At 70.7% G+C, this 56615-nt stretch carries 51 protein-coding genes, 2 tRNA genes, 1 other RNA gene and 4 pseudogenes (1 of these 58 only partly in view); 30 read left to right on the top strand and 28 right to left on the bottom strand.

What is annotated here, in order from left to right; all coding sequences use genetic code 11:
• Window positions 1–5: 5 nt before the first annotated feature.
• Window positions 6–116: pseudogene (locus ABZ624_RS09255) on the bottom strand (MarR family transcriptional regulator); the annotation flags it as partial.
• 88 nt (window positions 117–204) lie between these two features.
• Between ABZ624_RS09255 and ABZ624_RS09250 the strand changes: the two are divergent.
• The 8 genes from ABZ624_RS09250 (at window position 205) to ABZ624_RS09215 (ending at window position 10026) form a co-directional block, all read left to right on the top strand.
• Window positions 205–1116, top strand: a complete 912-nt coding sequence (locus tag ABZ624_RS09250) for a DUF2797 domain-containing protein (protein WP_360084273.1) — start codon at window positions 205–207, stop codon at window positions 1114–1116.
• A 96-nt stretch (window positions 1117–1212) separates the two neighbouring features.
• Window positions 1213–1569: an antibiotic biosynthesis monooxygenase gene (locus ABZ624_RS09245; RefSeq protein WP_360084271.1), complete on the top strand. Its 357-nt coding sequence runs from the start codon at window positions 1213–1215 to the stop codon at window positions 1567–1569.
• A 99-nt stretch (window positions 1570–1668) separates the two neighbouring features.
• On the top strand, window positions 1669–2409 hold the full coding sequence (locus tag ABZ624_RS09240) for a response regulator transcription factor (protein ID WP_360084268.1): 741 nt from the start codon (window positions 1669–1671) through the stop codon (window positions 2407–2409).
• Entirely contained in the window at window positions 2406–4001 is a 1596-nt protein-coding gene (locus ABZ624_RS09235) for a HAMP domain-containing sensor histidine kinase (RefSeq protein ID WP_360084265.1), read from the top strand. Before ABZ624_RS09240 ends, ABZ624_RS09235 begins: the two co-directional genes overlap by 4 nt.
• A 14-nt stretch (window positions 4002–4015) precedes the next feature.
• Window positions 4016–5497, top strand: coding sequence for a bifunctional glycosyltransferase family 2/GtrA family protein (locus ABZ624_RS09230; protein WP_360084262.1), 1482 nt, complete (start codon window positions 4016–4018; stop codon window positions 5495–5497).
• The gene (locus tag ABZ624_RS09225) at window positions 5494–7686 is read left to right on the top strand and encodes a glycosyltransferase family 39 protein (protein ID WP_360084259.1); all 2193 of its coding nucleotides are present in this window, start codon (window positions 5494–5496) and stop codon (window positions 7684–7686) included. Before ABZ624_RS09230 ends, ABZ624_RS09225 begins: the two co-directional genes overlap by 4 nt.
• Window positions 7687–7735: 49 nt before the next feature.
• A complete protein-coding gene (locus ABZ624_RS09220; protein WP_360084257.1) occupies window positions 7736–9127 on the top strand; it encodes an MFS transporter in 1392 nt (463 codons plus the stop codon).
• A gap of 137 nt (window positions 9128–9264) precedes the next feature.
• A complete protein-coding gene (locus ABZ624_RS09215) occupies window positions 9265–10026 on the top strand; it encodes a TetR/AcrR family transcriptional regulator (RefSeq protein WP_360084255.1) in 762 nt (253 codons plus the stop codon).
• 170 nt (window positions 10027–10196) lie between these two features.
• On the opposite strand, the gene ABZ624_RS09210 is transcribed toward ABZ624_RS09215, so the two are convergent.
• The 3 genes from ABZ624_RS09210 to ABZ624_RS09200 form a co-directional block, all read right to left on the bottom strand.
• A complete protein-coding gene (locus tag ABZ624_RS09210) occupies window positions 10197–11018 on the bottom strand; it encodes a YceI family protein (RefSeq protein ID WP_360084252.1) in 822 nt (273 codons plus the stop codon).
• A 91-nt stretch (window positions 11019–11109) separates the two neighbouring features.
• Window positions 11110–13665 carry an MFS transporter gene (locus ABZ624_RS09205; protein WP_360084249.1) on the bottom strand — a complete coding sequence of 852 codons (2556 nt, stop codon included), beginning with the start codon at window positions 13663–13665 and terminating at the stop codon, window positions 11110–11112.
• 13 nt (window positions 13666–13678) lie between these two features.
• Complete coding sequence (locus tag ABZ624_RS09200; RefSeq protein WP_360084246.1) at window positions 13679–14185, bottom strand: MarR family transcriptional regulator; 507 nt, start codon at window positions 14183–14185, stop codon at window positions 13679–13681.
• A gap of 206 nt (window positions 14186–14391) precedes the next feature.
• Here ABZ624_RS09200 and ABZ624_RS09195 point away from each other — a divergent pair, with 206 nt between their 5' ends.
• Window positions 14392–14592, top strand: a complete 201-nt coding sequence (locus ABZ624_RS09195) for a hypothetical protein (RefSeq protein WP_360084243.1) — start codon at window positions 14392–14394, stop codon at window positions 14590–14592.
• A 3-nt stretch (window positions 14593–14595) separates the two neighbouring features.
• On the opposite strand, the gene ABZ624_RS09190 is transcribed toward ABZ624_RS09195, so the two are convergent.
• From ABZ624_RS09190 to ABZ624_RS09150, 9 genes are all read right to left on the bottom strand, one after another.
• Window positions 14596–15366, bottom strand: coding sequence for a hypothetical protein (locus ABZ624_RS09190; protein ID WP_360084240.1), 771 nt, complete (start codon window positions 15364–15366; stop codon window positions 14596–14598).
• A 38-nt stretch (window positions 15367–15404) separates the two neighbouring features.
• Window positions 15405–16343 carry an RNA polymerase sigma factor SigF gene (locus ABZ624_RS09185; RefSeq protein ID WP_360084237.1) on the bottom strand — a complete coding sequence of 313 codons (939 nt, stop codon included), beginning with the start codon at window positions 16341–16343 and terminating at the stop codon, window positions 15405–15407.
• 335 nt (window positions 16344–16678) lie between these two features.
• Window positions 16679–17569 carry an RNA polymerase sigma factor SigF gene (locus ABZ624_RS09180; RefSeq protein WP_351249774.1) on the bottom strand — a complete coding sequence of 297 codons (891 nt, stop codon included), beginning with the start codon at window positions 17567–17569 and terminating at the stop codon, window positions 16679–16681.
• Between the two features lie 130 nt (window positions 17570–17699).
• Window positions 17700–17993, bottom strand: coding sequence for a Dabb family protein (locus ABZ624_RS09175; protein WP_360084234.1), 294 nt, complete (start codon window positions 17991–17993; stop codon window positions 17700–17702).
• A 10-nt stretch (window positions 17994–18003) separates the two neighbouring features.
• Window positions 18004–18183 (bottom strand): hypothetical protein, encoded by a 180-nt coding sequence (locus ABZ624_RS09170; protein WP_055708362.1) that lies wholly within the window; start codon window positions 18181–18183, stop codon window positions 18004–18006.
• Between the two features lie 165 nt (window positions 18184–18348).
• Window positions 18349–18433: transfer RNA gene (locus ABZ624_RS09165), tRNA-Ser, on the bottom strand.
• A gap of 57 nt (window positions 18434–18490) precedes the next feature.
• The gene (tadA, locus tag ABZ624_RS09160) at window positions 18491–18922 is read right to left on the bottom strand and encodes a tRNA adenosine(34) deaminase TadA (protein WP_360085185.1); all 432 of its coding nucleotides are present in this window, start codon (window positions 18920–18922) and stop codon (window positions 18491–18493) included.
• Window positions 18923–18981: 59 nt separating this feature from the next.
• Window positions 18982–19521 (bottom strand): hypothetical protein, encoded by a 540-nt coding sequence (locus tag ABZ624_RS09155; RefSeq protein WP_360085182.1) that lies wholly within the window; start codon window positions 19519–19521, stop codon window positions 18982–18984.
• A gap of 307 nt (window positions 19522–19828) precedes the next feature.
• Window positions 19829–20035: a hypothetical protein gene (locus ABZ624_RS09150; RefSeq protein ID WP_360085179.1), complete on the bottom strand. Its 207-nt coding sequence runs from the start codon at window positions 20033–20035 to the stop codon at window positions 19829–19831.
• 104 nt (window positions 20036–20139) lie between these two features.
• On the opposite strand from ABZ624_RS09150, the gene upp reads away from it, so the two are divergent.
• Window positions 20140–20775 (top strand): uracil phosphoribosyltransferase, encoded by a 636-nt coding sequence (gene upp / locus ABZ624_RS09145; RefSeq protein ID WP_360084231.1) that lies wholly within the window; start codon window positions 20140–20142, stop codon window positions 20773–20775.
• 94 nt (window positions 20776–20869) lie between these two features.
• On the opposite strand, the gene ABZ624_RS09140 is transcribed toward upp, so the two are convergent.
• The 6 genes from ABZ624_RS09140 to ABZ624_RS09115 all read right to left on the bottom strand — a co-directional run bounded on the left by ABZ624_RS09140 (window position 20870) and on the right by ABZ624_RS09115 (window position 24247).
• On the bottom strand, window positions 20870–21502 hold the full coding sequence (locus ABZ624_RS09140) for a LytR C-terminal domain-containing protein (protein ID WP_360084228.1): 633 nt from the start codon (window positions 21500–21502) through the stop codon (window positions 20870–20872).
• A gap of 102 nt (window positions 21503–21604) precedes the next feature.
• Entirely contained in the window at window positions 21605–21901 is a 297-nt protein-coding gene (locus ABZ624_RS09135; protein WP_004943146.1) for a type II toxin-antitoxin system VapB family antitoxin, read from the bottom strand.
• A 208-nt stretch (window positions 21902–22109) separates the two neighbouring features.
• Window positions 22110–22232, bottom strand: a complete 123-nt coding sequence (locus tag ABZ624_RS09130; protein WP_360084225.1) for a hypothetical protein — start codon at window positions 22230–22232, stop codon at window positions 22110–22112.
• Between the two features lie 53 nt (window positions 22233–22285).
• Entirely contained in the window at window positions 22286–22615 is a 330-nt protein-coding gene (locus ABZ624_RS09125; RefSeq protein WP_360084222.1) for a hypothetical protein, read from the bottom strand.
• Between the two features lie 225 nt (window positions 22616–22840).
• A complete protein-coding gene (locus ABZ624_RS09120; protein ID WP_360084219.1) occupies window positions 22841–23518 on the bottom strand; it encodes an HdeD family acid-resistance protein in 678 nt (225 codons plus the stop codon).
• 126 nt (window positions 23519–23644) lie between these two features.
• The gene (locus ABZ624_RS09115; protein ID WP_360084215.1) at window positions 23645–24247 is read right to left on the bottom strand and encodes an HhH-GPD-type base excision DNA repair protein; all 603 of its coding nucleotides are present in this window, start codon (window positions 24245–24247) and stop codon (window positions 23645–23647) included.
• A gap of 172 nt (window positions 24248–24419) precedes the next feature.
• Between ABZ624_RS09115 and ABZ624_RS09110 the strand changes: the two genes are divergently transcribed.
• Genes ABZ624_RS09110 through ABZ624_RS09090 form a run of 5 tightly spaced genes read left to right on the top strand, consistent with a single transcriptional unit; the run spans window position 24420 to window position 30295 of the window.
• A complete protein-coding gene (locus tag ABZ624_RS09110; RefSeq protein ID WP_360084212.1) occupies window positions 24420–26606 on the top strand; it encodes a penicillin acylase family protein in 2187 nt (728 codons plus the stop codon).
• Window positions 26599–27201, top strand: coding sequence for a GNAT family N-acetyltransferase (locus tag ABZ624_RS09105; protein WP_360084210.1), 603 nt, complete (start codon window positions 26599–26601; stop codon window positions 27199–27201). Before ABZ624_RS09110 ends, ABZ624_RS09105 begins: the two co-directional genes overlap by 8 nt.
• Before the next feature lie 10 nt (window positions 27202–27211).
• Window positions 27212–27691 carry a cupin domain-containing protein gene (locus ABZ624_RS09100; RefSeq protein WP_360084208.1) on the top strand — a complete coding sequence of 160 codons (480 nt, stop codon included), beginning with the start codon at window positions 27212–27214 and terminating at the stop codon, window positions 27689–27691.
• A complete protein-coding gene (locus ABZ624_RS09095) occupies window positions 27688–28449 on the top strand; it encodes a glucose 1-dehydrogenase (protein ID WP_360084206.1) in 762 nt (253 codons plus the stop codon). Before ABZ624_RS09100 ends, ABZ624_RS09095 begins: the two co-directional genes overlap by 4 nt.
• Window positions 28450–28507: 58 nt before the next feature.
• Window positions 28508–30295: a copper resistance protein CopC gene (locus tag ABZ624_RS09090; RefSeq protein ID WP_360084204.1), complete on the top strand. Its 1788-nt coding sequence runs from the start codon at window positions 28508–28510 to the stop codon at window positions 30293–30295.
• 18 nt (window positions 30296–30313) lie between these two features.
• Here ABZ624_RS09090 and ABZ624_RS09085 read toward each other — a convergent pair whose 3' ends face one another.
• From ABZ624_RS09085 to ABZ624_RS09075, 3 genes are all read right to left on the bottom strand, one after another.
• Entirely contained in the window at window positions 30314–30439 is a 126-nt protein-coding gene (locus tag ABZ624_RS09085) for a nuclear transport factor 2 family protein (RefSeq protein WP_360085176.1), read from the bottom strand.
• Window positions 30440–31031: 592 nt separating this feature from the next.
• A complete protein-coding gene (locus ABZ624_RS09080) occupies window positions 31032–31667 on the bottom strand; it encodes a DUF6082 family protein (RefSeq protein ID WP_360084202.1) in 636 nt (211 codons plus the stop codon).
• Between the two features lie 164 nt (window positions 31668–31831).
• Window positions 31832–32929, bottom strand: a complete 1098-nt coding sequence (locus ABZ624_RS09075) for a DUF1152 domain-containing protein (protein ID WP_360084200.1) — start codon at window positions 32927–32929, stop codon at window positions 31832–31834.
• A 78-nt stretch (window positions 32930–33007) separates the two neighbouring features.
• On the opposite strand from ABZ624_RS09075, the gene ABZ624_RS09070 reads away from it, so the two are divergent.
• Entirely contained in the window at window positions 33008–33748 is a 741-nt protein-coding gene (locus ABZ624_RS09070) for a GntR family transcriptional regulator (RefSeq protein WP_360084198.1), read from the top strand.
• Between the two features lie 138 nt (window positions 33749–33886).
• A pseudogene (locus ABZ624_RS09065) lies at window positions 33887–34408 on the top strand (glycosyltransferase); the annotation flags it as partial.
• Window positions 34409–34592: 184 nt separating this feature from the next.
• Here ABZ624_RS09065 and ABZ624_RS09060 read toward each other — a convergent pair.
• From ABZ624_RS09060 to haaT, 5 genes are all read right to left on the bottom strand, one after another.
• Entirely contained in the window at window positions 34593–34799 is a 207-nt protein-coding gene (locus ABZ624_RS09060) for a DUF397 domain-containing protein (protein ID WP_360084196.1), read from the bottom strand.
• A gap of 18 nt (window positions 34800–34817) precedes the next feature.
• Window positions 34818–35297, bottom strand: coding sequence for a cyclophane-containing RiPP N-acetyltransferase HaaN (gene haaN, locus ABZ624_RS09055; protein ID WP_360084194.1), 480 nt, complete (start codon window positions 35295–35297; stop codon window positions 34818–34820).
• 52 nt (window positions 35298–35349) lie between these two features.
• Window positions 35350–36513, bottom strand: a complete 1164-nt coding sequence (locus ABZ624_RS09050; RefSeq protein ID WP_360084192.1) for an FxsB family cyclophane-forming radical SAM/SPASM peptide maturase — start codon at window positions 36511–36513, stop codon at window positions 35350–35352.
• Window positions 36514–36526: 13 nt separating this feature from the next.
• Complete coding sequence (haaA, locus tag ABZ624_RS09045; RefSeq protein WP_360084190.1) at window positions 36527–36718, bottom strand: HaaA family cyclophane-containing RiPP peptide; 192 nt, start codon at window positions 36716–36718, stop codon at window positions 36527–36529.
• A gap of 137 nt (window positions 36719–36855) precedes the next feature.
• Complete coding sequence (gene haaT / locus ABZ624_RS09040; protein WP_360084188.1) at window positions 36856–39636, bottom strand: cyclophane-containing RiPP biosynthesis TPR protein HaaT; 2781 nt, start codon at window positions 39634–39636, stop codon at window positions 36856–36858.
• 596 nt (window positions 39637–40232) lie between these two features.
• Here haaT and ABZ624_RS09035 point away from each other — a divergent pair.
• The 9 genes and pseudogenes from ABZ624_RS09035 (at window position 40233) to ABZ624_RS08995 (ending at window position 50518) form a co-directional block, all read left to right on the top strand.
• On the top strand, window positions 40233–40688 hold the full coding sequence (locus tag ABZ624_RS09035; protein ID WP_360084186.1) for a hypothetical protein: 456 nt from the start codon (window positions 40233–40235) through the stop codon (window positions 40686–40688).
• Between the two features lie 1752 nt (window positions 40689–42440).
• Window positions 42441–43727 carry a type VII secretion-associated serine protease mycosin gene (gene mycP / locus ABZ624_RS09030; RefSeq protein WP_360084184.1) on the top strand — a complete coding sequence of 429 codons (1287 nt, stop codon included), beginning with the start codon at window positions 42441–42443 and terminating at the stop codon, window positions 43725–43727.
• 160 nt (window positions 43728–43887) lie between these two features.
• On the top strand, window positions 43888–44340 hold the full coding sequence (locus ABZ624_RS09025) for a hypothetical protein (RefSeq protein ID WP_360084182.1): 453 nt from the start codon (window positions 43888–43890) through the stop codon (window positions 44338–44340).
• 9 nt (window positions 44341–44349) lie between these two features.
• Window positions 44350–46194, top strand: coding sequence for an alpha/beta hydrolase (locus ABZ624_RS09020; RefSeq protein ID WP_360084180.1), 1845 nt, complete (start codon window positions 44350–44352; stop codon window positions 46192–46194).
• A 116-nt stretch (window positions 46195–46310) separates the two neighbouring features.
• A complete protein-coding gene (locus ABZ624_RS09015; RefSeq protein WP_360084178.1) occupies window positions 46311–47147 on the top strand; it encodes a hypothetical protein in 837 nt (278 codons plus the stop codon).
• A gap of 390 nt (window positions 47148–47537) precedes the next feature.
• Entirely contained in the window at window positions 47538–47891 is a 354-nt protein-coding gene (locus ABZ624_RS09010; protein WP_360084176.1) for a DUF317 domain-containing protein, read from the top strand.
• A gap of 167 nt (window positions 47892–48058) precedes the next feature.
• Window positions 48059–48880: a DUF317 domain-containing protein gene (locus ABZ624_RS09005; protein ID WP_360084174.1), complete on the top strand. Its 822-nt coding sequence runs from the start codon at window positions 48059–48061 to the stop codon at window positions 48878–48880.
• A gap of 81 nt (window positions 48881–48961) precedes the next feature.
• Window positions 48962–49155 (top strand): annotated as a pseudogene (locus ABZ624_RS09000) (excisionase family DNA-binding protein).
• A gap of 84 nt (window positions 49156–49239) precedes the next feature.
• Window positions 49240–50518: pseudogene (locus tag ABZ624_RS08995) on the top strand (site-specific integrase).
• Window positions 50519–50580: 62 nt separating this feature from the next.
• Here the strand turns inward: ABZ624_RS08995 and ABZ624_RS08990 are convergent.
• Window positions 50581–50668, bottom strand: a tRNA-Ser gene (locus ABZ624_RS08990).
• Window positions 50669–50764: 96 nt separating this feature from the next.
• Between ABZ624_RS08990 and ffs the strand changes: the two genes are divergently transcribed.
• From ffs to ABZ624_RS08970, 4 genes are all read left to right on the top strand, one after another.
• An RNA gene (gene ffs, locus ABZ624_RS08985) (signal recognition particle sRNA small type) lies at window positions 50765–50861 on the top strand.
• A gap of 59 nt (window positions 50862–50920) precedes the next feature.
• On the top strand, window positions 50921–53503 hold the full coding sequence (locus ABZ624_RS08980) for a DNA polymerase III subunit gamma and tau (RefSeq protein WP_360084172.1): 2583 nt from the start codon (window positions 50921–50923) through the stop codon (window positions 53501–53503).
• 83 nt (window positions 53504–53586) lie between these two features.
• Complete coding sequence (gene purD / locus ABZ624_RS08975; protein WP_360084170.1) at window positions 53587–54843, top strand: phosphoribosylamine--glycine ligase; 1257 nt, start codon at window positions 53587–53589, stop codon at window positions 54841–54843.
• A 274-nt stretch (window positions 54844–55117) separates the two neighbouring features.
• Window positions 55118–56615 carry the 5' portion of a hypothetical protein gene (locus ABZ624_RS08970; protein WP_360084168.1) on the top strand. 332 nt of this gene lie beyond the right edge of the window, so only the first 1498 of its 1830 coding nucleotides appear in the window; it begins with the start codon at window positions 55118–55120; its stop codon lies beyond the right edge, outside the window.

The following is a 56615-nucleotide window of genomic DNA, read 5'->3' as shown; positions in this document are numbered from 1 at the left end:
CGCGGGCGGTTGAGGGTCCCGGTCACCGCACCCGTGGTCACGTGGGCGCGGGCTGCGAGGTCGCCGGCCGTGAGCAGGTTCTCGCCCGCCTCCAGGACGAAGGCGAAACAGATGTCCGCGGACGGCAGTCGGTGGATCGGCCCCCTCCTGCCTCCGCCGGGCTGCCCCGCGGCACTGTCGGACCCGGCCTCTACGCTCGGAGTGATGGCACACGTATGGACATGCGCGGGACTGCGCTGGACGCCGGACGGCCCCACGCTGATGTGGGACGGCGGGCGGCGCAGTGCCCTGCCTCTGGGGAAGCGGGTCGCGTTCGCCGTCGCGGACGGCTCGGCGCGGCAGTGCGTCGGGGCGCGCGGGCACGCCTGCCCGGTGCGCGCCGTGGTGCCGGGGCGGAGTACGGGGGCCCGGTGCGAGGAGTGCGCGCGGCTGGACCGGGCGCACTCCGTGGCCGCCGACACGATCGCCGACGATCCGCGGCCGTACCGGGTGTATCTGGCGTGGTTCGGTCCCGGGATGGTCAAGGTCGGGATCACCGCGGTCGAGCGGGGCCCGGCCCGGCTGCTGGAGCAGGGTGCCGTCTGTTTCAGCTGGCTCGGCACCGGACCGCTGATGGCCGCCCGGCGCACCGAGGAGCTGCTGCGGGCCGCGCTCCGGGTGCCGGACCGGATTCCGTACGCCGAGAAGCGGGCGGTGCGGTCGGCGCTGCCGGAGACCGGGGCGGAGCGTGCGGCGGAGGTGCGGGAGCTGCATGCGCGGGCCGGGGCGCTCAGCGGATGGCCCGAGTCCCTGCGGCCGGAGCCCTGTGAAGTGACCGACCACATGAGGGTGTTCGGGCTCGCCGATGCGCCGGCCGCCCGGGGGGAAGTGGTCGAACTCGTCCCGGGTGGCGGTGTGAGCGGTGAGCTGGTCGCGGCCGCCGGGCCCGATCTGCATCTGGCGGTCGCCGGAGGCCGGGGCGGGGTCGTCGTCCTCGACACCCGGCTCATGACGGGCTGGGGGCTCGTGCCCCCCACGGCCCGGGGGATCGAGGATCGGGGGATCGAGGATCGGGAGATCGATGAACGCACCTTCCCCGTCCGGGAGTTCACACAACCGCCGGAGGGCCTGTTCTGAGCGTCCCCGGGGTGGAGGCAAAGACTCGGATCCCGTACGGATCCCTTTCGGCAAGGCCCATGGACCCGAAGGCGCCGTCGGGAGAACGTGGTGGACATGAACGACCGAACGGATGCCTCTGTGCGGCCCGCCTGCCTCCCCGAACCCCCTTACTACGCCGTCGTCTTCACCTCCGCCCGTACCGACGACGACCCCGACGGATACCAGCGCACCGCCGAACACCTCTCCCGCCTCGTCCGCGAAGTCCCCGGCTTCCTCGGCGAGGACGCCGCCGGCACCCCCGGCGGACTCGCGATCTCCGTCGCCTACTTCCGGGACCTCGCCGGGATCGAGCAGTGGCGGGACCACCCGGCGCACCTCGCGGCCAAGCGACGCGGCCGGGAGCGCTGGTACGAGCGGTACGCGATCCGCATCGCCAGGGTCGAGCACGCGCACGTCTTCGCGCGGGAGTGAGCGCTTCCCAGGTGCTTCCTGAGAGACGCCTGTGTGTTTCTCAGGGAAATCACAGACATCGGAAAGCGTCTTCTCAGAGGACCCCGACAAGGTGTCACCATGACCACGACCTCGCCCCAGGGGCGCACCGAACTGCTGAGGCCGGACGGGAGCCCCGTCCGAGTGCTTGTGGTGGACGACGAGCTGTCGATCACCGAACTGCTGAGCATGGCTCTCCGTTACGAGGGCTGGCAGATCAGGAGTGCGGGGGACGGGCAGGGAGCCGTCCGGACCGCCCGTGAGTTCCGGCCGGACGCCGTCGTACTGGACATGATGCTGCCCGACATGGACGGGCTCGCCGTGCTGGGGCGGCTGCGGCGTGAACTGCCGGACGTGCCCGTCCTGTTCCTGACCGCCAAGGACGCCGTCGAGGACCGTATCGCCGGGCTCACCGCCGGCGGCGACGACTACGTCACCAAGCCGTTCAGCCTGGAGGAGGTCGTGGCCCGGCTGCGTGGGCTCATCCGGCGGTCCGGGGCCGCCGACCGGCGGTCGGACTCCGTGCTCGTCGTCGGTGACCTGACGCTCGACGAGGACAGCCACGAGGTGTCGCGGGCCGGGGAGAACATCCACCTGACCGCCACCGAGTTCGAGCTGCTGCGCTTCCTCATGCGCAACCCGCGGCGCGTGCTCAGCAAGGCGCAGATCCTGGACCGGGTCTGGTCGTACGACTTCGGCGGACAGGCCAATGTCGTCGAGCTGTACATCTCGTATCTGCGGCGGAAGATCGACGCGGGGCGTGAGCCGATGATCCACACGCGGCGCGGGGCCGGTTACCTGATCAAGCCCGCCGCGTCATGAGCCGGCGGCGACGGCCGGCCCCGCGGAAGCGGCAGAAGCGACGAGGGGGACAGCCGCGGACCCTGCGGGCGCGGCTCGTCGTCGCCTCCGTGGTGCTGATCGCCGTCGTGTGTGCGGTGATCGGGACGGTGACGACCGTGGCGCTGCGAACTCATCTGTACGACCAGTTGGAGGGGCAGGTGAGGGAGGCCGGCAAGCGCCTGTCGGGGCCCATGAAGCCCGGCGGCCTGGTCGACTCCGGGCTGACGGACCGGCTCACGGGCTTCGTGCAGGGGCCGACACAGCCGAAGACCATCGCCGCCGAGGTCGCCGCCGACGGCACGGTCACCCGGGCGGTCATCGCCCGGCAGGCCCCCACCGACCACGGCCCCTTCCAGCGGAACCATCCCGTCCCCCTCAGCGACGAGCAGAAGGCCGCCCTGAACAGGGTGCCCACCACGGGCACGCACACCGTCGGCATCCCGGGCCTGGGTGAGTACCTCGTGCGGTATGTCACCGGAGCCGAGGGCACCTACTACGTCGCCCTGCCGACCGAGACGGTCAACAACACGATCGACACGCTGATCCTCGTCGAGGTGAGCGTCACCGCCGCCGGTCTCGTCGCCGCCGGTCTCGCCGGATACGTACTCGTCGGCGTCGCCACCCGCCCGCTGCGCAAGGTGGCCGCCACCGCCACCCGGGTCTCCGAACTCCCCCTGCACACCGGCGAGGTGAACCTCAGCGAGCGGGTCCCGGAGTCGGAGACCGACCCGCACACCGAGGTCGGCCAGGTAGGTGCCGCGCTCAACCGCATGCTCGACCATGTGCACGGCGCGCTGCACGCCCGGCAGCAGAGTGAGATGCGGGTACGGCAGTTCGTCGCGGACGCCAGTCATGAGCTGAGGACGCCCCTCGCGTCCATTCGCGGGTATGCCGAGCTCACCCGGCGCGGGCGCGAGCAGGTCGGGCCCGACACGCGGCACGCGCTCGGGCGGATCGAGTCCGAGGCCGGGCGGATGACCCTCCTGGTCGAGGACCTGCTGCTGCTGGCCCGGCTGGACGCCGGCCGGCCGCTGCGGTTCGAGCAGACCGATCTCATTCCACTCGTCGTGGACACCGTCAGCGACTCCCGCGCGGCCGGCATGGACCACAACTGGCGGCTCGACCTGCCCGACGAGCCCGCGCTCGTCTCCGCGGACGCCGCCCGTATCCAGCAGGTGCTGGTCAACCTGCTGGGCAACGCCCGCAAGCACACTCCGCCCGGCACGACCGTCACCGCGCGCGTGCAGCGGCGCGGGCCGTGGATGTGCGTGGACGTCGAGGACAACGGGCAGGGCGTGCCGCCGGACCTGCTGCCGCACGTCTTCGAGCGGTTCGCCCGAGGGGACTCGGCGCGGTCCCGGGCGACGGGGTCCACCGGACTCGGGCTCGCCATCGTGCAGGCCGTCGCCGCCGCGCACGGCGGTGCCGTGACCGTGGACAGCGTCCCCGGGCGGACCGTGTTCACGGTGCATCTGCCGGCGCTCGCCCCGCAGCCGCAGCCGGAGACGCGCCGGCAACAGCACTCACAGGTACAGCACAGCGCCACCACACGGGTGGAACAGGGCGCCTGACGAGAGTCGGCCCCATGCGAACCGACTCTTCTCCCGGCACCCTGCCGGTGCGGGAGCACCTCCCGGCCGGCGACGCCGGTACGCCTGTCCTGGACGTAGTGATCCCCGTCTACAACGAGGAGAAGGACCTCCAGCCGTGCGTCCGCAGACTGCACGCGCACCTCACGCGCACCTTCCCGTACGCCTTCCGCATCACGATCGCGGACAACGCGTCCACGGACACCACCCCGCTGGTGGCGGCGCGGCTGGAGGCGGAGATCCCCGAGGTCACCAACTTCCGCCTGGAGCAGAAGGGCCGGGGGCGGGCCCTGCGGACCGTGTGGTCGGCCTCGGACGCACCGATCCTCGCCTACATGGACGTCGACCTGTCCACCGACCTCAACGCCCTGCTGCCGCTGGTGGCACCGCTGATCTCCGGCCACTCGGACCTCGCGATCGGCTCCCGGCTCGCCCGCACCTCCCGGGTCGTACGCGGCCCGAAGCGGGAGTTCATCAGCCGCGCCTACAACCTGATCCTGCGCGGCTCCCTCCAGGCCCGGTTCTCGGATGCGCAGTGCGGCTTCAAGGCCATCCGGCGGGACGTGGCACAGGTGCTGCTGCCGCTGGTGGAGGACACCGGCTGGTTCTTCGACACCGAGATGCTGGTGCTCGCCGAGCGGGCGGGGCTCAGGATCCACGAGGTGCCGGTCGACTGGGTCGACGACCCCGACTCCACCGTGCACATCGTGAAGACCGCGACCGACGACCTCAAGGGCGTCTGGCGGGTCGGCAAGGCACTGGCCGGCGGCTCGCTTCCGCTGGACCGGCTCACCCGGCCCTTCGGTGACGACCCGCGCGACCGCGAACTGACCGGCGTTCCCCAGGGCCTGGCCCGCCAGCTCGTCGGGTTCTGCGTCGTGGGCGGCCTGTCCACCCTCTTCTACCTCCTCCTCTACAGCGTCTTCCGGCAGTTCTGCGGCTCCCAGGCCGCCAACGCCCTCGCACTGCTGGTCTCGGCGATCGCCAACACGGCCGCGAACCGCCGGCTCACCTTCGGGGTGCGCGGCCGGGGCGGCGCCGTACGGCACCAGGCGCAGGGCCTGGTCGTCTTCGGTATCGGGCTCGCCCTGACCAGCGGCTCGCTGGCCGCTCTCGACGCGGCCGGCGACAGCCCGGCGCACTCCACCGAACTGGCGGTGCTCATCGCCGCCAACCTCGCCGCGACCGTGCTGCGGTTCCTGCTCTTCCGCGCCTGGGTCTTCCCGGACCGCGGCGAGTGCGACGCCGCCTTGACGGTGGCCGCCACCCCGGTCCCGTCCTCGCCGGCCCACAGCACGACGACGGCTCCGAGGGCCCCGTACGCACCGCTGCCCCAGCGGCCGGTGCCGTACCAGACGTCGTACCCGACGACCACCCAGGTCCGCGCCGGTCAAGCCGCGGACGACAGCTGGAGGGACGCCACCGTGCAACTGCAGCCGGTGCGCCCTCACGACACCGACCCGGGGGATCCCCGATGACCATCCACCAGCAGAGCGGTACGACCGGCTGGGGGCCGTCTCCCACGGCTCCCCCGCGGACGCCTCGGCCGAGTACGCCCGGCCGGCCCGTCCTGCGCAGACTCTGGCGCGGCCGGCCCGAGGACCCGAGCTGGACGCGCCCGGCCCTTCTCGGCCTGCTGGCCGCCACCCTCCTGCTCTACCTGTACGACCTCAGCGCCTCCGGCTACGCCAACTCCTTCTACTCGGCGGCCGTACAGGCCGGCAGCAGGTCCTGGAAGGCGTTCTTCTTCGGCTCGCTGGACGCGGGCAACGCGATCACCGTCGACAAACCGTCGGCGTTCATGTGGCCGATGGAGCTGTCGGTCCGGATCTTCGGGCTGAACTCATGGGCGATCCTCACGCCCGAGGTCCTCATGGGCGTCGGCACGGTGGCGGTGGTCCACGCGGCCGTACGGCGCCGGTTCAGCCCGGTGGCCGGTCTGGTCGCCGGCGCGGTGCTCGCGCTCACCCCGGTCGCCGCGCTGATGTTCCGGTTCAACAACCCGGACGCGCTGCTGGCCCTGCTGACGGCGCTGGCCTGCTACTTCGTCGTACGGGCGGTGGAGGACGGCCGGACCAGGTGGCTGGTGTGGGCCGGGGCCGCGATCGGCTTCGCCTTCCTCGCCAAGACCCTGCAGGCCTTCCTGATCCTGCCGCCGCTGGCGCTCGTCTACGCCGTCTGCGGTCCGGTGAGGCTGCGCAAGCGCCTGGTCCAGCTGGGCCTGGCCACCGTCGCGCTCGTCGTCGCCGGCGGCTGGTGGGTGGCGGTCGTCGAGCTGTGGCCGGCCTCCTCCCGTCCCTACATCGGCGGTTCGCAGAACAACAGCTTCCTGGAGCTGACCTTCGGCTACAACGGCCTCGGCCGGATCAGCGGCGACGAGACCGGCAGCGTCGTCCCCGGCGGCGGCGGTGGCAACGGCGGCGGGCAGTGGGGCGAGACCGGCTGGGACCGGATGTTCAACTCCGAGATCGGCAGCCAGATCTCCTGGCTGCTCCCGGCCGCGCTGATCCTGCTGGTCGCGGGCCTGTGGGCGACCCGCAAGCTGCGCCGTACGTCCGTCACGCGGGCCTCGTTCCTCGTCTGGGGCGGCTCGCTGCTGATCACCATGGTGGTGTTCAGCTACATGGCGGGCATCTTCCACCAGTACTACACGGTGGCCCTCGCGCCCTACCTCGCGGCCGTCGTCGGCATGGGTGCCGGGCTGCTGTGGGAGAAGCGCGGGGAGACCTGGGCGTCGATCACCCTCGCCGGGTCGGTCGTGGCCGCGGCGGCCTGGGGTTACGTCCTGCTCAACCGCACCTCCGCCTATCTGCCCTGGCTGAAGTGGCTGGTGCTGATCGGCGGTACGGCGGCGGCGCTGGGCCTGGTCTTCGCCGGCCGGATCTCCCGGCAGTCGGCCATCGGGGCGGCGGCCGTGGGTCTGGTGGCCGCGCTCGCCGGACCGACGGCGTACACCCTCAGCACGGTGGACTCCGCGCACACCGGCTCCATCCCGACGGCGGGCCCGGCGGGCGCGAGCATGAGGGGCTTCGGCGGCGGCCGGGGTCCCGGCGGTGGCGGCATGCGGGGCGGCTTCGGCGGCGGGCTGCCGGGCCGGCAGGGCCAGGGGCAGCAGGGCCAGGGGCAGCAGAACGGCGGCGGGTTCCCGGGCGGTGGCGGCTTCGGCGGCGGCATGCCCGGCCAGCAGGGCCAGAACGGTCAGGGTCGGCAGGGCCGGCAGAACGGCAACGGCTTCCCCGGCGCCGGCTTCCCGGGCGGCGGCCGGATGGGCGAAGGCGGCATGGGCGGCGGCGGGGGCGCCGGTGGCCTGCTGAACGGCGCGAACGTGTCGTCGGCTGCCAAGCGGCTGCTGGAGAAGGACGCCTCGAAGTACACCTGGGTCGCCGCGTCCATCGGTTCCCAGAACGCGGCCGGCTACCAGCTGGCCACCGGTGACCCGGTGATGGCGATCGGCGGCTTCAACGGTACCGACCCGTCCCCGACACCGGCGCAGTTCAGAAAATACGTGGCGGAGGGAAGGATCCACTACTTCATCGCCGGCGGGCGCATGGGCGCAGGAGCCAACTCCGGGACGTCCTCGCAGATCAGCTCGTGGGTCCAGAGCAACTTCAAGAAGGTCACGGTCGGTTCGGCCACGTTCTACGACCTCACGCGGAAGAACAGCTGACGGAAAACAGTGTTGTACACCGTATAGCTCTGCCTATACGGTGTACAACATGTCTCCGTCCACGCCCTCAGGCCACCCCAAGCGCTGGCTGATCCTCGGTGTCATCTGCCTCGCACAGCTCACCGTGCTGCTCGACAACACCGTGCTGAACGTGGCCGTCCCCTCGCTCACCCGCGAGCTGCACGCCGCCACCTCCGACATCCAGTGGATGATCAGCGCCTACTCCCTGGTGCAGTCCGGGCTGCTGCTCACCGCGGGCAGCGCCGCCGACCGCTACGGCCGCAAGAAGATGCTGATCGCGGGGCTCGCCCTGTTCGGCATCGGCTCGCTGGTGGCCGGACTCGCCGGCTCCACCGGCCAGCTGATCGCCGCGCGGGCCGGCATGGGTATCGGCGGCGCACTGCTGATGACCACCACGCTGGCCGTCGCGATGCAGATCTTCGCGCCCGAGGAGCAGCCGAAGGCGATCGGCATCTGGAGCGCGGTGAACGCGCTGGGCTTCGCGGCCGGTCCGCTCATCGGCGGCTTCCTGCTCGACCACTTCTGGTGGGGCGCGATCTTCCTGATCAACGTCCCGGTCGCCGCCGTTGGCCTGATAGCGGTGGCGGCCCTCGTACCGGAGTCGAGCAACCCTCGCGGCGACCGTCCCGACCTGCTCGGGGCGCTGCTGTCCACCGTCGGCATGGCCTCGCTCGTGTACGCGATCATCTCCGGCCCCGTCCACGGCTGGACCTCCCCGCACGTGCTGGGTTCGGCGGCCGTGGCGGTCGTGGTGCTGTCCCTGTTCGCCTGGTGGGAGAGCAGGATCGCCGACCCGATGCTCGACCTGCACTTCTTCCGGGACCGGCGGTTCACGGGGGCGGTCGCCGGGGCCGTGCTCCTCATGTTCGGCATCGGCGGTGCGCTGTTCCTGCTGACGCAGCATCTGCAGTTCGTCCTCGGCTACGCACCGCTGGAGGCGGGCCTGCGGACCGCTCCGCTGGCGCTCACCGTGGTGCTGCTCAATTTCAGCGGTCTGTCGGCGAAGTGGTCCGGGCGGCTGGGCACGCCGGTGTCCATCGCGCTCGGGATGGTGCTGATGTCGGCGGGTCTCGTGGCCATCGCGGAGCTGGATTCCGGGAGTTACGGCGGGACGCTGCTCGGTCTGCTGCTCATCGGCGCGGGGTGCGCTGTCGCGAACCCGGCGATGGCTCACGCGATCATGAGCGCGATTCCTCCGGAGAGGGCGGGGGTGGGGGCCGGGATCAACGGAACGTTGGCCGAGTTCGGTAACGGTCTTGGTGTTGCCGTGCTGGGTGCCGTGCTCAGCTCTTCTGTGGCGTCGGGGGAGTCGCTGTCCGCCGGGCTCGGGGCCGGTCAGCTGGTCGGGGCCGTTGCTGTGCTGATCGGAGGGGTTGTGGCCGCGGGGCTTTTGAGGCGGGCTGAACGGAAGGCCGCCTAAGAGCCCGGGGGGTGTGGGTATGGGTGCGGGTGCGGGTGTGTGGTGGCTGATCGCGCCCACCCGGCGGTAGCCGCATATCGGTGCAGCCCCGTGCCCCTTTAGGTTGGACCAGTGGCCGAAACTAGAAAGGTGCGCCGGTGGTGAAGGAAGCAGGTCGGTCTCCGCGAGCCAGTGTCTGGCTGGAGGGGAAGGCCCGCCGGGGTGGCCGGAGCGGGGGCCAGCCCTCCGGGCTCGACCGGGAGCGGATCACCTCGGTGTCCGTGCGGCTGCTCGATGCCGAGGGGCTGGCGAAGTTCTCCATGCGGCGGCTGGCCGCGGAGCTGAACGTCACCGCGATGTCCCTGTACTGGTACGTCGACACCAAGGACGACCTGCTGGAACTCGCCCTGGACGCGGCCTTCGGCGAGCTGCCGCTGCCCGACCCGGAGAACACGGCGGAGGACTGGCGGGACCAGCTGCGGGGGCTGGCCGACGCGTACCGGGCGCTGCTGGTGCGTCACCCCTGGCTGTCGCCGCTGGCCGGGAAGTACCTCAACATCGGCCCCAACGCGCTGGCGTACTCCCTCGTGGTGCAGCGGGTGATACGGCGCACCGGGCTGCCGGCGCACCGCATGATGAGCGCCATCTCGGCCGTCTTCCAGTTCGTCTACGGCTACGGCACGCTGGAGGTGCAGTTCCTGGGACGGATCGCGGACTCCGGGCTGTCCCCCGACGACTACTTCCAGCAGTCCATGACCGAGGCCCAGCGGCATCCCGAGGCCGCGGGCCTCCTCCAGGAGTCCAAGGAGATCCTGGACGCCCGCGGCGGGGACACGGTCGCCGAGATGATGGACCGGGACTTCGACTTCGCCCTGGACCTGCTGATCGCCGGCATCGAGGCGATGGTAGACCGCGGCTGACCACTCCCCGCCGGACACCAGCCGCGCCGGAAACCCCCCGGTCGCCACCGGCCCCCAGCGCTCCGGGGTGACCCGGATGACGGACTTGCCCTGCGGGGTTGGTCGCGATGTTCGGTGCCATGGGGCCGGCCCAGGAGCAGTGTGTGCCCCTGTGGCTGACCCTGGTGTGCCTACGCCTGGGGCAGTGAGTAGCCCTGCACCGCCTGGATGTCCAGCTCCACCTTCAGCGTCGTGCCGATCGCGGTGATGCCCGCCTGCAGGACCTGGTTGTAGTTCATCGCGAAGTCCTCGCGGTGCAGTTCCGCCGTGGCGCGGAAGGCGGCGCGCGTGCCGCCCCAGGGGTCGGCGCCGGTGCCGAGGTAGGCCAGGTCCAGGTCCACCGGTCGTACGACCCCGTGCAGGAACAGCTCGCCGTGGACCGTCCAGCGGTCGGAACCCACGGCCGTCACCCCGGTGGAGCGGTAGGCGATCTCCGGGTGCTGCTCCACGTCGAGGAAGTCCCCGGACTTCAGATGCGTGTCGCGCATGCCGTTGCCCGTGTCGATGGACGCGGCCCTGATCACCGCCTCCACACGGGACTTGGTGACGTCGTCCGGTGCGATCTCGATCGTGCCGCCGAACTCCGTGAACCGTCCGTGCACGCTGGAGATCCCCAGGTGCTGGGCGACCGCGGCGACGGAGGAGTGCACCGGGTCGATGGTCCAGGGGCCGGGCGGCGGCAGTTCGGTGCCGCCCTGCCGGGCCAGCGTGATCGTGCCGACCTGCGCCCGGCCGCTCGCGGTGACGATCGCGGAGGAGGCCGCGGGCGCGTAGCCGACGGCCGTCACGATCACCGTGTACGCCCCCGGCGCCAGCTCGGTGGCATCCCGTACGGCTCCCTCGGCGTCCGCCTCGGCGCGCAGCACCTGCGTACCGGTCATGTCGGTCACCGTGACGACCGCGTGCGACACGGCCCACCCGTCTCGGGTACGGATCTTCGCGGTCAGTCCCATCCCGCCAACTCCCTGAAAAAGTCTTATAAATCGGTCGTGGAGAACCGGCCTGTGGCACACGGACGTCCGTGTGCCACAGGCCGGCGGTGCACTACTCGCCGGGGTGGGCGAGCTGGATGTCGTGGCCGTCGACTCCGGTGCCGGAGAGGGTCAGGGCCGTCGCCACCGGCGGGTAGCCCGTCGCGATGACGGTGTACTCGCCGCTGTCCAGGTCGCTGAAGGCGTACGCGCCGTCCGTACCGGTGGTGGCGGTGCCGACCACGTTGCCCGCCTGGTCGACGAGCGTCACGCGGGCGTCGGCCAGCGGACCGTGCGGGGCCCTGACGACACCCTGGAGGCGGGCGCCGGCGTCCAGGGCGATCTCGATCCGGGTGACCCCGGTGGCGCCGATCTCGACGGGCACGGCGCGCGGACGGAATCCGCTCGCGTTGACCGCCATGGTCACCGTGCCCGGCACCAGCTCGCTGAAGGCGAAGTCGCCCTGCTCGCCGGTGGCGGCCGTGGCCAGCAGATCACCGCGCACGTCGGTGACGATCACCATGGCGTCCTTGACCGGCAGCGCGCTCCCGGCGGCCCGGACCACACCGGTCAGCCCGCTGGTGCCGCTGAGCAGGATGTCGTACGACAGCGGCTCCTCGCCCACCACGATGGTGGAGGCCTGCGGCTGGTAGCCGTCGGCGGAGGCGATCAGGACGTACGAACCCGTGCCCGGGGCGTCGACCGCGTAGGCGCCGTCGGTCCGGGCGACCGCGCGGCCCAGCTGTCGGCCGGACAGCGAGATCAGGGTGACCGCGGCCTGCGGGACCGGGGCGCTCTCGGCGCCGCGGACGAAGCCGTGCACCGGGGTGCCGCCACCGGTGCCGGGCTCGGCGAGCGTGGCGACGGCGGTCATCTGGGGGGCGGTCGCGGTGGCCGCCGCCTGCTGGAAGCGGTCCGCCGCGACGACGGGCTCGGCCCAGCTGGGCACCTTCTCCTGGGCGGGTTCCCGCATGGCGTTCTCCGGGGCGGTCTCGACGGGGGCGGCGGCCGGGGCGGTGACGGGGGCCTCGCCCTCGGCGGTCTGCGCGAGCGCACCCCTGGTCTTCAGCGGGACCTCCTTGATGAACAGGGTGATCAGGAAGGCGGTGGCGGCGAGGCAGCCGGCGATGAAGAAGACATCGGCGATGCCGTGGCCGTAGGCGCTCTCCAGCAGCGTCCGGATGGGCGCCGGGAGCTTGTCCATGTCCGGGATGCTGTCGGTCGAGCCCGAGCTGCCCGCGACGGCGGCCTGGTACTTGGGGCTCAGGGCGGCGACGCCGTCCTGGACGTAGTGGGTGATCCGGCGGGACATCACCGCGCCCAGCGCGGAGACGCCGACCGCACCGCCGAGGGAGCGGAAGAAGGTGACCGTGGAGCTGGCCGAGCCGAGGTCGGAGGGCGCCACCTGGTTCTGCGTGGCGAGGACCAGGTTCTGCATCATCATGCCGATGCCGAGACCCAGCAGCGCCATGAAGACGGCCATCTTCCAGTAGTCGGTGTCGTACCGGATGCCGCCGAGCAGCACCAGACCGGCCGTGACCAGCACGCCTCCGCTGACCAGCCAGGCCTTCCAGCGGCCGGTGCGGGTGATGAACTGCCCCGAGACGGTCGAGGAGACGAACAGACCGCCGATCATCGGGATGGTCATGACGCCCGACATCGTCGGCGACTTGTCGCGGGCCAGCTGGAAGTACTGGCTGAAGAACACCGTGCCGGTGAACATCGCGACACCGACGAACAACGAGGCGAGCGACGCCAGGGTGATGGTGCGGTTCCTGAACAGGCGCAGCGGGATGATCGGCTCGCTGGCCCTGGACTCGATGAGCACGAAGATCGCGCCGAGGACGATCGAACCGGCGACCATCGTGTACGTCTGCCAGGACAGCCAGTCGTACTTGTCACCGGCGAAGGTGACCCAGATCAGCAGCAGGGAGACAGCGGCGGAGATGACGGACGCGCCGGCCCAGTCGACCTTGGCCTCCCGCTTGACCACGGGCAGGTGCAGGGTCTTCTGCAGCACGATCAGCGCGATGATCGCGAAGGGGACACCGACGTAGAAGCACCAGCGCCAGCCCAGCCAGGAGGTGTCGGTGATGACACCGCCGAGCAGCGGGCCGCCGACGGTGGCGACGGCGAAGGTGGCACCGAGGTAGCCGGAGTACCGGCCGCGCTCACGCGGGGAGATCATCGCCGCCATGACGATCTGCGCCAGGGCGGACAGACCGCCGACGCCGATGCCCTGGAACACCCGGAAGGTGATGAGCATGCCGGGGTTCTGCGACAGACCGGCCGCCATCGAGGCGACCACATAGATGACCAGGGCTATCTGGACGAGAGCCTTCTTGCTGTACAGGTCGGCGAGCTTGCCCCACAGGGGAGTGGCCGCGGTCATCGACAGCAGGGCGGCGGTGACCACCCAGGTGTAGGCGGACTGGCCGCCGCCCAGGTCCCCGATGATGTGCGGCAGGGCGTTGGAGACGATCGTGGACGACAGGATCGCCACGAACATGCCGAGGAGCAGCCCGGACAGGGCCTCCATGATCTGCCGGTGCGTCATCGGGGCGTCGCTGTGGGAGCCTCCCCCGTGCTTGGCGTGAGCCCGCACACCGGCTGGTGTGGTCGTTGCCATGGGCTTCCTTTTCTTACGTGCTTGCGGGTGTACGGGTGGTCTCTTCGGCTACGGGAGCGGCCACGGTGGCCGGGAGCCGGAACGCGGTGGACCGGCAGTCGCCGAAGGACTCGCGCAGGCGGGTCATCAGCCGGATCAGCTGGCCCACCTCGTCGTCGGTCCAGTCGGCGAGCCGCTCGGCGAGCAGATGCGTGGTCCGCCGGGACAGCTCGTCGAGCTGCTCCAGGCCGGCGGGCGTCAGACGCAGGATGCGCGAGCGCTTGTCCGCCGGGTCCGGGTGCCGCTCGATCCAGCCGCGCGCGGCGACGTGCGCGACATGCCGGCTGGTGACCGACATGTCCACGGCGAGCAGCTCCGCGAGCTTGCTCATGCGCATGTCTCCGTGGCGGCCGAGCAGAGTCAGCACGGCGGCCGAGCCGGCCGGGCAGTCGGGCGGCAGGATCCGCCCCATGTCCCGTTTGACGGCTCCGACGGCACTGAGCTGACGCGCCAGCTCTTCGAACTGCGCCTGCTCGGCCATCACACCTCCCGTATTCGTTGCTTGGGGCAACCATAACCGTGTTTGGTTGCTGCAGGCAAATAAATCGGCGACGCGGGGACGTAAAAACTTGGCAAAGGCATGCATTGCAACCGTAAATGTGCAGGTGGGTGCGGGTGAGCTGCCCCCGTCTGTCCCGGTGGCCCCCCACTTGGGTCGGTCACGTGGATTCGCTAGTGTCTCGGGCCATGGCTAACACCCAGGGCCCCCAGGGCAATTACGACCCCGCCGGCAGCACCCAGATGTTCCGCGCGTTCGTCGACGAGACTCCCCAGGAGCGCCAGGCGCAGGCAGCCGCCGCTTCCTCCGGCCCCCGCATCGGCGTGATCATCGGCGTCATCGTGGCCCTGGCCGTGGTGGCCGGCGTCGCCTGGCTGGCGCTGAAGTAGGCGTCACTTCCACTCCACCGAGACGTCCCGCGTCTCGATGTGCATGCCGAGCGGTACCCGCCAGGCGTCGACGCACACCGTCCAGGTGTGGTCCTTGCGCGGACCGGGGGCGATCGGCGCCGGGAGGTCCACCGTCGAGGTGACCGTCGCCCAGTCGATGCCGAGCGCGCCGATGATGTGCGTCCCGAACGTCACCGAGCCCGAACGCACCGCCGTACCGCCGGAGTTGTGGAAGACGACGGTCACCTTCTGGCACCAGCGCTGATCCGTGGGTGCGGTCGTGGGCTTGCCCCAGGCGAGGTCGGCGGGCGCGGGAGCCGTGCCGCGGCCGGGAGTTGGGGCGGCTGAGGTGCTCGGAGGCGGTGCCGTACGGCCGTCCGTGCCGCCGCGTCCGTCGCCCGTACTGCCGGAAGGGTCCGGCGCACCCGGTGCCGGTGCGGTCGGCTGCTCCGGGCTGCCGGGGGTGGTTGCCGCGCTGCTCGGCCGCGGTTGACCGGGCGTCGCGGCGGGCGAGTTGGCAGTCGCGGTGCCCCGGCTGCCGTCCAGCGGCACCAGTGACACCGCGCCCGTCGGCGTGGCTGCTGCCGTGCCCGCCCGCTCCGGACCGCCCGCCGAGCCGACCGCGACATAGCCGCCGCCCGGGCCGTGGGCCGCGTAGGCGGCCAGTACCCCGCCCAGGACGACGACGGCCGCCGACGCTGCCGTAAGGGCGCCTCGGCGGCCACGTGTCCATGTCGTCCCCGTCGCCCTGCCCGACCCTGTCGCTCGCAGCATCGGGCCAGTGTGTCTGACGGGCTGTCAGAACTGAAGGGTCAGTCAGAGATCAGGCCCTCCCGCAGCTGAGCCAGCGTCCGGGTCAGCAGACGGGAGACGTGCATCTGGGAGATGCCGACCTCCTCGCCGATCTGCGACTGGGTCATGTTGGCGAAGAAGCGCAGCATGATGATCCGGCGTTCCCGGGGCGGCAGCTTGGCCAGCAGAGGCTTGAGGGACTCGCGGTACTCCACGCCCTCCAGGGCCGTGTCCTCGTAGCCGAGGCGGTCGGCCAGGGAGCCCTCGCCGCCGTCGTCCTCGGGGGCGGGGGAGTCCAGTGAGGAGGCGGTGTAGGCGTTGCCGACCGCGAGGCCGTCGACCACGTCCTCCTCGGAGACGCCGAGCACCCCGGCCAGCTCCGTCACCGTCGGGGAGCGGTCCAGCTTCTGGGACAGCTCGTCGCTGGCCTTGGTCAGGGCCAGGCGCAGCTCCTGCAGGCGGCGCGGGACGCGGACCGACCAGGAGGTGTCCCGGAAGAAGCGCTTGATCTCGCCGACCACCGTCGGCATCGCGAAGGTCGGGAACTCGACGCCCCGTTCGCAGTCGAACCGGTCGATCGCCTTGATCAGGCCGATGGTGCCGACCTGGACGATGTCCTCCATCGGTTCGTTGCGGGAGCGGAAGCGCGCGGCCGCGTAGCGGACCAGCGGCAGGTTGAGCTCGATCAGGGTGTCCCGGACGTAGGCCCGCTCGGGGCTCTCCTCGTCGAGTGCGGCGAGCCGCAGGAACAGGGAGCGGGACAGAGTACGGGTGTTGATGTCCCCCGAGGCCGGCGGGGCCGGAGTGTCGGCGGCCGCCTGGGCGGGCGGGGCCGGCACGGCATCGAGGGCCGTGACGCCCTCGATGCCGTCGAGGACGTCGAAAGCGTCGAGCTCCTTGGGTGCAACCTCGCTCTTCGCGGGCGTCAGCACCTTGGAGCTGCCCTGGTCTGCGGACATGCCACCCCCTTTGGGTCGCGGGACGGTCTTGGCGGCGCCGCCTTTCGGGCAACGCAGCCTTCACCTGAATACCGGAGCGGAAGGCCCGGCAAACGCGTCTCCCGCAGAATGTCACATGTCGGCAACACGCTGTAGTGACATGTCGACACACGGGAGCCGAATCGGCCCTGGAAAGAAGGGGTCTGACGCCTTTTCGGGTCGCAACTGTCGGCATCTGCGCTGGTGAGCGATTCGCTCGCGGCGGTGATGGATCGAGCGGGTTTGCGATGCAGGGGGTGTTCGCGGGTGTGCTTCCGTGCGCCCGCTGTGCTTCGCCGCGCGTCCTTCTCTGCGTCCTATGCGTCGATGCGATTCGCGGAGCGCAGTCGCTGGAAGCTGCGGGCGAGGAGCCGGGAGACATGCATCTGGGAGACGCCGAGTTCCGCGCTGATCTGTGACTGGGTGAGATTGCTGTAGTAGCGCAGGAGAAGGATTCTCTGTTCGCGTTCGGGGAGTTGGACGAGCAGATGCCGGACCAGGTCGCGGTGTTCCACGCCGTCCAGGGCCGGGTCCTCGTAGCCGATCCGGTCCAGCAGGCCGGGCAGTCCGTCGCCCTCCTGCGCGGCCTCCAGCGAGGTGGCGTGGTACGAGCGTCCCGCCTCGATGCAGCCCAGTACCTCGTCCTCGGTGATCCGCAGCCGTTCGGCGATCTCGGCGGTGCTGGGCGAGCGGCCGTAGAGGGTGGTGAGGTCCTCGGTGGCGCTGTTGACCTGCACCCACAGCTCGTGCAGCCGGCGCGGTACGTGGACCGTGCGGACGTTGTCCCGGAAGTAGCGCTTGATCTCGCCGACCACGGTCGGCATCGCGAAGGTCGGGAACTGCACGCCCCGGTCCGGGTCGAAGCGGTCGATGGCGTTGATCAGGCCGATGGTGCCGACCTGGATCACGTCCTCCATCGGTTCGTTGCGGGAGCGGAAGCGGGCGGCCGCGTAGCGCACGAGCGGGAGGTTCGCCTCGATCAGCGTCCCCCGTACGCGGTTGTGCTCCGGCGTGCCCGGCGTGAGCTGCTTCAGCTCGGCGAAGAGCACCTGGGTGAGAGCTCGGGTGTCGGCGCCGCGCCGCTTCTCGGGGGCCGCGGGAGCGGGTTCGCAGGCGGGGGCGGCCGCCTCCTCCTGGGGCGGCGCAGTACTGGCCGACACGGTCAACGCCACCTCTTCATCGATCAACCATCCGTCAAAAGTGGTCATAGCATCACAAGAGATGTGCACTGTGTGCAAGCACCGCATAACGCCGTGTTGTGGTCAAACAATGACAAGTTGGGGCTTAAATACAGGAAAGCCCCCCACCGTTCCGGCGGGGGGCTCTTGGCGCGGGGACTCAGAATTCGTAGTCGGCGATCACCCACGTGGCGAACTCGCGCCACAGCGCGACGCCCGCCTGATGGGCCGGGTGCTCCAGGTAGCGCTTGAGGGCGTCGGTGTCCTCGACCGCCGAGTTGATCGCGAAGTCGTAGGCGATCGGCCGGTCACTGATGTTCCAGTCGCACTCCCAGAAGCGCAGCTCCTCGATCCGGTCGCCGAGCTCGCGGAAGGCCTGCACCCCCTGTACGACCCGCTGATCGTCGCGCTCGACACCCTCGTTGAGCTTGAAGAGGACCAGGTGGCGGATCATGGGGTGTACCTCAGCTCTTTCCTCCGTTGGCGACCCACGTCATGAAGTCGCCGACGGCCTTGGCCGCGTCCGATATGCCCTCGAAGACTATCTGGACGTAGTGGGCCGCCTTGGGCGGGTCCGTGATGATCACGTACAGCGCGAAGACCACGAGCACGTATACGGCGATCTTCTTGGCGTTCACCGCCACCGCGGCCTCCCCTGTCCGTGCTCCCCTGCTGCCGGCCGCGAGTGTAACCTTCACGCCCCTTTTGGGGACCAACGGCCTGCCGCGCGGGGTCATTTGCCCCGCCCTGTGCTCAAGGGTCCCTTACGACGAGAAAGGCCCCGTCTTTCGACGGGGCCTTTCTCCGAGCGGTAGCGGAGGGATTTGAACCCTCGGTGACTTGCGCCACACTCGCTTTCGAGGCGAGCTCCTTCGGCCGCTCGGACACGCTACCGAGGGAGACCTTACAGCAAGGTGGGGCATGGTTTGAAATCGGAATTCGGCGGCGCGGTCACCGGTCCCGGAAGAACTCGGTGAGAAGCCGCGCGCACTCCGCCGCGAGAACACCCTCCACGACTTCCGGACGGTGATTGAGCCGCCGGTCGCGGATCACGTCCCAGAGCGAACCCGCCGCGCCCGCCTTGTCGTCCCGGGCGCCGTAGACGACCCGGTCGATGCGGGACTGGACGATCGCGCCCGCGCACATCGTGCACGGCTCCAGGGTGACCACGAGGGTGCAGTCGGCCAGCCGCCACTCCCCGAGCCGGGCGGCGGCCCGCCGGATCGCGAGGACCTCGGCGTGGGCGGTGGGATCGCCGGTGGCCTCGCGCTCGTTGTGCCCGGTGGCCAGCACCGTCGTACCGTCCGGGGACAGCACGACGGCGCCGACGGGGACGTCCCCGCCCCGGACGGCCCGTTCGGCCTCGTCCAGGGCGAGCCGCATCGCGGCCCGCCAGCGGTCGCGTACCGGATCCACGGGTCCCTGCGTCTCCTGTGCCGCGGTCAGCGGACGGTCTCCAGCACCTCCGAGGCGCCCAGGGCCTCGGCGATCGAGTTGAGCGCGTCGTCGGCGTCCAGGGCGCGCAGTTCCTTCTCGCTGATGCCCAGGTCGTCCAGGATCCGGCTGTCGCCCACCGGGCTGTGCGGGACCGCGTCGGCGCCGCCCGTCTCGTCGTCCTCGTCGGACTCGGACTCGGACTCGCCGTCCTCGGTGCCGTCGAGGTCCAGGGCGTCCAGGTCGGGGCCGTCGTCGGCGCCCGGCTCCCGGCCGAGCAGCTCGTCGGTGAGCAGCAGCTCACCGTACGCACTGCGCTGGGCGGCGGCGGCGTCCGAGACGTAGATGCGAGGGTCCTCCTCGCCGTCCACGCGGACGACGCCGAACCAGGCGTCCTCCTGTTCGATCAGGACGAGCACCGTGTCCTCGTCGGGAGTGGCTTCCCGGGCCAGGTCGGCCAGATCCGACAGGGTCTCCACATCGTCGAGCTCTGTGTCGCTCGCTTCCCACCCGTCTTCGGTGCGCGCGAGCAGTGCGGCGAAGTACACCGTGACTCTCCCACTGGTCATAGGCGTGCCGGTTGGGGGTCCCCCCGGCGGAGGTACGTGGGCGGGGAGAGCTGGGCTCCGAGCCCCACCCACTCGGAATCGTGGCAGAAACAAGGCTGTCAGGGGACGTCTTCGGCTCCCTGTGTGTTGAGCGTTCGTTGCCGCCACCTGCGGATCGTACGCGGCTTTTCCAGGCACTCACGCACGCCCGCCTCGCAAACGCCGGAGCGCGCGCGCAACTTCCTCACCCCCAACTTTCCCTACCGGGGCGTGCTCACAGGGCCCACATGGCTCACAGAGATCCTCCCTACCAGCGGAACGTCCGCATGCGCATCGCGTGGCGCAGCCGTGCGGCCTTGGCGCGTCGCGGCTGGACCCGGGCGCGCAGCGCGCGGGCCTCGGCGAGGTCACGCAGGAACTGGGCGCGGCGGCGGCGCCGCTCGGCGTCCGTCTCCGGCGCCGGGGGCTCGGCTATCTCGGGGTCGCCGCCCGCGTCGTCGGGCAGCTCAGGCAGGTCAGGCACGTCACACCACCCCAGTCCGTCCCTCCCACTTTCCCTCGGACGGCGGGTCCCACGCCAGCGTCGGCGGGGTGCCGGGCGCGGGTACCGTTAGGGGCATGCGTCTCCACGTCGTCGACCACCCCCTGGTCGCCCACAAGCTCACCACGCTGCGCGACCAGCGCACCGACTCCGCGACCTTCCGCCGGCTCGCCGACGAGCTGGTCACCCTGCTCGCCTACGAGGCCACGCGGGACGTGCGCACCGAGGCCGTCGACATCCGGACGCCGGTCGCGCAGACCACCGGCGTCAAGCTCGCCCGTCCGCGCCCGCTGGTCGTGCCGATCCTGCGCGCCGGCCTCGGCATGCTCGACGGCATGGTCCGGCTGCTGCCGACCGCCGAGGTGGGCTTCCTGGGCATGATCCGCAACGAGGAGACGCTGCAGGCCTCCACGTACGCCTCGCGCATGCCGGAGGACCTCTCGGGCCGTCAGGTGTACGTGCTGGACCCGATGCTGGCCACGGGCGGCACGCTGGTCGCGGCGATCCAGGAGCTGATCAAGCGGGGTGCGGACGACGTGACCGCCGTTGTTCTGCTGGCGGCGCCGGAGGGTGTCGCGGTCATGGAGCGGGAGCTGGCGGGGACGCCGGTGACGGTGGTGACGGCGGCGGTGGACGATCACCTCAACGAGCTGGGGTACATCGTGCCGGGGCTGGGGGATGCGGGGGACCGCCTGTACGGCGCGGCCGAGTAGTTCTGCGCCCGACGGGGTGCGGGTGCGTCGTGATTGATCGCGCCCACGCGGCGGAGCCGCACACCGGTACAGCCCCGCGCCCCCGGGTTCCTTCTCAGCAGCTCTTCGTCACAGGTGCCGTCGGCTTCGGTGCCGTCAGGGCCGTCAGTGCCTGCTGTGCGGCCGCCGGCTGGGCCAGGCCCTTGAAGGCGTCGCCGATGACCAGGTCCACGGTGGCGCCCTTGCGGCCGGCGACGGTGCGCTGTTCGGTGCCGGAGACCTGTGTCGCGAGTACCGCCAGTGAGGTGTCCCGGGCGTCCGGCGGGCCGAGGAGTATCCCGGTGCCCTTGACCTTCTTGTCGAACTCCTTGGCCGCGTTGCCCACGTCGCCGATCCTGAAGCCGCGTTTCTTCAGTGCGTCCGCGGTGTCCTTGGCGAGCCCGGTGCGCTGGGTGGCGTTGTAGACGTTCACGGTGATGTCGCCGGGCTTGGGCAGGGCCCTGCCCCGCGCCGCCGGTGCGGCCTTGGTCCGGCACTCGGACCTGGCCGCGGCCACCGTGCCCTTCTTGCCGCCCGTGAAGACGTCGATGAGCTGCAGGGTGCCCCAGCCGAGCAGGCCGAGCACGGCGGCGGACGCCACCACTGCGGCCACGAGCCTGCCGTGTCGGCGCGGGGGACGCATCCGAGGGTATTTGTCCCCCGTGATCCGGTACTGGCCGCCCATGCCGGGAGGAGTCAGCATGCTCATGAGCGCAGCGTAGTGCGCCTGAGCGGTGATGCCTATTAGATGATCAGTGGATGCCGCTCAGCGGAACCCGAAAGGGTCAAGGCCGACGGCTGTGTCGCCGGGTCAGTCGAGTTCGAGCACGCGGGCGTGCAGCACCTGGCGCTGCTGGAGGGCGGCGCGGACCGCGCGGTGCAGCCCGTCCTCCAGGTAGAGGTCGCCCTGCCACTTCACGACGTGGGCGAAGAGGTCGCCGTAGAACGTCGAGTCCTCCGCCAGCAGGGTCTCCAGGTCGAGCTGCTGCTTGGTGGTCACGAGCTGATCGAGGCGGACCGGGCGCGGCGCGACGTCCGCCCACTGCCGGGTGCTTTCCCGGCCGTGGTCGGGGTACGGCCGGCCGTTTCCGATGCGCTTGAAGATCACACGGAAAGCCTACCGGTCAAGACGTTCCGGGCGCAGCCATGGCGGCGGAGTGTGCCGCCTGAAAAGATGCCGCGAATGGGTCATAGGGGTCGCTATCGTCCGCTGTGGTGCGTCGGAGCAAGGACGCGGCCGCATTTCCTCCGTTCGGCCGAGGACGTTCGGCACGGACCGGCGGAGGCGGTGGTGGCCCGCCCCCGCCGGCACCGGTTCAGCGGCCCTGTTGCCCGGGCGGCCGCTGCGGTTCCTCCTTCTGCTCCGGCCTGGGCGCCGTCGCACGTCTGGCCTCCGCGCGCAGCAGGGCGCGCAGGACGGCGTAGGGATCCATGGGCATGGCTGTGCTCCTTGCGTCGAGCCGACCGACCTGTCGCGGGGGACACGGGTCTGTCAGCAGCGCAGGACCACCGTGCGCAGCAGGGAGGGGGCGTAAGGCACCCGGGGTGCGGCGGGGCTCGTCCGGGCCGCGGGCCGGGCGGGCGCCGGATCGGCGAGGGGTGCCGGGCGCTCGGGTACGTCGGCCCGGTGGACGACACGGGCGGGCGGCCGGACGAGCGAGTCGAGGACATCGGTGCCGTCGTGCTCGAAGGTCTCGGCCGGCACGCCCAGCGCGGGCGCCGCCTGGGCCTGCGCGTGAACGCCGGGCACCCACAGGGCGAGGAGCAGCACGAGCACCCGCAGCCAGGTTCGGCTGCGGGGACGGCTCCCGGTCCAGCTCACGGCAGGTGTGTCCCCCGGGCGGTAGCGGAATGCAGCATGCGGGGCGCGAGATCCGCCCGGTCGGCGTAGGAACGGGGCGCGCGGTTGACGCCGGGTCACAGGGTTCGCGGGATCCGCCGGTGTCACAGTGTTCGCGGATCCGCCGGTGTCACAGCGTTCGTGGGATCCGCCGGTGACACAGCGTCCGCGGATCCGCCGGGTCACAGCGTTCGGGGCCCCGCCGGGTCACAGCGTTTGCGGGACCGCCTTGGCCCGGCCGCGGATGCCGAACGCGGTGACGATCTCGGTGATCCCCACGACGACCAGCCAGATGCCGCCGACCAGGGTCAGCACGGCGACCGACCGGAACGGCGAGTCGATCAGCACGATCCCGGCGATGAAGGTGATGACCCCGAGGAAGATCTGCCGGCCGCGGGCGGGCATCCGGGAGTCGTGCAGGGCGGCCAGGGTCTGGGTGATCCCGCGGATCAGCCAGCCGATGCCGATCCACAGGGCGAGCAGCAGGATCGACTGCATGGGCCCGCGGAAGCAGAACAGGCCGAGCAGGATCGATACGGCGCCACTGATGAAGGCCAGGACGCGCAGCGAGGTCGTCTTGTGTGTGCCGAACGCGGAGACCAGCTGGAAGATGCCGCTGATCACCAGGTAGACACCGAAGAGCACGCCGGCGGCGAGCAGGGAGGCGCCGGGCCAGACGAGGACCAGGATGCCGAGGATCAGCGAGGCGATCCCGGTGACCAGGACCAGCTGCCAGGCAGCGCGGGAGAGCGCGTGCAGGGGACCCTCGAACGGCGGCTCGGGCTCGTGGCGCGCCTGCGGCCCGCCGGGCCGCTGTGCCGCGTGGGCGCGCTGGTCGTCGTATTCACGGCCCCACTCAGGGCCACTGCTGGGTGCCTCGGTCATGGTTTCATGCTGGGATCGGCGGGGCGAGGGGTGCCAGCGGGGAGAGGCCGGACGGGTGATGTCCATGCCCCCGGGAGTCCTCCGTGATGTCCATGTCCCCGGGAGTCCTCGCGTCCCGGAGCCTCCTTACGTGCCGGAGGCCTTCGCTGCTCTTGCCGCCGCTTTCATCTCCTGCTTGTGCGCGCGGACCTTCGCCAGTGACTCCGGCCCGGTGATGTCCGCGACCGACCGGAACGACTTCGGCTCGCCGTACGCGCCCGCCGCCTCCCGCCAGCCCTTCGGGGTGACCCCGAGCTGCTTGCCGAGCAGCGCGAGGAAGATCTGTGCCTTCTGCTTGCCGAACCCCGGCAGTTCCTCCAGCCGCTTCCGCAGCTCGGCGCCGCTGCCGGCGTCCCGCCAGACCGCCTCGGCGTCCCCGTCGTAGTGCTCGACGAGGTACTGGCACAACTGCTGGATGCGCTGGGCCATCGAGCCGGGGTAGCGGTGCACGGCCGGCTTCTCGGAGAGCAGCGCGGCGAAGGCCTCCGGGTCCATCGTGGCGATGTCGTGGGCGTCGAGGTCCCCGTCGGCTCCGGCGCCGAGCCGGTCGGCGATGGTCCGGGGCCCCTTGAACGCCCACTCCATCGGGACCTGCTGGTCCAGCAGCATCCCGGTCAGCGCGGCGAGCGGACTGCGCCCGGGGAGCGCGTCGGCCTCGGGCTCCTGGGCGAGGTGCAGCGTGACGTCCATGCGTCGATCATCCCTCGCCCGGAATCCGCTCGCCGCCCGGCCGGACCGGGACCCGCTCGCCGCCGGGGCCGGACGGCTGTGCGCCCCCCGCTTCCGGTCGCCCGGGTCTCGCGTACGATTCCCCCACCATCGAAACTTAGGCAAGGCTTACCTAAACAAAGGGGGTTCCCGGGTGACCACCGAGACCTACCGCGACAGCTGGGGCATCCCCCACCTGCGCGCCGCCGGCACCCGCGAACTGGCCCACGCCCAGGGCCGGGTGACCGCACTGGACCGCGCCTGGCAGCTGGAGGTCGAACGCCACCGCGCCCAGGGAACCTCGGCCTCCTTCCTCGGCGGCGGCGCCCTGTCCTGGGACGTCCTCGTCCGCCGGGCCCGCCTCGAAGACACCGCCCGCCGCTGCTTCGCCGCGCTGGAGAGCCGGGACCCCGAAACGGCCGACTGGGTCCGCGCGTACGTGGACGGCGTCAACGCGGGCCTGCCCGAAGGAGCCCGCCGCGCCCCCGAGTTCACCCGCACCGGCCTCACCCCCGGCCGCTGGCAGCCCTGGACGCCGCTCGGCGTCTGGCTCGCCACCCACCTCCTCTTCGCCGGCTTCCCGGCCAAGCTCTGGCGCGAGCAGGCGATACGGCACCTCGGCCCCGACGCCGTCGGCCTGTTCGCCACCGACGGCCCCGGCACCGCCGGCAGCAACGGCTGGCTCGTCACCGGCGCCCGTACCGCCTCCGGTCACGCCCTGATCGCCGGAGACCCGCACCGCTTCATCGAGGACCCCGGCGTCTACCAGCAGATCCACCTCTCCTGCCCCGAGTTCGACGTCATCGGCCTGGCCGTGCCCGGCGTTCCCGGCATCGCCCACTTCGGTCACACCGGCACGGTCGCCTGGGCCATCACCAACGCCATGGCCGACTACCAGGACCTCTACCGCGAACGCCTGCGCCGCACGGGCGCCGGCGTCCAGTCCCTCGGCCCGGACGGCCACTGGCACCGGGCCGCGCGGCACACGGAGACGGTCGAGATCGCGGGGGAAGCGCCGATCGAGATCGAGGTGATCGAGACGGACCGGGGCCCGGTGATCGCGGGAGGGCCGGAAGGCCCGCAGGCGGGAGTCACCGACCATGCACCGAAGGCCGCCGCCGACGGCGGGAACGCCCCCCAGGGGCCACCCGCACCCGACGGCGAAAGCGTCACGGACGGTGCCGGTGGGAACACCGCCCTGGCTCTGCGGTACCCACCCCGCGTCACCGAAGACCTCGGCTTCAGCGCCCTCCTCCCGCTGCTCCGCGCCCGCACGGTCCAGGACGTCGACCGTGCCCTCGACGCCTGGACCGAGCCCGTCAACGTCGTACAGGCCGCGGACACCCAGGGCGGCACCCTCCACCGCGTCGCCGGCCGCGTCCCCGTGCGCGCCCGGGCCAACCGCCTCCACCCCGTGCCCGCCTGGCGCCCCGGCCACGACTGGCACGGCTGGCACCGGCCGCCGTACGCGCCCGTGCGGGACGGCATCGCGGTGATGGCCAACCAGCGCGGCCCCGCCGCCCCCCTCGGCGTCGAGTTCGCCCCACCGCACCGCGCCGACCGCATCCGCGCCCTCCTCGACGCGCGCCGCACCTGGACCGCCGACGGCATGCCCGCGATCCACACCGACACCCACCTCGCCTCCGCCGCACCCCTGCTGGACCACCTCGCCGCCCTCGACGGCCTCAGCCCCGCAGCAGCCCGCCTGCGGCGCCGCCTGCTCGCCTGGAACCGCCGCATGGACGCCGACAGCACCGACGCGGCCTGCTACGCGGCCGTACGCTCCGCGGTCGTACGCCGTCTCGCCGCCCACCCGGTGTTCGCCCCGCTCGCCGAGCCCCCGGCCTGTCCGGAGGTCCTGCTGCCCTGGCTGGCCCTCGTCCCGCGCATCGGCTACGCCCTGGAACACCTGCTGCGCGCAGAAGAGTTGTACGGCGTCGACCGTCCGGCGACCGTTCGCGCGGCCCTGGAGGAGGTGGCCGCCGAGCAGCCGGCCGGCACCTGGTCCGCGACCCACCGCCTCGCCCCCTGGCGCGCACTCCCGCAAGCGCCGGGGGACCCGGAACCCGGGCTCGCCGGTGACCACGACTGCGTGCTCTGCACCTCCGCCGTCCCCGGCCTCACCGACCGCGCGGCCCGCGGCCCGGCCGCCCGGTACGTCTGGGACCTGGGCGACCGCGCGGCCAGCCGCTGGGTGGTCCCCTTCGGCGCCGACGGTGTCCCCGGCGCCCCCCACCACCATGACCAGCTCCCCTTGTGGCTCGCGGGGGAACTGGCCCCCGTCGTCACCGACTGGACCCTGCTGACCCTGCTGGAACGCATTGAGGAAACCCATGACTGACCGCTCCGAGGAAACCTTCGAACAGCACGTCGACGGCTTCGGCACCGTTCGCATCCGGCCCCTCGACCCGGTGTCCGACGCGGATGTCGTCCACGGCTGGGTGAGCGATGAACGCGCCGCCTTCTGGGGCATGAACGGCCTCACCCGGGACCAGGTCGCCGACATCTACACCCACATGGCCGGCCTCGACACCCACCACGCCCACCTCGTCACCAGGGACGGCACACCGGCGGCCCTGCTGCAGACGTACGAGCCGGCCGCGGACCGGGTCGGTGAGTGCTACGACGCCCTCTCCGGCGACCTCGGCGTCCACGTCCTCGTCGGCCCGCCCGGCCCCGGCGGCCCACGGCCCGGCTGGACCTCCGCCCTGCTGACCGTGATGACGGCCTGCGCGCTGCGCGCCCCGGACCGGCGCCGGCTCGTGGTCGACCCGGACGTACGCAACACCAAGGCGATCGCCCGCTTCGAACGCCAGGGCTTCGTGCGCGGCCCGGCGGTCGTCCTGCCCGAGGTGGACCTCCCCGACGTGTACCTGCCCGAGAAGCACGCCCAACTCGCCTTCCTGGAGCGGGCGGTGGCCTTTCCGGGGCACTAGTCTTGCCCGGGTGACGACGACGCCCGAAGAGCTGATCGCCCACTACCGCCTCGAACCCATCCCCCGAGAGGGCGGCCTGTTCCGCCGTACCTGGGAGGGGCCGGAGGGTGCCGACGGGCGCCCCGCGGGCTCGGCCATCGTCGCCCTGCTGACCGCGGACGACTTCTGCGCCCTGCACCGCCTGCCCACCGACGAGATCTGGCACTTCTACCTCGGCGACCCGCTCCACCTCCTGCTCCTCGCCCCCGACGGCACCACCCGCACCGAAGTCCTCGGCCCCGCCCCGCTGTCCGGGCAGCACGTCCAGCTGACCGTGCCGGCCCGCACCTGGATGGGCGCGCGGGTGGCGCCGGGCGGCGCGTGGTCGTTCTTCGGCTGCACGATGGCCCCCGGATTCACCTACGCGGACTACGAACACGGCGACGCGGCCGGCCTCACGGCGCGTTACCCGTCCGAGGCCGCCCGGATCACGGAACTGTGCCGCCCATGAGCCTGCTCGACGGACAGACCGCCCTGGTGACCGGCGCGGGCGGCGGCATCGGCCGCGCCATCGCGCTGCGCTTCGCCGAGGAGGGCGCGGCGGTGGCCCTGCACTGCCGTACGGCGGTGGACGCGGCGGCCGACGTGGCCGCCCGGATCCGGGAGTCGGGCGGCGAGGCCGTCGTACTCCGGGCGGATCTGACGGACGAGGACGCCTGTCACCGTCTGGTCGGGGAGGTGACGGACTGGTCCGGCGGCCGGCTCACCGCCCTCGTCAACAACGCGGCCGTCCAGCCCGTCCAGCCGCTGCCCGGCATGACGGCGGCCGAGTGGCGCACGGTCGTCGACACCGACCTCACCAGCGTCTTCGCCTGCACCCAGGCCGCCGCCGCGCACCTGCGCGCACACGGCGGCGGCACCGTCACCCACATCGCCTCCATCGAGGCCGCCCGGCCCGCCCCGGGCCACGCCCACTACAGCGCGGCCAAGGCGGCGGTCGTCATGCACGCCCGGGCGGCCGCCCTGGAGTACGGGCCCGACGGCATCCGCGTCAACACCGTCTCGCCCGGACTGATCGACCGGGAGGGCCTGGCTCAGGCATGGCCGGACGGCGTACGCCGCTGGCTGGCCGCCGCCCCCACCGGCCGTCTCGGCCGTCCCGAGGACGTGGCCGACGCCTGCGTGTTCCTGGCCTCGCCGCTCGCGCGCTGGATCACCGGCCATGACCTGACCGTGGACGGCGGCGTCTCGGCCCGCCCGGCGTGGTGAGCACTCCGGTCGATCTCTGCGTACTCCTGGGGAGGGCACGCGGCGAGGGAGGGACGAGGTGCGCGAGGCACACCGGTGGGGGCGCAGGCTGGCCCTGCTCTGCACGGGCCTCCTGCTCCTTCTGCTCGGCACGGCGGCCCCCGCCTCGGCGCACGCGGCCCTGCGCACGACCGACCCCGGTGACGGAAGCGTCGTGCGCACGGCCCCCCGGCACATCACCCTGACCTTCACCGAGTCGGTCGGCCTGCTCACCGACTCCTTCCGGGTCTACGACCCCCGCAACGACCGGGTGCGCACGGGCCCCGCCGACCACGCCCCGGGCCGCTCGGACACGGCCCGCGTCTCCCTGCCCGCCAGACTCGCCACCGGCACCTACACGGTCGCCTGGCGGGTCGTGTCGGCGGACAGCCACCCGGTGTCCGGCGCGCTCACCTTCTCGGTCGGCACACGCACGGCTACGACCGTGAGCCCGGTCCCCGACGCCACGGAGGACCCCGCCACGGCCGCCCTGTACAACATCGCCCGCTGGCTCGCCTACCTCTGCCTGGCCCTCCTCCTCGGCACCGCCGCGTTCGTGGCGTACTGCCGCCCGCCGACCGCGGCCCCCCTGCGCGCCCCCGCCCTGGCCGCCGGCTGGACCCTGCTCGCCTCGACGGCCGCCCTGTTCGTCCTGCGCACCCCTTACGAGGAGGGCACCTCCCCCGCGCAGGCCCTCTCCCTGCGCGCCCTCGCGCACGCGGCCACGACCCGTCCCGGCGCACTCCTGCTCGCCCGGCTGGCGCTGCTGCTCCTGGCGGCAACCGCCGTGGCCCTGCTCAGAGCCCGCCGCAGAAGGCTCCCGCGCCGCGCCACCCTCGCCGTTGCCGCTGCCCTCGCGCTGCCCCTCGCGCTGACCTGGTCGGCGGCCGAACACGCCTCCGCGGGCCTCCAGGTCCCGCTGGCGATCGCCTCCGCCACCCTCCATCTGCTGGCCATGGCGGCCTGGCTGGGCGGCCTGGCCGCGCTGCTGAGAGTGCTGCACCGCACACCGGCCCTGCCGGCCCCGGTCCCGGCCCGCTTCTCGCGACTGGCCCTCGCCTCGGTGACGGTCCTGGTCCTGACCGGTGTCTACCAGTCCTGGCGGGGTCTCGGTTCCTGGCAGGCGCTCACGGCCACGACGTACGGCCGTACCCTGCTGGCCAAACTGGCAGCCGTCACCGCACTGCTGCTGGTGGCGGCCTGCTCCCGCACCTGGACGGCCCGCCTGACCCAGGCCCGGGCCCGGGAGGCGGCACCCTCCGCCCGCGTCCTCGAACCGGCCGTGGGCCCCCCGCTCCGGCCGGAACCTGCCGCCCCGCCCCCACAGCTCCCCTTCCGCCTCCTGCGCCGCTCGGTCCTGGCGGAGGCGGCCGTGGGCGTGGTGGTCCTGGCCCTGACGACCCTGCTGACGAGCACGGTGCCGGGCCGGACGGCCACCGAAGCCGCCGCGACCACGGAGACCGCGGCACCGGCCAGCGGCATCCCGACGGCCTCCGTCACCACGGTCCCCTTCGACGTCGGCACCCCCGGCGGCCACGGCAGGGTCCAGGTCACCCTGGACCCTGGCCGCGTGGGCCGCACCTCCGTCCAGGCGGTGGTCTACGGCCCCGACGGCGGCCTGTCCACGGTCCCCGAACTACGGGTCACCTTCACCTTGTCCAGCCGGCGGATCGGCCCCCTGAACACCCGGGTCACCGACCGGGGCGGCTACTGGGCGGCCGACTCCTTCGACCTCCCCCTGCCGGGCACCTGGACGATGAAGGTGACGGTACGGGTGTCGGAGGTGGACCAGGTGACGGTGTCGGCGCCGGTGCGGGTGGCGCGGTAGCCGGGAGGGCCGGGCCGGTCAGAGGCGCGAGACGTGGTGGTGCCGGATGCGCCAGGCCTCGTCCGTGCGGACGGCGACGACGGACAGGCGTACCGGGATGGTGCCGTCGGGCCCCTGGAAGACCACGTGGGCGAGGCCGCCGATCCAGTCCTCGCCTCCCCGGTACGCGGTCAGGACGCGGACGTCGGCGCGGGTGCCGGCGGGGACCCGGCGTTAGCCGGCGGGGACCCGGCGTTAGTAGCCGAGGATCCTCCCGGGGCCGGTGACCGGATCAGGGAACAGCCCCTGGAAGACCCCGTCATCGGTGAACAGCGCCGCCGCTCCTTCGGGACCGGGCGCGTTGAACCGGACCCGCCACGCTGGAGCAGCGTGACGAGGGTGCGTTCGGCGGTCACGGTCGCGGGCCCAGTTGGGTTACTTGATCGCGACGACAGGGACTGTGGTGGACGGTCCCGAGTCGACGCTCGGCACGGATGGCTTTCTTCGGCGGGGGGTTCGGGGCAAGTCGGGGGGCATGGTCGGCCGGCTGCTACCGCCGGGACGGCGTAGGGCCTCGGCTGAACGGCCGTGAACGCGGCTGAATGAGACGGAAACTGAGACGGCCTGGCACGGAGCCAGACCGTCCCTACCTGCTGCCACCGTCCATGACGCTTATGAGAGCCGCTGCGATGCGTTGTCGGTTGCTGTGGTTGCTGTACTCCGCTGCTGTACCACGTCATCACAGACCAACGCGGGATTATGATGCGGGATCAGGGGCGAAATAAGAGGAGGCCGCTATTGACGGTCCGGCAGCTACGGCATTTTCGTAAGCCTCATCCATTAGGTCGACAAATCGAATTTGCCGCGCATCCCCTGTCGCCTCTGCAAACTCGCGCCAGCCCGCCGAACGATCGACCCAATGATCTCGCGCTCGCTCGCCCTGGAAGTGCAGCTCAAGCTGGACGCGCGTTGCCTCGTCATTCACGCGCTTGAGCAAGTAATCGGAGTAATATTGTGTAACGATCAAGTGCGTGAAGTGGAGTTGCCTCGCTAGAGCCAAAGGCAGCGGGCTCTGTGATGGTTGCCAGCAAACGAGAAGCTCAGGATCGTTGATCGACATAAGCGCCAGCTCGCGGTGCGCGGCCCGTCGCTCCTCCTCGTTGGATATGTTGGTCTGGTGGGCTTGATAGGTGAGAGATATGGCAACCCCAATTAGTGCTGCGCCCGAGAAGATCACGGAGAGGAATCCGTAGGCTTGTCCGACGTCGCTGAGCGATTGCCAGTCTCCTCCGAGGAATGAGAGACCTTTGAGAATTATTGGGGTCAGTGCGACGGTGGCAATTGTGGCCACAGCAATACCCCATGCGAAGTGCCTGTTTCGCCAGAACTCCATGTTGTCCCCTTGTTCCTTTACTCTGCCGTTTGAGGGGGATGATTCCCAGCTCTGTGCGGCGCCATGCGACAGCCACGACGTACCCCTTCTCTGAGGTCAGGCGGCTGATTGCTGTGCGCGTGCGGTGAGCGAAGCGAGCCGCCTTGAACCCGTAGAAAAAGTTGTTACTCAGGCTTCGTCGTGATGCGCCACAGGGGCGCGTCGTACTGCTCCGGTCGGCTGTCGATGAGCAGTCGGCGCAGGGCATGGCGCTGGGAGCCGTTGAGGGTCAGGGCCTCAGTGACGTGGCGGAACGTCGTGTGGGTGACTCCTCGGCTGTGGGCCTCCGTCTCGAACTGGTCGAGCCGGGGCAATACGGCTTCGGCGTCGAGCTGCACCGGCGGCTGGTCCTTCAGCCACGCGGCCTTGTTGCGCTCATAGTCGATCTCGGAAAAGCCGCAGATTTCGCGGCTGTAGGCCTCAACCTCGTCCAGGGTGGCGGTCGTCATGATGGCGCGGGCCAGGGTGTTGCGGCTCAGCGCTTCGTCCAGGTCGACCTCGTGCACCGTCGGGCCCTCGTCGGTGAGCGGCACGGGAAGGCCGGCGTCTCGGACCTCGCAGGTGCCCCGGACTCCGCGGGCTGTTGCAGCGAGCATCGCCGTCGCCTCGGAGGGGTGCCACTCAAGGACCCCGCTGATCGGCTCTACGTCTTTCGCCGTGAAGGTGTGCACGACAGCACCGAGCACCGGGCGAAGGTCGTCTGCGGGGAGTTCGCCGTCCAGGCCGGGCCCGGCAACCAACAGGCGGATGGACGCGTTCACCTGGCAGGCGGCAGCCAGGGTGAGGGCATCGCCGAGCGGACTCTTCAGTGTCGGCTCGTCGCCTCGCGCAAGGATGTCACCGCCGACGTCCAGGAGGTCGATCGACTCCGGCTTCAGGTGACTGATCAGCTCTTCCAGCTGGCGCGTGACGCCCTCGGCGCCCTGGTGGGGGTCGAGCAGTGCGAAGGTGTGCGGGAGCTCTGCCGCGAGTCGCGGAAGGGTGGATCCTGCCGGGGCGACCGGGCGGGCTTCGGCCGGCACTGCCGAGACGGCGGAGGTGATCTGGCTGAGGCCGGTGAAGTCGTGGGCTCCTCGCGGTCCCGGTACCGGGTCGATGAGCAAGCGGTCCCACGCGTACGTGAGGATCACGGCCTGGTCCTCGTCGGCATACAGGGCGGCGTCAAGCATTGCGGCGGCGACAGCGTCGCCCCCTCCTCCTGCTGCGACGATCAACCGCGTCATGCCAACAAGCCTACGGGTTTCGTTGGCCACCCACCCTATAGTGGCTAGAGGCCATAGCCACTTGGACAGGGAGGGAGCATGCCTCAGATTGAGGAGGCTCAACCGAAGTATCTCCAGATCGCCCACTTCATCCGGGATCAGATTCTCCGAGGAGACTTGCGGCCAGGGGACGAAGTTCCGTCCGAACGACAGCTCGCGGCGGACTGGAAGGTGTCCAGGCCTACCGCCGCCCGCTCGCTGGAGGCACTCAGCCATCAGGGCCTGGTAGAGAAGCGGCAGGGATCGGGGACGTACGTCCGAAGTCTTGAAGTGAACCGACGGGCACGGGAGTTGTACGGCCGCGCTCGCCAGACCGGGAAGATCCACACCCCCGGCGAGTACGCCGTCATCACGTCTGCCGGCTGGGCGGACGCACCGGACCACGTGGCCGAGGCCTTGGGGCTGACCAAGGATCGCAGGGCCGTGCATCGGCGTCGCGTGACCAACAACCAGGACGGGCCCATCACCCTGTCCACCTCGTGGTTCGCGCCAGACGTCGGTCAAAGGGCCCCGAAGCTCTTGGATCCTGAACGGATCGAAGAGGGCACCCTGATGTACGTCGAGAACATGACGGGGCGCCAGGGCAGCTATGCCGAGGACCGTGTGTGTGCCCGGTCTGCGACGGACGAAGAAGCGGCTGACCTTCGACTTGAGCCCGGTTCAGCTGTCCTGATCGCCCATCAGGTCGTCTTCGACCTCCAGGACCGGCCGCTGGAGTTCGCCGAAGCCACCTACCCGCCGCATCGCTGGGCGTTCGAACAGGGCTACCCGCTCACCTGATTTCGCGGGCAGTTGCGTCGAAGTGCTTGCAGAGCATGAGTGGCTAATGCCAGGCAAGTGGTTAAGGCCACTTCACTGGAAGGGGGCACGGCGTGACGAGTCGGCGGCCGGAACGGGACGACGCGCACGGACGGGGGCGGCGGCGCCCAGGGCTCCGTCCAGATCAACACCATCGTCCGCGCGGTCCTGCCGTGGCTACTCACTCAGGCCAACGTCATCAGTGCGGCGCCACGTCCATCGAGGAGTCCCGCCGGTACGCGACCGAGCTCCCGAGCCACCTTCGGCACCGCTACCTGGTCACGGACTTCGTCGGCCCGGAGCTCCCCGACGTCCTCGCCCTCGCCGACATCGTGATCTCCCGCAGCGGAGCCGGCACGATCGCCGAGCTCACTGCCCTGGGTAAGCCGTCCGTTCTGATCCCGCTCGCGACGTCGGCGGGCAACGAGCAGGAGCACAACGCTCTGCATCTTCAGGAGGCCGGCGCCGCTGTCGCTCTCCTGGGGGGGCGCGGTCACGCCCGAGGGGCTTCGTGACGCTGTCGCCCCGCTCATCTCTTCACCTGGCGAGCGCCGGCACATGGCGGAGCAGGCCCGCTCTCTGGGACGTCCGGATGCTGCCGACCGCTTGGCGGAGGTCTTGTCGGACGTGGCCACTGGTTGAAGCGCGCTACTTGATCGGCAGCCTTCCTTCGTACTCCTCGCACCGCTGTGTTGCCTGCCGTCCCGTGTTGCTGGCGGCCGCGCCCGCGGGGGCAGGTACTACGAAAGTGGTCGGCGCCGGGGTCGGCCCAGGAGAGGTATCCGTCGAGGAGACACCCTCTCTTGTCCGGACAACACCGGAACAGCTAGGAGCCGAGCTGTCCCGCCCTGACGGCTATGACGAAGCCTGCCCAGTCGGGCATGTCGAAGAGCAGCACGGGTCCGTCGGGGTTCTTGGAGTCCCGGATGCCGATTCCGTTGGGGAAGTCGGCTACTTCGACGCAGTACGAGTCCTCGTTCCCGCTGTACGAACTCTTGTGCCAGGCACGCCGTGGCGTGTGCTGAGACTTCATCGATGCCCTTTCAGAGCCTCACATCGTGCCGGTGCCGATCCGGTAGACGATCTTCTCGTTGTCCTCCTCGAACCCGAGCGATCGGTAGAAGGTGCGGGCGTCCGAGTTCACCCGGTCCGTCATCCATTCCAGGCGCGTGCAACCGGGGCGTGCCGTAGCCAGGTCACGGAGTTCGCTCATCAGCTGGGCCCCGATGCCCTGCCGACGCAGGGTGTCACGGACGTACAGCTCCTTGAGGAAGAGGGAGTGGGTGGAACCGGCGCTCGGCCAGAGGAACGAGTACGCGGCGAGGCCCACGATGTCGCTCGCCTCGTCCTCGACCACCAGGGCGGAAGCCAGAGGCGGCGACCCGAAGAGCGCCTCCTCGACCTGTGCCTGACGCTCGTCGAACGGCTGGATGTCGGCATCCGCGGTGCCGTAGAAGCGCTCGATCTCCTCGATCAGCCTGGCCAGCTGTCGGACGTCGTTCTTCTCGGCCGGCCGGATCGTCACGGTCATCGGCGTACAGCTCCTCTCGTGCGGAGTGAGCCTCGGGCGGGCGGCGGTGCGGTCAGGGGGTGGCCGGCGCGGCAGCATCCAGCTCCCAGCCGTACCCCTGTAGAGAACCCTGGACGTGCCGAATGAGATACGCCAGGTCCGCGCAGTAGACGGATGGGTTGCGGTACCCACGGTCTGTGCTGAAGCGGTGCGGCAGGTATCCGCCGCCGCACACCGCCACCAGGGGACAGCTCTGGCACTCCTCGGCGAGTGCGACTGTGCCGTCCTGCTGGCGGTGCCGGAGCTTGGGGTGGCGGACGGCAATGTCGAAGGAGTCGTTGAAGACGTCGAGCCCGAGGCTGGTGGCGCCCTCCTCGACGGAGCGGAGGGTGTCCACCCCCTCGATGCTGCCGTCGGACTCGACCACGACGCTGGTGGGTGGAGCCAGCCCGAGCGTCTCCACCGAGCTGCGCACGCCGGAGCTCAGCGCGACGATGTCCTCCAACATCCGGACGCTGTGTTGGTGGTCGGGGCGGTCGAGCCAGGCGTCGTAGTCCTGGCTCATCCAGAGCCCGTACTCGGGCATACTCGCGTCGTTGCGGTGGGGCGGGTCGTCGTGGGTCCCGTGCGGGAAGCCAAAGTCGATCACCGGAGGCCCGAAGGATGCCAGGTAGTCGTGGACCTCGACCGGATCATTGGCCAGGTCTACGACGGCGAGGAGTCCGGCGAACAGGTGCGGACGGGACCGCAGGAGTTCGATGCCGCGCACGGTGGAGGCCCAGCTGGATCGCCCATGGTGGGTGAGCCGGTGCCGGTCGTTCGCGGCCGGCGGCCCGTCGAGACTGACGCCCACCACCACGCCGTGCTGCTCGAAGAGGTCCAGCCACGCCTCGGAGAGGAGTGTCGCGTTGGTCTGGAGCTCGAAGTGCACCTCGGTGCTCGCCGGAATCCCATCCCGAACAACAGCGAGGAGGTCGGCCATGTGCCGGACACCGGCGAGCAGCGGTTCTCCGCCGTGCAGCACGACGTGGACGGATGGGAGGCCATGCGCCATGACGTGCTCGCCGATCCTACGGGCTGCGGCTTGGGCTATGTCCAGGCCCATCCGGGCAGGCAGGTGCCGCGCCGCCTGGTCCTTGGAGTTGAAGACGAAGCAGTAGTCACAGTCGATGTTGCAGCGGTTGGCGATCTTGAGGATGAATGTCCGGAAGGGAACGGCGACTTCGAGCCTCGTCATCGATGGCAGGTGTTCAGAACGGCCAGGGCCAGACGAGCGAGGCGGCGTGGGCGCCGTCGCCGACGCGGTTCGTCGCTGCCTGTTCGGCCACCCGGCGCTGTTGTACTCGGGCGGCGACGCGGTCCAGGACTACGTTGCCTCGGACGGGCCGCTGACCGGTGGGGGCCATGGCGTGCGACGTGGAAAGGGACGTACGTGACGGCATTCAACGCTCCTCGTGGAGGACGTGCCCAAGACGGGACGGGCGCGGTGCGACGGCGGTGGTTGAAGGCGACAGAACGGCTGGCAACGTAGCAGTCCGGCCGCTCACCACAACACAGGGAAACCGGCCACGGGCTTGGCTCATCCGACCTGCGACACCAGGAAACGCTCGATGTCGTCAGCCGACGCACTCACGCCCAACTGCCGATAGATGGACAGGGCTTCGCGCAGCGGCCGCTCGGCACGTTCGGGGCCGTCGATCATCGAGTCGCAGCGGCCTGCTCCCTCCAGCGCCCGTGCCTCTTCCAACGGACAACGGATGGCCTGGGCCAACGCCAGTGCCTGTTCGAAGCGGCGGCACGCCGCGCCCAGGTCGTCGGACGTACGAAGCAGCGTTCCCCAGTGGTTCAGGACCTCCGCCTCACCACAGCGATCGCCGAGTTCGCGGAGGATGCCGAGGCTCTGCTCGAAAGCCTCGACAGCACCATCTCGGTCACCGACAGCGGCGCGAGCGGCCCCCAGCTCGCCGAGCGAGGCGGCCTCGCCACCGCGGCTGCCGAGGTCGCGGTACGCCTCCAGGGCTTCTTCGAGCTCACGGATCGCCGTCGTTGCGTCTCCGGTCAGACGGTCCAGTACGCCGAGATGGCGGATGCAGTTCGTGCGCCCGAAGCGTTCGCCGAGTTCGGTGAAGTACTCCAGGGCCCGGGTGTGGGATTCGCGCGCGCCGTCGAGATCTCCGGTGAGCCGCCGTACGACGCCCAGCTCATTGAGGGCGTACGCCTGGTGGACCCGGTCGTCGAGTTCTTCGTAGATGCCGAGCGCCTCGCGGTGCCATTGCGCCGCTTGCTCGTACTCGCCCATAAGGCAGTGCACGACGCCCAGATCCCGGAGGGAGTTGGCCTCACCGTACCGGTCGCCGAGCCCACGGTAGAACGACAGGGCCTCGGACTGGGCCTCGACGGCCGCGCAGAAGTCGCTGGTCTGGCGGCGCACCATGCCGAGGTCGGCGAGCGCGTTGGCCTGTCCGAGCCGGTCATCGACCTCGCGGTAGAGGGCGAGGGCCTCGGTCTGCGCGAGGGCGGAGGCGTCGTTGTCCGCAGTGAGGTACCAGACGATGCCGGCCTGGTTCAGGGCGTCCGCCTTGCCGCGCCGGTCGTCGACCGCGTCGTAGTGCGTCACGGCCTCGTTGAGGGCCTCGGTCGCCTCGGGGTAGGCGGCCATGAAGCGCCGTATGACGCCGAGCTCGGTCAGCGCGCCGGCCAGTGCCTGCTGGTCGCCGGTCTGGCGGGCGGCCTCGGCTGCGGTCCGGTGCAGCCCGACGGCCTGGTCCCAGGGGCCGGCCTGGCGGAGGAAGGGCGCCATGGCCGCCGCCAGACGGATCACCAGGTCGTACAGAGCGAGGGCGTTCGCCCGTCGGATGCAGGCCAGGATGTTGGGCCGCTCGGCTTCCAGCCAGCTCAGTGCTGCCGAACGCGATTCCAAGGGCGGCGTCTCCGCCTGTTCTGCGTCGTCTGGCGGGTGCCGGGCCGCCGCACCGCTTCGGACGATGTGTTCGTTGGCGGCGGCGAGCGCTGCCAGATAGTAGGTGCCCACACGCCGAACGGCCTGTACGTGGTCCATGCTGTCTCCTTCGTCAGCGAGACCGCGGGCGTAATCGCGTAGGAGGTCGTGAAGCCGGTAGCGGCTTCCAGGATGCTCGTCGATCAGGTGGGCGTCGTAGAGCGCGTCGAGCTGGTGGCGGACGTCCGCCACCGTGAGCGCGGCGAGCGCTGCCCCGACGTACGCGTCGAGATCCGTACCGGGGTAGTGACCGAGGGCCCGGAAGAAGCGCTGCAGCTCCGCTGCGAGGTCCTGATAGGACAGGTCGAACGTCGCGGCGACCGCACGCTCCCCGGCCCGCAGTTCGCCCAGCCGGTCCCGCGCTGCAACGAGCCTCGCGCGTAGATCCGCGGCGCTCCACGAGGGGTGATGCCGCAGCCGGGCGGCGAGCAGCGACACCCCGAGCGGCAGGTACCCGCACAGCCGCACCAGTTCCCCGAGCACGTCCCGGTCGAGTGCATCGGCCGGCCGGCCGCTGAGTCGTACGAACAGATCCACCGCGTGATCCGGTGGCAGTGCCTCCACCGGCAGCACCACTTCCTCCTGTGCGGCCAGCCGCTTGCGAGATGTGACGAGCACCAGGCATTCGCTACCGCCTGGGAGCAGTGGCTCCAGCTGCCGGTAACTGCCCGCGTTGTCGAGAATGAGCAGCGCCTTCTTCCCAGCGAGTCGACTGCGCCACATGGCCGCCCGGGCCTCCGTGACCGCTCCGACGTCGTCACCGACGGGGATCTGCTGCGTCGGCACGCCAGCGGCGGCGAGGAGGGAGGCCAGGGCCTCGGTGGCTTGCACGGGGCTGCGTCCGGGGGTGTGCCCGTTGAGGTTCACGAAGAGCTGTCCGTCCGGGAACCGCTCCGAGAGGACGTGCCCCGCGTGCACGGCGAAGGCGGTCTTCCCGACACCCGGCATCCCGTCGATCACGTGGACCGGGAGACCTTCGCCGGTCTCCTGCGCAGCACGGACCGACCGGACCAGCGACTCGAGCTCGGCGGACCGGTCGGTGAACGCCGAGGTGTCGCGAGGCAGCGACCGCAGCACCAGGGCGGCGCCGGGCGGCCCGGCGCCGTCGTCCGGTCGGAGCACAGGCTCAGGCTCCTGCCCCGAGGGCTGGCGATCGTCCAGCACGGCCAGGACCGCCGTCAGCGCGGCCGCGACCACTCCCAGCATGACGAACGACAGCCAGGGATGCTTCTGTAGCCAGCCCAGCCAGGACGGCCAGTGAGACTGCGCCGATACCGCGTTCGTCACCAGGCCCACGAGTATCGTGGTGACCGCGCCGCCACCGGCTACGACGGCGAGCGCCGCACCGCGCCGCATCCTCATGCCCCAGGCTCCGCTGTGCTGCCGTGCGACAGGCGTCTCGGCGGCGGCGTATCCCGATCCCGCGAGGCTCCTGACCTGGGCACGCTTCGTGCTGCGGTGCGAAGTGAGCAGCGAGCTGGCTGGTACGGCACATACACGTGGACCCAGATCACGTACACACCCCCGGATCGCGCTGATCTCGACGCCACATCGCAGTTAAGCGGACCAGTCGTAACGGACCGGGTCAAGGTCACCTCTGCGCCACCCACTGTCGGGTATCGGCCATTAGAACGGCCGAGCGCCCGCATCTGAGTACAAGTGCTCATGCGCTCCATCACGCCTGAGTGTTGGGTGGTGACATGCCTGGCGAGTCGCCGGCCTCTCTGGCTGCAGGCGGAGCATCCCCGCACGGAGGGCTTGTTCTCGGTCGCTCCCCGCTACAGGGCGACTGTGGGCTGTCACTGCTGGTAGCTAGAGTTGCTGGTGCGAGTCCGGGCGTTCGGTTGTTCCGACGGAGCGGGGAGGGCGTTGTGTTGCCGAGCGATGGCGGGTCGGCGTCAGGCACCTCGTCGTGGGTGTCCGGTCTGTTCGATGTGGCACGTGACGCCGTTGCAGATGTGGCCACGGAGCTGTCGTCCTTCACCACCTTCCAGAAGCGCGTCGACGCCCTGATCCACGACCTGAAGGGGTCGCAGGCAGGTCCGGGCAAGATCGGGCAGGAGCAGCTCGCACGCCATCAGTTCGGCGGTGGGGCGGGCGCATGGGTAGAGGCGGCCGGGCTGTTCAGCGCGTACGAGACGGTGATCACCGAGCTGGAGACGCTGTCGAAGTTGCTGTCGGACTCCATGGAGGGCATGAACATCGCGGTCATGGCCTCGCACAAGGGCTACCAGAACGTGGACCTGGACGTCCGCAACCGCATGGCGGCGATCAGCGTGGAGACGACGAAGTACTACGGCGGCAGCTACGACCCTGAGGGGCCCGGCAAGGGCCACGGCGACGGGAACGGAACGCAGACGGGGCAGTCGTCGACGCCGGTGCCAGCGCGCGGCGACGCGGGCGGGTCGATCTGATGGACCTGGTGGAACGGATGGGGAGGGGGGAGTTCTGATGCCTCGCAAGGAATCCGGCGGCACGTCCTTCGAGGACATGAGCCACGAGCAGATGCTGGCGTGGCTCGACCAGGCCGACGTCGGCATGGTGCAAGCCGCCGGGGACCGGCTCACCGCGGCAGCCGAGGAGATCCGTAAGATCGCCGAGGAGCTAAAGGTCCGCCCCCAGTGGGTGGAATGGAAGGGCGAGGGCGCCCATGCGTTCCGCACTTGGTCCGCCGACCTGGCCAACGCCACCCTGCGACTTGGTGACTTCAGCGAAGGCGCTGGGAAGTGGCTGAGGGAGGCTTCCGGGGCGATCGCGCAGGCGCAGACATCCATTCCGCGCGACACCACGGGCGCGCAGGCGAACCTGGACGCTGCGAAGACCGCGCACAACGACCCGGACGCGGCGGCGGTCAGCGCCAAGTCCAGGAGTGAGCTGGCCGCACTGGCGGCGCACAAGGAGAAGCTCCGCCTCGAGGCGGCTGCGCAGATGCGGAAGCTGGGGCAGACCTATGAGTGGTCGGCCACGCAGATGAACAGGCTGGAGCGGCCGAAGCTTCCGCCGCCGCCGAAAGCGATCGTGCCGCCGTCGGGATCCCGTGCATTGGACCGGGACAGCAGCGTCGTCGGCCCGGCGAGAAGCAGCGTGTCTCATGTTCCTACGGAGAGTGGCGTGTCCTCGCATGCAGCCGACCAGGGACTGGCACCACACTCGACCTCCGGCTCGGTATCGCGGTCGGTGGCTTCACCCGATCACGCGAGCTTGTCGCAGCATCCTCGGTTGACGGAGGCCGAGCCGCCTTCCCGGATGGGCATCGACTCCGTGGGCACGTTGCCTCATGCGCCGCACACGCCGGTGGGCCCGGTTAGTGGTCTCCCTGACGCCGGTCGGGCCGACGCCCCGGCTCCAGCGCAGCCTCCGATCATCCCTCCTGCGTTCGGAAGCAGCACCGGAACGCCTGCGCGGCCGGTGGGGCCGGCCAGGCCGGTCACCGGCTCGGTGACGCCGGGTAGAGACGTCACTGGTCCGCTGCAGCGAGGAGGAATGTCAGCCGGCCCGGAAGGGCCGGGGCGGGCGGCGATTTCCGGACGGACGCCCTTGGCACCAGGCGAGGAAGTTCCGTCGCCAAATCCTGGACGAGTGCCGAGCGGTGGCGGCAACGGCATTGTCGGGGGCCGTCCGACCGTGCCTCCTACCGGTCGGTCGACGGGGGCCATCCCCCGGGGAACGGTGGTGGGCGCGGAGGGTCCGACTGCGGCTGTCCGCGGGCCAGTGGGGCGTCCTACGACAGGCAGTGGTGGCCCTGCACCCCGGCCAGTTGGCCGCTCGGCCGGGATTCCTAGTGGTCGCCCCGCATCTCCGATCAGAGGGGTTGTCGGTGGCAGCACGCAGGCGTCGTCTCGCACGGGTCGCCCGTCAGCGGTGGAAGAGGCCAGCGGGTCCCTGAACTCGGGAGCTCCTGTGCGAGGGGGCGGTGCGCCCACGTCCAAGCGGTCAGGTAACAGCCCGGCCAGTGCGACTCCGTGCCAGGCATCTTCAGCACCTTCCTACCGACTGCGCAGCACCGCGGCCGCCTTGGGCGGTCGCCAGGCCAAGGAGCAGCGGACTCGGAAGGACGACCGCCGTTCGGCTCGTCCGACCTCTGAGTGATCGCCCGCGAACAGCGAAGGAACGCCATGCTCTTCAAGAGGACCCGACTCGGTCGCTGCAGGGCCGCAGCATCGGCTGTGCTGGGCCTGCTGCTGGTAGGTGCCGTGGGGCAGCCGGCGCATGCCGAGGGGATGCGTGCGCAGCAGTGGTTCCTTGACGCCATGAAGGCGGAGCAGATGTGGCGCACAAGCACCGGCAAGGGCATCACGGTCGCTGTGATCGACACAGGAGTGGACGCGGACAACGCTGACCTGAAGGGGCGCGTCCTGCGCGGAAAGGACTTCGCCGAGGGCCAGCCAGGAGACGAGCACTCCGACTACGACGGTCACGGAACGGGCATGGCGGGTCTCATCGCCGGGACCGGAGCCGCTGACGGCGGAAACGGCGCCTTCGGGCTCGCACCGGGGGCCAAGATCCTCCCGGTACGTATGCCGAAGTCCACAACGTCGGCCAACGAGGCGGCGTCCATAGAGCAGTTCAACCAGGTGCTCCCGAAGGCGATTCGTTACGCGGCGGACGCGGGTGCACAGGTCATCAACATCTCGATGGGAGCGGAGGAGGGCTCACCCGGCGTAACCGCAGCAGTCAAGTACGCCTTGGGCAAAGGAGCATTGGTCTTCGCCGGCGTCGGCAACAGCGGCGACAAAGGCAATCCGGTCCAATACCCTGCGGCGACGCCCGGTGTCGTCGGCGTGGCCGCGGTGGGCAAGGACCTTCGGCGTACCCCGTGGTCCGAGTACGGTCCTCAGGTAGACATGTCCGCTCCGGGGGCTGGGATGGTCGCCGCCTGCACCAGCACGACGGGCTTCTGCAAGACCGACGGCACCAGCGACGCCACCGCCCTCGCCTCCGCCAGCGCCGCCCTGATCTGGTCCAAGCACCCTGATTGGACCAACAACCAGGTCCTCCGCGTCATGCTCAACACCATTGGCGCCCCCACGGACGGCGCCAAGCGCAACGACTCCATCGGCTACGGCATCGTCCGTCCGCGAATCGCCCTCCAAAACCCCGGCGACCCGGGCCCCGCCAACGTGTATCCGCTCCCGGACCCCAAGGGTGCGGCGCCGAATCCGACATCTCCGAAAGCCTCCCAGACCGGAGGCGCCGCTACGCCGGCAAGTAATGGCAACTCAGCCGCGGCATCCTCCGCATCCGATGCCGACACCATCTGGATTGCGTTGGGCGTCGGAGCTGTCGTACTCCTCGGAGCCGCGATCACGGTTGCCGCCATCGCTCGCCGACGTCGGACAACCACAGCACCACTCCCAACGCCCGGCCACTCGCACTACGGCGCCCCAGGGGGCACGCCCCCGCTGCACACCCCCCCGGTGCCGCCGAACAGCTTCCCCCCGTCCGATCGATGACCGGGTGCCGTCTGAGTACGCGTACTCAGACGGGCTGATGGCCGATACGGATGGGTCACTCGAGGCAGCGTTACGACTGTGCTTTTCGACCACCGCAGCCTTGCGGTCGCGTGTTCACAGCATCTCTGCGACGTACGACGAGACACGGGAGGGGCCACGCATGGCGTGGGACGAGTGGGAGCAGCTCAAGGCCGCCGCGGCAGAGCGGAGCACCGGTCGGATGCAGATCGACCACTTGGCTGAGCCCGTGGGCGGGGGAGGCGGCGTGACTGGCAAACTCAGGTCCGACAAGGCCGCGTGGTCCAAGGCAGGTGCCGACGTCGGCGGCCTACGGGTCACCATCAGCAAGGCGCTGGCGAAACTGGAGGACGCTCAGAAGGGCCTCGGCAAGGACGCCGAGTGCCTGACCGCCGCCGCCCAGCACGAGGTCCACACGTCCTGGGAAAGCTATATCCGAAATGTGAGCGGGCGCTGCGGGAAGCTGTCCGATCTGCTGGAGAAGGTGGGCAACGATCAGCTCAGGACGGACGATGCCATCAGCGCCGAGATCGCGAAGCTGAAGACGGAGTACAAGGACACGTCGGCGGTCGGCGGTCAGGCAAAGGGCCGGTGATCGGATCTCATGGACTACACGACGCTGAAGGCACTGAAGCCGTCCGAGTACTCGGATGCGGCGAACGGGTTCCGGGCGGTGAGCGACATGGCCAGCGCAGCCAAGGACCGCATCGACCTGCAGATACTCGTTGCCATGAAGTCGGCCAACGAGGGGGAGGCCGCGACCGCGGCTGATGGCCAGTTACAGGAGTTGGCGAAGAACTTCCATTACACGCAGGTCGAATGCGGCCTCATCAGCACGGCGCTTGACGGGTTCGCGTACGACATGGAGGCGGCCAAGAGGAAGCTGGATGCTGCGGTCGAGGACGCGCATGCCAAGAATTTCACCGTGAACTCCGACGGCTCGGTTAGCTACCCGCCGGCCGGCGATAAGACCGACGGTAAAGTCCCGGAAGGCGGCACCATGACCGCCCTGATCGGGGACCCGGCCGCAGATGCGATCGGCCGCCAAGCAGCCAGATTCAACCCCAACGCCCGGTACGCCCAGGAGTACGCCGACCGCATCGCCGACGCCCTCAAAGAGGCTACGGCGGCCGACGAGAAGTGGGCGCCGAAGCTGCGGGCGCTGAAGGCCGACGATGACCTGACCGTCTCCGACCGGGACTGGGTCGACGTCAAGCAGGACACCGCCGGCGTACTCCAGGGGGCCGAGGACTACCTGCATTCGATCAAGGAACCGCCCAAGCACGGCACTTCCAAGGAAAACGCGCAGTGGTGGAAGAGCCTTACCGACCAGCAGCGGGCTGACTACGTGGCCGTCCACCCTGACTCGATCGGGTGGATGGACGGCCTTCCTGCCACCGTGCGTGATGAGGCGAACCGAACCGTGCTGGCTGAGACCCGAGGCGCCGCCCAGGTCGAACTGGACGCCTGGATGGCCAAGGAGCCGGCCCGCTATCAGACCATTCACCAGCTCAATCCCAACACGGGCGGAGAGGTGGATGTCCCTGTCACGACCCCTGAAAGCGAAGCTGCCTGGCAGAAATGGGAAGCGAAGCGCGAGGAATTGCAGGGTCGGATCGACGGAATGGACGCGATTCAGAAACGCTATGACAACTTCACCGGGGACGAGGGGACTCGGCCTTACCTGCTAGGATTCGACAACAAGAACATCGGGCATGCGGTTGTATCCATTGGAAATCCGGACACTGCCGATAATGTGGTGACGTACGTGCCGGGAACTACGGCGAATCTGAGTGGTGTCGACGGCCTCATTTCAAGGGCCGAAGCGCTTCAGGGAAAAGCGGCGCGAACGGACTTTACGCATTCGACTGCATCGATCCTTTGGCTTGGCTACGATGCCCCGCAGAGCCTCGTACCTGATGCGACTTACAACACCAGTTGGGCCGATAACGCCCGAGAGTCGTTGAGTAACTTTTTGACCGGCCTTGAAACCTCCCATCACGGAGGGCATGCGAACTCGACTCTCCTGGGCCACAGCTACGGTTCCCTAGTGGCCGGCGAGACCATGCGCGACCACCCGGACCTGCCGGTGGACAACGCGATCCTGGTTGGAAGCCCGGGGACTGGTGTCAACCACGCCAAGGACCTGAACATTCCCGCAGACCACGTCTGGGCGGCAACCGCTCAGAACGACCTGGTGAATATGGTCCCGCCGCAGGCAGGAATGCTGGGCCCCCTGAACCCGAACGCATACAGGCGCCTCTTCGACGACCACTCGGCCATGTACGGGACCGACCCGACATCCGATGAGTACGGTGGGCACACCTTCAAGGTCGGCAACGGACACCTTCCCGGCTGGCATTTGGAAGGCATGCCCGCTCACTCCCAGTACTGGGAGGGCGATTCCCTGGACAATATGGCGGAGATCGTAACCGGAGGAACCCCGTGAAGCCGCGAAAACTGATGTCGATCGGGACACTGCTGACCGCATTGGTTGCTGTTACAGCGTGCGGGGCACACGAAGGTGGGAAAGGAGACGGCGCCGCAACGCCGAAGCATGTCGCGATGAACGAGCAGCAGGCAACCAAGCGCGCAGAGGAAATCATTCACCAGGCGGTGGACGGCATGTCACCGAAACCGAAACTCGAGCGTATCGGCCCCGCACCGGTGGGAGCCTGTATCGCCCGGGACGACGGCGGTCCTGATGATCGTTTGCAGGTCCGTCTCGCGTACAAGCTGACGGGAGTGCCGAGCAGCGAGGCCAAGTCGCTGGTGCGGCAGGCAAGAGACGCCTGGGTGAAACTGGGCTACAAGTTTCAGTCGTCGGACGCGGACTGGTCCAAACCATTCCCCCACGTGAACATGCGCACCGAACCCGATGACTTCTGGATGGACGCCATCACCGGTGTGGTGAACCGAGCCACGGGCGAAGGGCTCGCCTCCATCGGTGTGACCTCACCATGCTTCTCGAGCAGCGCCAATGATCAGTTCACGACCGACTCCACAGCCCTCCACCGCACGCAGGTCGACGAGCACGCCGCGCAGCTGGCTCTCGCCCACTCCAGCCGGATCTACGACGCACTCCACGTACGACACGCTCCAGCCCAGGAGGGAGACGGAGTCAGCGCCTACCAACAATCCGAGAGCGCCTTTGTCCACCACACCTGGTCGACCCTGCCGCTCACAGAAGAAGAAATGGCTCAGGCGATGGCGCGCGTGCAGACCTACTTCGAGGCGGCGGGCTGGTCAGTGCGTCATGTCCCGGCGGCGACCGGCGCTCCTGCTCTCATCGCCCGTAACGCCAGTGACGGGAGCGTGGCTCAGGTCGCCCCGTCGGCCACGGGTGCTGTGCGCGTCGGCGTGACGACGCCGGTCGCGCCCGAGCAGTCCGTAAGCATCTGAATCACCAGCGCGACCTGGAACGGAAAGGGATCTCTGTCTGCAGGATGACGGTGACTGGAGGCCCATCGCTCTCAGCTCGATCCGTGACGACGTGACGGCCTGCGGAGCGGTCCGGAAGGAGCCGGCTACCAGGACTCCGGTCCGAGCGGAGCCCAGGCCAACGTCGTCTCGGGCACGGGCATGCCGAAGACGCCGCCGTGCCGCACGTCACCCTAGAAGGGGGCGGGTGTCGGGTGCTTGCTGCTCGGAATGCCCTGCCGCGTCGTCCGAGAGTGCCGCAGTTCGCCGGGGGCAGACAGTAAAGATCCACGAATAGCTGGTAAGCGCCTCAAGGGCATGTGAACCTTGACGACCTTCTCGTAAAACACCAGGTCAGAGGGGTGATTGCCTGTGACTGCGGCACCCCAGGGTCCCGGATTCTCCACCACCGTCGAGGCCCTGCGGCTGCGTGAGTGGTTGCTCGGCCCGGGCCAGGCCACGCTCGTGATGGATCAGTTCTCCGCCGACGACTTCGTCCTGGTCGTCGACGACCGCGCGGACGTGCACGTCAACTCGAAGGATGGATCCTTCTATCTCGGATGGTTTCCGTCCGGCCGTCCTGGTACCGACGGCGAGGGGGGGAAGATCGCCGTCACCGGTACGGCCAAGGTGCGCGGCTACCAGATGTCCTTCGACACCGAGACGCCGGCGGACGTTGTTGCCGCCGCGGTCGCTCGCGTGCTGGAGACCTCCCAGCGCGTGTGACACGCAGCGGCACGAGTCGCCGCCGCTGGAGGAGCCCGTCGTCTGGCTGGTGAGGGCGAGACGGGTTAGCCCGGCCATCTGCCACCCGAGGCCGCCGCGAAGCCGGCCCGGCACATCCATCCAGTTTTACGCACCGCTGGCGGCATCAAGCCCCAGCCCCCAACCCCTTGGAGGCGTACCTGCATCCCGATCTCCCGATCGATCCACCTGCTCCGGCTGGTGTCCCGTCCGCGTACTGGGTCGGCCCCCGGCACCTGGCCGGTGACGACGGCCGCCTCTACGACGCCGTCGCTGACACACTCGCCGACTTGGGCTGGACGAGCCTGACGATCGTCCGCGGGCGCCAGGAGCCTGATGAGGCGCCGGAGGACCGTCAGGTCCTGCGTAGCACCGTCCTGCACTTCAGCCCCGACTCCCTGCGGTGGGCGCAGTGGGTCCTGCCGGACGAGCCGTTCCACCTGGGGAACCTGCCGATCGCCTGGCAAGTGTCCGCTCGCACGGACCCGAGCAGCCCGCTCGCCCAGTGGTCGGCCTACTTCATCCCCGAGGTGCCAGGGGAGATCCTCGCCGGCTTCCTTGCCGCGCTCGACGCCCGCGATCAGCCCGCCCTGCCGTGCGGTGGCCCCGAGCTGGTCCTCGACGCTGTTGCGGCGCACGGGTGGCTGCGTGACGTCGACCACCCCGGCACGGGAGCGGTGGATCCGACGTTCGCCTCCCACGTCCGCCTCGGCGAGGTGCCGCCCCTCATCCAGGACGGCGATCCACTGGCGCTGGTGGCCGCGGCTGACGAGGCGGCCTTGGCTTGGTGGCAGGCGTGGGCCGAGCCGTTGCTCGGCGCGGGCTACCTGTGGGCGGCTTCGTACAGCAGCAGAGTGCCGCACGACCTCGTCGCCGCATTCGCCGACTCCCTCAGTTCCAGCGCACCGGTCCTGCGCCGGATGCTGCCCGAAAGTACACGCGACCGGCTCCTGCGCGCTCCAGCCGGCTGAGGGCCCGTCCAACGCATTGAAGCCGGGCCTCCTCTCGGGGAGGCCCGGCTTCGTGTACCCGTCGAGTGGGCCGCCGTTGGTGTGCGGCCGGTTAGTTCTCTTCTCCTCACGGTCGAAGAGGCCGCCCGCCGACTCCGCATCGGGCGGACCACGTGCTACCAGCTCATCCGCTCCGGAGAGCTGGAGTCCATCCCCGTCGGCCGTCTCCGCCGTGTCCCGCCGACGCGCCAGCCGCGTACGTCGCTCGCCGACGTGCGGCACAGCGAGCCGCTTGACCACACCCGAGGCGGTGGCACTCCCGGACAAGGACAGCCCGCCGCCCCGGCTCCATCCCGACAGCACGAAACAGGAGCCTGCCTGTGGCAGAAGAGAAGAAGCGCACCCGCCGGGCCAACGGTGAATCGGCGATCTACTTCGGCAAGGACGGCCGTTGGCACGCCCGGGTCCCGATGGGCTACAAGGACGACGGGACACCGTACCGCCGCCACCTGACGCGACCCACGCGCAAGGACCTGGTCGAGGAAGTCCGGCGGCTGGAGAAGCAGCGCGACGAGGGTTCGGCACGACAGCCCGGCAAGCCGTGGACGGTCGAGAAGTGGCTGTGGCACTGGGTCGAGAACATCGCCAAGCCGGTCGTGAGCGAGAACACGTACGCGGGCTACGAGGTGGCGGTGCGCGTCCACCTGGTCCCCGGCGTCGGCAAGCACCGCATCGACCGGTTGGAGCCCGAGCACCTGGAAAGCCTGTACCGCCGGATGCAGAAGAACGGGAGCAAGCCCCGCCACGGCTCACCAGGCTCACCGCACCATCGGCACCGCCCTCGGTGAAGCCGTGCGGCGCGGCCATGCGGCCAAGAACGCCGCCGCGCTCGCCAAGCCGCCCCGGGTCGAGGAAGAGGAAGCGGAGGTTGAGCCCTACTCCCTCGAAGAGGTTCAGCGTCTGCTGATCGAGGTCAACAAGCGCCGGAACAGTGCCCGGTGGATGCTCGCGCTCGGCCTGCGGCAGGGCGAGACGCTCGGAATCCGGTGGTCTGATGTCGACCTGGACAACGAGTACCTCAAGCTGCGCCGGAACCGGCTGCGTCCGAAGTACCGGCACGGGTGCCCGGAAGCCTCGCCCTGCAGTCGGGCAGCGGCCGGGTACTGCCCGAACCGGGTGCAGGTCCGGCGGGAGACCAAGAACACGAAGTCCCGGGCGGGCCGCCGTGCGGTGCCACTCCCGGGCCCGCTGGTCGCCATGCTCCGACAGCACGCCGAGGTGCAGGAACGCGAGCGCAAGGCCGCCGGCAACCTGTGGGTCGAGTCGGACTACGTGTTCACCAAGCCACTCGGTGGGCCGCTGAGCCCGAACACGGACTACCACGACTGGAAGCGGCTGCTCGAAGACGCCGGCGTGCGGGACGCCCGCCTTCACGATGCCCGGCACACCGCCGCCACCGTGCTCATGCTGCTCGGGGCCCCTGACCGCGTGATCGATCAGATCATGGGTTGGGAGCCGGGCACCTCCGCGCGGATGCGGGCGCGGTACCTGCATGTGCCGGACGCCATGCTCAAGGACGTGGCTCGGAAGATCGCCGAAGCCATCTGGGGACGCCCCGAGAAACCCGCTGTGGATAAAAACCAGGACAACGAGGTCTGAGGACAACGTCGAAGGGCCCCACCCTGAGGTGGGGCCCTTCGACATCGTGCCCGGTGAGGCACTGGCGGAGGATACGAGATTCGAACTCGTGAGGGGTTGCCCCCAACACGCTTTCCAAGCGTGCGCCCTAGGCCTCTAGGCGAATCCTCCGCCGGAAACATTACATGACCGAGGGGAGTGCTCGCGAACCCGTTCCGGCAGGTCCGCATCCGTTACAGCCCGCGGGCCGCGATCGGGTACTGTGGGCGCAGCCCCTCACGCGGCGCTATCTGACTGAACTCCCCCAGGGCCGGAAGGCAGCAAGGGTAGGTCGGCTCTGGCGGGTGCGTGGGGGGCCCTTGCGTTTGCCGGGGTGTCCGCGGCCGGGGCCGGTTGTCGGTGGGCGCCTATAACCTCGTATGCGTGTCGTCTCTCGCGCTGTACCGCCGCTATCGCCCGGAGACCTTTGCCGAGGTCATCGGGCAGGAGCATGTCACCGACCCGCTGCAGCAGGCGCTGCGGAACAACCGGGTCAATCACGCGTACCTGTTCAGCGGTCCGCGCGGCTGCGGCAAGACGACCAGCGCGCGGATCCTCGCTCGCTGTCTGAACTGTGAGCAAGGTCCCACGCCGACGCCCTGCGGGGAGTGCCAGTCGTGCCAGGACCTGGCCAGGAACGGGCCCGGTTCGATCGACGTCATCGAGATCGACGCCGCGTCCCACGGTGGCGTGGACGACGCCCGTGAGCTGCGGGAGAAGGCCTTCTTCGGCCCCGCGAGCAGCCGGTACAAGATCTACATCATCGACGAGGCCCACATGGTCACGTCGGCCGGCTTCAACGCGCTGCTGAAGGTCGTCGAGGAGCCCCCGGAGCATCTGAAGTTCATCTTCGCCACCACCGAGCCCGAGAAGGTCATCGGCACCATCCGGTCCCGGACCCATCACTACCCCTTCCGGCTGGTCCCGCCCGGCACCCTGCGGGAGTACCTCGCCGAGGTGTGCCAGAAGGAGGACATCCCGGTCGAGGAGGGCGTGCTGCCCCTGGTCGTGCGCGCCGGCGCCGGTTCCGTGCGTGACTCCATGTCCGTCATGGACCAGCTCCTCGCCGGCGCCGCGGAAGAGGGTGTGACCTATGCCATGGCCACCTCCCTCCTCGGCTACACCGACGGCTCTCTCCTCGACTCCGTCGTCGAGGCCTTCGCCACCGGTGACGGGGCCGCCGCCTTCGAGGTCGTGGACCGTGTCATCGAGGGCGGCAACGACCCGCGGCGCTTCGTCGCCGACCTGCTGGAGCGGCTACGGGACCTGGTGATCCTGGCCGCCGTGCCGGACGCCGTGGAGAAGGGGCTCCTCGACGCCCCGGCCGACGTCCTGGAGCGGATGCAGGCCCAGGCCTCCACCTTCGGCACCGCCGAGCTGAGCCGCGCCGCCGACCTCGTCAACGCGGGCCTGACGGAGATGCGCGGTGCCACCTCGCCCCGGCTCCAGCTGGAACTGATCTGCGCGCGCGTGCTGCTCCCCGCCGCCTACGGCGACGAGCGGTCCGTGATGGCCCGCCTCGACCGTCTCGAACGCGGCGTCCACTTCTCGGGCGGCGCCGGTGCGCCCGCCATGGGGTACGTCCCCGGACCCGAGGCCCATGCCGTCGGCGCCCTGGCATCGCCCGGCGGTGCTCCGGGAGCGCCCGCGGGCGCTCCCGTGCCGCCCGGTGGCGGCCCCGCCGCGGCCCGCGCGGCCGTACGCGCGGCCAACGGCCCGGGAGCCGGGGGTCCGGGAGTCAACGGTCCGGGAGCCGGGGGTCCGGGTGCGGGTGGTCCCGGCGTAGGCCGCCCTGGCGTCGCTGGCTCTGCCGGTCCTGGTCCTAGTGGTCCCGGTGGTGCTAGTGGTCCCGGTGGTCCCGGTGATCCTGGTGTCGCTGGTCCGGGCGTTGGCGGCCCCGGTCCCGGCCCCGGCGGCCCGGCTCCGGCCGCCCCTGCCCCCACAGCCGCCCCTGCTCCCGCGGCCCCCACAGCCCCAACAACACCCACCCCTGCCCCCACAGCACCCGCCCCAGCTCCGGCAGCGCCCACCCCTGCCGCCTCGACGGCCCCCGCCGACCAGGCCCCGGTGCCGCCGTCCCACGCCCCTGGTGCACCCGCTTCCCCGGCCCCTTCCGGTGCCTCCACCCCGCCCGCCGCCGCTCCCGGGTCCTGGCCCACTGCCGCTGCCGCCGGAAGCGGCCGGCGCCCCGGTGGCTGGCCCACGGCCGCGGCACCGGCGGGCGGTCAGCAGGGCGGCCAGCAGGGCCAGGCCCCCGGCCGGGCGCCCGCTGCGCCGCAGCACCAGGCGGGCGGCCCCGCGCAGACGGCCCCCGCGGCTCCGGCGGCACCCGTACCGGGTCCGGCGGCAGCCGCGCCCGTCGGCGGCCTGGACCCGCGTGCGCTCTGGCCGAACATCCTGGAGGCCGTCAAGAACCGCCGCCGCTTCACCTGGATCCTGCTCAGCCAGAACGCCCAGGTGACCGGCTTCGACGGCACCACCCTCCAGCTCGGCTTCGTCAACGCCGGTGCCCGGGACAACTTCGCCGGCAGTGGCAGCGAGGACGTGCTGCGGGCGGCGCTGGCCGAGCAGTTCCACGTGCAGTGGAAGATCGAGGCGGTCGTCGATCCGTCCGGCGGCGGGTCCGTACCTCCGGCCACCGGTGGCTTCGGCGGCGGCGGAGGCGGCGGTTACGGCGGCACGTCCGCCGGAGGCGGTGGTTACGGCGCCTCCGCCGCTCCCCGCCCCGCGGCTTCCCAGGCGGCCTCACAGCCGGCCGCACCCGCGCAGTCCGGCCGTGCGGCCGCTCCTGCCGCACCCACCTCCGCCCCGCGGCCCATGGCCGCCCCCGAGCCGCCGCCCGTCTCCCTCGAGGACGACATCCCCGAGGACGACGACCCGGACCTCGACGAGTCGGCCCTCTCCGGCCACGAACTGATCGTCAAGGAGCTGGGGGCGACGGTGGTGGAGGAGTTCTCCAACGAATAGGCCGGAGCAGCGCGGGGCCTTTGGAGGAAAGTCCAACAAACCCGGGCCCCGGTCTTCGGCGACCTTGCCATTAGGCTGACCCCGTGAAGGTCCTCGTCATCGGCAGCGGCGCCCGCGAACACGCCCTGTGCCACTCCCTGTCCCTCGACCCCGACGTCACCGCGCTGCACTGCGCCCCCGGCAACGCCGGCATCGCCGAGGTGGCCGAGCTGCACCCGGTCGACGCGCTCGACGGCAAGGCGGTCGCCGAGCTGGCCGTCGGCCTCGGTGCCGACCTGGTCGTCGTCGGCCCGGAGGCCCCGCTGGTCGCCGGTGTGGCCGACGCCGTGCGCGCGGCGGGCATCCCGGTGTTCGGCCCGTCCAAGGAGGCGGCGCAGCTGGAGGGCTCCAAGGCCTTCGCCAAGGACGTCATGGCGACGGCCGGGGTGCCGACCGCCCGCTCCTACGTGTGCACGAAGGCCGAGGAGGTCGCCGAGGCCCTGGACGCCTTCGGTGCCCCCTACGTCGTCAAGGACGACGGTCTCGCCGCCGGCAAGGGTGTCGTCGTCACCGACGACCTGGACGCGGCCAAGGCGCACGCCGCCGCCTGTGAACGCGTGGTCGTCGAGGAGTTCCTCGACGGCCCCGAGGTGTCCCTCTTCGCGATCACCGACGGCGAGACGGTCGTACCGCTCCAGCCCGCCCAGGACTTCAAGCGCGCCCTGGACGGTGACGAGGGTCCGAACACCGGCGGCATGGGCGCCTACTCGCCGCTGCCGTGGGCCGATCCGAAGCTGGTCGACGAGGTGCTGCAGACGGTCCTGCAGCCGACGGTGGACGAACTGCACCGCCGCGGCACCCCCTTCTCCGGCCTGCTCTACGCGGGCCTGGCGATCACCGGCCGCGGCGTCCGGGTCATCGAGTTCAACGCCCGTTTCGGCGACCCCGAGACCCAGGTCGTGCTGGCCCGGCTGAGGACCCCGCTGGCCGGCCTCCTGATGGCCGCCGCCACCGGCAACCTCGCCGATCTGCCGCCCCTGCGCTGGAGCGAGGACGCGGCCGTCACCGTCGTCGTCGCCTCGCACAACTACCCCGGCACCCCCCGCACCGGCGACCCGATCACCGGTCTGGACGAGGTGGCCGCCGAGGACGCCCCGCACGCGTACGTCCTGCACGCCGGGACGAAGCAGGACGGTGACGCCGTCGTCAGCGCGGGCGGACGCGTGCTGTCCGTCACCGCCACCGGCAAGGACCTGGCCGAGGCGCGCGAGCGGGCGTACCGGGCGGTGGGCCGGATCCGTCTGGACGGCTCCCAGCACCGCACCGACATCGCCGCGAAGGCGGCGCAGGCAGGCGCCTGACCTGCCCTTCTGTCACCGGCACCACACCCGGGCCCCGGATTTCGAATCCGGGGCCTGATCTTTGCTGTCTGTCACCCACCTCTGACCAAAGCCATTCCATCGAGTGAGCAATGGCCCATACGGCTGACGGGGGCCGAAGCCCCAACTAGGGTGCCGCGCAAGCGTTCCGGCACTTGGCCCACCGGCATTGCGATGTCAGTGGCGGGTGTCACAGTGGGGGAGTGAGCACCACCAGGTCGGCACAGCATCGGCAGCGAGGGGGTGAGGTCGGCACGTGACCGGAATCGGTGCGGAGGCGGGCGCGCAGGCCGCGCGTTCACGGGCCCTCGCCGTACTGCGGGTCCGGGGCCGCGCGCTGGGCGTGGCCCTGCTGCCCGCCGCTGCCGCGGTGATCCTGCTGACCGGCGTGTCCACCGGCCATTTCGTCGGCCCGGGCTGGGACGCCGCCCGGTGGGCCGTGGGCGTCCTCGCCGTGCTGGTGCTGCTGGCCGCCGCCGGTATCGCGCTGGTCGTGGCCCGGGCCCGCCCCGCCGTCAGCCCGACGGTGCCCGTCCCGGAGCGGTCCGCCCCGGACCTGTACCGGATGGTGCGCGACCTCGCCGAGCGCCTGGACGTCCCGGCTCCCTCGGCCATAGCGCTCACCCCGGACTGCGACAGCTGGCTGGAGGACCGCACGCACGCGGCCCACGGCCCGCCCCCGCGCCCCGCGCCCGACGAGATAGCCGGCCCGGGCCGCCGCCGGATCCCCGTCGCACCGGTGCTCGTCATCGGCTCCCCGTTCCTGTGGTGGATGCGCGTCGGCGAGCTGCGCGCGGTCCTCGCCCCGGTCATCGCCGGTACGGGCCCCTCCGCGCACCCGGACATAGCAGCCGCCCGGCGCTTCGTGCGCGGTCTGGACGCGGCGGTCGCGGTCGCCTCGACATCCGGCCGCTGCCCGCTGACCCGGGGGGTGTGCGCGGTCCTCGGCTGGGTGGCCCGGCTGCTGCTGCGCGGCTGCCGGGAGCACGCCACGCAGATGGAGCGCGGGGTCGCCGCGGCGGCGGCCGAGCGGGCCCAGGCCGTCGACTACGGCCTCAGAATCGTTGCCCAGGAGCAGGTCGGCCTCGCCTACGCCGGCTGGGACCGGCTGCTGACCCGGGTCGCGCTGCCCGCCTGGCGGATGGGCCGCTGGCCCTCCGGGCTGGACGCGGGCGTGGTGGCGGCGCTCACCGAGCTGTCACGGCGCGACCGCCTGGCCGAGGGCTTCACCTCCCGGCTCGGCGAGCGCCCCGCCTGCGACCTGCTGGAAGAGCCCGGCGCGGTGGACGAGGCCGCCTCGCTGCTCGCCGCGCGGCTCTTCCACGGAGGTCCCGCGGAGTCCGGCCCGGACTGGGCGCCGGTGGACTGGCAGGCGTACCCGGAGGAGGTCGTGGACCGCACCTGGCGCGCCGACGCGGCCCGTCTGCACCGCGTCCTGGACTCCCTCGGTGTCCGCCCCTCGCTCGACCCCGCGACCCCCGACCCCGGCGGCCCCACCCTCGCCCGCGTCCTGGACCACCTCACCGAGCCCGGCCTGGAAGCAGCAGCACCGAAACCCCCGTACGACGGGCTGCTAGCCGCCGACGGCGAGTGCACCCCGCAGGGGCCACCCGCCCCCGACGACGAAATCGGTCCCGGAGGTACCGGTGGGAACCCGGACGCCGAGGGCGAAGCCGAGGCGCCACAGGCAACCCGCAGTGCGACCGTCGCCGCCGGCCTCACCGCCGCGCTGGCCCGGGAGGAGTCCGGTGTGC

Origin of the sequence: Streptomyces sp. NPDC007205 (genome assembly GCF_040634095.1) — a bacterium.
In the GTDB taxonomy this organism is placed as follows: Bacteria; Actinomycetota; Actinomycetes; order Streptomycetales; family Streptomycetaceae; genus Streptomyces.
Note: the sequence above shows the minus strand (reverse complement) of the source record. Positions and strands in the feature narration are given on the sequence as shown.

Excerpts from the sequence above, each read along its gene's own strand:
- ABZ624_RS09250 (WP_360084273.1), top strand. The coding sequence starts at position 205 with ATGGCACACGTATGGACATGCGCGGGACTGCGCTGGACGCCGGACGGC.
- ABZ624_RS09245 (WP_360084271.1), top strand. The coding sequence starts at position 1,213 with ATGAACGACCGAACGGATGCCTCTGTGCGGCCCGCCTGCCTCCCCGAA.
- ABZ624_RS09240 (WP_360084268.1), top strand. The coding sequence starts at position 1,669 with ATGACCACGACCTCGCCCCAGGGGCGCACCGAACTGCTGAGGCCGGAC.
- ABZ624_RS09235 (WP_360084265.1), top strand. The coding sequence starts at position 2,406 with ATGAGCCGGCGGCGACGGCCGGCCCCGCGGAAGCGGCAGAAGCGACGA.
- ABZ624_RS09230 (WP_360084262.1), top strand. The coding sequence starts at position 4,016 with ATGCGAACCGACTCTTCTCCCGGCACCCTGCCGGTGCGGGAGCACCTC.
- ABZ624_RS09225 (WP_360084259.1), top strand. The coding sequence starts at position 5,494 with ATGACCATCCACCAGCAGAGCGGTACGACCGGCTGGGGGCCGTCTCCC.
- ABZ624_RS09220 (WP_360084257.1), top strand. The coding sequence starts at position 7,736 with ATGTCTCCGTCCACGCCCTCAGGCCACCCCAAGCGCTGGCTGATCCTC.
- ABZ624_RS09210 (WP_360084252.1), bottom strand. The coding sequence starts at position 11,018 with ATGGGACTGACCGCGAAGATCCGTACCCGAGACGGGTGGGCCGTGTCG.
- ABZ624_RS09205 (WP_360084249.1), bottom strand. The coding sequence starts at position 13,665 with ATGGCAACGACCACACCAGCCGGTGTGCGGGCTCACGCCAAGCACGGG.
- ABZ624_RS09200 (WP_360084246.1), bottom strand. The coding sequence starts at position 14,185 with ATGGCCGAGCAGGCGCAGTTCGAAGAGCTGGCGCGTCAGCTCAGTGCC.
- ABZ624_RS09195 (WP_360084243.1), top strand. The coding sequence starts at position 14,392 with ATGGCTAACACCCAGGGCCCCCAGGGCAATTACGACCCCGCCGGCAGC.
- ABZ624_RS09190 (WP_360084240.1), bottom strand. The coding sequence starts at position 15,366 with ATGCTGCGAGCGACAGGGTCGGGCAGGGCGACGGGGACGACATGGACA.
- ABZ624_RS09185 (WP_360084237.1), bottom strand. The coding sequence starts at position 16,343 with ATGTCCGCAGACCAGGGCAGCTCCAAGGTGCTGACGCCCGCGAAGAGC.
- ABZ624_RS09180 (WP_351249774.1), bottom strand. The coding sequence starts at position 17,569 with ATGACCACTTTTGACGGATGGTTGATCGATGAAGAGGTGGCGTTGACC.
- ABZ624_RS09175 (WP_360084234.1), bottom strand. The coding sequence starts at position 17,993 with ATGATCCGCCACCTGGTCCTCTTCAAGCTCAACGAGGGTGTCGAGCGC.
- tadA (WP_360085185.1), bottom strand. The coding sequence starts at position 18,922 with ATGCGGCTCGCCCTGGACGAGGCCGAACGGGCCGTCCGGGGCGGGGAC.
- upp (WP_360084231.1), top strand. The coding sequence starts at position 20,140 with ATGCGTCTCCACGTCGTCGACCACCCCCTGGTCGCCCACAAGCTCACC.
- ABZ624_RS09140 (WP_360084228.1), bottom strand. The coding sequence starts at position 21,502 with ATGAGCATGCTGACTCCTCCCGGCATGGGCGGCCAGTACCGGATCACG.
- ABZ624_RS09130 (WP_360084225.1), bottom strand. The coding sequence starts at position 22,232 with ATGCCCATGGATCCCTACGCCGTCCTGCGCGCCCTGCTGCGCGCGGAG.
- ABZ624_RS09120 (WP_360084219.1), bottom strand. The coding sequence starts at position 23,518 with ATGACCGAGGCACCCAGCAGTGGCCCTGAGTGGGGCCGTGAATACGAC.
- ABZ624_RS09115 (WP_360084215.1), bottom strand. The coding sequence starts at position 24,247 with ATGGACGTCACGCTGCACCTCGCCCAGGAGCCCGAGGCCGACGCGCTC.
- ABZ624_RS09105 (WP_360084210.1), top strand. The coding sequence starts at position 26,599 with ATGACTGACCGCTCCGAGGAAACCTTCGAACAGCACGTCGACGGCTTC.
- ABZ624_RS09095 (WP_360084206.1), top strand. The coding sequence starts at position 27,688 with ATGAGCCTGCTCGACGGACAGACCGCCCTGGTGACCGGCGCGGGCGGC.
- ABZ624_RS09080 (WP_360084202.1), bottom strand. The coding sequence starts at position 31,667 with ATGGAGTTCTGGCGAAACAGGCACTTCGCATGGGGTATTGCTGTGGCC.
- ABZ624_RS09075 (WP_360084200.1), bottom strand. The coding sequence starts at position 32,929 with ATGACGCGGTTGATCGTCGCAGCAGGAGGAGGGGGCGACGCTGTCGCC.
- ABZ624_RS09070 (WP_360084198.1), top strand. The coding sequence starts at position 33,008 with ATGCCTCAGATTGAGGAGGCTCAACCGAAGTATCTCCAGATCGCCCAC.
- ABZ624_RS09060 (WP_360084196.1), bottom strand. The coding sequence starts at position 34,799 with ATGAAGTCTCAGCACACGCCACGGCGTGCCTGGCACAAGAGTTCGTAC.
- haaN (WP_360084194.1), bottom strand. The coding sequence starts at position 35,297 with ATGACCGTGACGATCCGGCCGGCCGAGAAGAACGACGTCCGACAGCTG.
- ABZ624_RS09050 (WP_360084192.1), bottom strand. The coding sequence starts at position 36,513 with ATGACGAGGCTCGAAGTCGCCGTTCCCTTCCGGACATTCATCCTCAAG.
- haaA (WP_360084190.1), bottom strand. The coding sequence starts at position 36,718 with ATGCCGTCACGTACGTCCCTTTCCACGTCGCACGCCATGGCCCCCACC.
- haaT (WP_360084188.1), bottom strand. The coding sequence starts at position 39,636 with ATGAGGATGCGGCGCGGTGCGGCGCTCGCCGTCGTAGCCGGTGGCGGC.
- ABZ624_RS09025 (WP_360084182.1), top strand. The coding sequence starts at position 43,888 with ATGGCGTGGGACGAGTGGGAGCAGCTCAAGGCCGCCGCGGCAGAGCGG.
- ABZ624_RS09020 (WP_360084180.1), top strand. The coding sequence starts at position 44,350 with ATGGACTACACGACGCTGAAGGCACTGAAGCCGTCCGAGTACTCGGAT.
- ABZ624_RS09015 (WP_360084178.1), top strand. The coding sequence starts at position 46,311 with ATGAACGAGCAGCAGGCAACCAAGCGCGCAGAGGAAATCATTCACCAG.